At 34.6% G+C, this 40421-nt stretch carries 37 protein-coding genes, 1 riboswitch and 1 other annotated feature (1 of these 39 only partly in view); of the genes, 6 read left to right on the top strand and 31 right to left on the bottom strand.

Annotated features, from left to right (window positions below):
• A partial coding sequence (locus BM183_RS11140) for a transposase (protein WP_139221480.1) occupies positions 1-219 on the top strand: 219 nt, incomplete at its 5' end.
• Positions 220-758: 539 nt separating this feature from the next.
• Here BM183_RS11140 and BM183_RS11135 read toward each other — a convergent pair.
• The 7 genes from BM183_RS11135 to argS all read right to left on the bottom strand — a co-directional run bounded on the left by BM183_RS11135 (position 759) and on the right by argS (position 9368).
• Positions 759-1520: a hypothetical protein gene (locus tag BM183_RS11135; protein WP_091686963.1), complete on the bottom strand. Its 762-nt coding sequence runs from the start codon at positions 1518-1520 to the stop codon at positions 759-761.
• A gap of 15 nt (positions 1521-1535) precedes the next feature.
• Positions 1536-2225 (bottom strand): ABC transporter ATP-binding protein, encoded by a 690-nt coding sequence (locus BM183_RS11130; RefSeq protein ID WP_091686962.1) that lies wholly within the window; start codon positions 2223-2225, stop codon positions 1536-1538.
• Between the two features lie 157 nt (positions 2226-2382).
• Positions 2383-2748, bottom strand: coding sequence for a GntR family transcriptional regulator (locus BM183_RS11125; protein ID WP_170847969.1), 366 nt, complete (start codon positions 2746-2748; stop codon positions 2383-2385).
• Between the two features lie 209 nt (positions 2749-2957).
• Positions 2958-3539, bottom strand: coding sequence for a Fur family transcriptional regulator (locus BM183_RS11120; RefSeq protein WP_091686960.1), 582 nt, complete (start codon positions 3537-3539; stop codon positions 2958-2960).
• 162 nt (positions 3540-3701) lie between these two features.
• Positions 3702-5027, bottom strand: coding sequence for an ATP-binding protein (locus BM183_RS11115; protein WP_091686959.1), 1326 nt, complete (start codon positions 5025-5027; stop codon positions 3702-3704).
• 201 nt (positions 5028-5228) lie between these two features.
• Positions 5229-7487 carry a methyl-accepting chemotaxis protein gene (locus BM183_RS11110; protein ID WP_091686958.1) on the bottom strand — a complete coding sequence of 753 codons (2259 nt, stop codon included), beginning with the start codon at positions 7485-7487 and terminating at the stop codon, positions 5229-5231.
• 108 nt (positions 7488-7595) lie between these two features.
• Positions 7596-9368, bottom strand: a complete 1773-nt coding sequence (gene argS, locus BM183_RS11105) for an arginine--tRNA ligase (RefSeq protein WP_091686957.1) — start codon at positions 9366-9368, stop codon at positions 7596-7598.
• A gap of 306 nt (positions 9369-9674) precedes the next feature.
• Between argS and BM183_RS11100 the strand changes: the two genes are divergently transcribed.
• The 3 genes from BM183_RS11100 to BM183_RS11090 all read left to right on the top strand — a co-directional run bounded on the left by BM183_RS11100 (position 9675) and on the right by BM183_RS11090 (position 11669).
• Entirely contained in the window at positions 9675-10598 is a 924-nt protein-coding gene (locus tag BM183_RS11100; RefSeq protein ID WP_091686956.1) for a helix-turn-helix domain-containing protein, read from the top strand.
• Between the two features lie 116 nt (positions 10599-10714).
• Complete coding sequence (locus BM183_RS11095; RefSeq protein WP_091686955.1) at positions 10715-10954, top strand: ribonuclease HII; 240 nt, start codon at positions 10715-10717, stop codon at positions 10952-10954.
• A 91-nt stretch (positions 10955-11045) separates the two neighbouring features.
• The gene (locus BM183_RS11090) at positions 11046-11669 is read left to right on the top strand and encodes an HAD family hydrolase (RefSeq protein ID WP_091686954.1); all 624 of its coding nucleotides are present in this window, start codon (positions 11046-11048) and stop codon (positions 11667-11669) included.
• A gap of 77 nt (positions 11670-11746) precedes the next feature.
• On the opposite strand, the gene BM183_RS11085 is transcribed toward BM183_RS11090, so the two are convergent.
• The 10 genes from BM183_RS11085 to BM183_RS11040 form a co-directional block, all read right to left on the bottom strand.
• Positions 11747-12847, bottom strand: coding sequence for a GerMN domain-containing protein (locus tag BM183_RS11085; RefSeq protein WP_091686953.1), 1101 nt, complete (start codon positions 12845-12847; stop codon positions 11747-11749).
• Positions 12848-13096: 249 nt separating this feature from the next.
• Positions 13097-13279: a PspC domain-containing protein gene (locus BM183_RS11080; RefSeq protein ID WP_091686952.1), complete on the bottom strand. Its 183-nt coding sequence runs from the start codon at positions 13277-13279 to the stop codon at positions 13097-13099.
• A 197-nt stretch (positions 13280-13476) separates the two neighbouring features.
• Positions 13477-14367 (bottom strand): GGDEF domain-containing protein, encoded by an 891-nt coding sequence (locus BM183_RS11075; RefSeq protein ID WP_091686951.1) that lies wholly within the window; start codon positions 14365-14367, stop codon positions 13477-13479.
• A 101-nt stretch (positions 14368-14468) separates the two neighbouring features.
• Positions 14469-15917, bottom strand: coding sequence for a dihydrolipoyl dehydrogenase (lpdA, locus tag BM183_RS11070; RefSeq protein ID WP_242960971.1), 1449 nt, complete (start codon positions 15915-15917; stop codon positions 14469-14471).
• Between the two features lie 150 nt (positions 15918-16067).
• Positions 16068-17063: a lipoate--protein ligase gene (locus tag BM183_RS11065; protein WP_091686950.1), complete on the bottom strand. Its 996-nt coding sequence runs from the start codon at positions 17061-17063 to the stop codon at positions 16068-16070.
• Between the two features lie 322 nt (positions 17064-17385).
• A complete protein-coding gene (gcvPB, locus tag BM183_RS11060) occupies positions 17386-18819 on the bottom strand; it encodes an aminomethyl-transferring glycine dehydrogenase subunit GcvPB (protein ID WP_091686949.1) in 1434 nt (477 codons plus the stop codon).
• A gap of 1 nt (position 18820) precedes the next feature.
• A complete protein-coding gene (gcvPA, locus tag BM183_RS11055) occupies positions 18821-20143 on the bottom strand; it encodes an aminomethyl-transferring glycine dehydrogenase subunit GcvPA (protein WP_091686948.1) in 1323 nt (440 codons plus the stop codon).
• Positions 20144-20145: 2 nt separating this feature from the next.
• Positions 20146-20517, bottom strand: a complete 372-nt coding sequence (gene gcvH / locus BM183_RS11050) for a glycine cleavage system protein GcvH (protein ID WP_091686947.1) — start codon at positions 20515-20517, stop codon at positions 20146-20148.
• Between the two features lie 170 nt (positions 20518-20687).
• Positions 20688-21782: a glycine cleavage system aminomethyltransferase GcvT gene (gene gcvT / locus BM183_RS11045; protein ID WP_091686946.1), complete on the bottom strand. Its 1095-nt coding sequence runs from the start codon at positions 21780-21782 to the stop codon at positions 20688-20690.
• A 206-nt stretch (positions 21783-21988) separates the two neighbouring features.
• Positions 21989-22081, bottom strand: a riboswitch (glycine riboswitch).
• A 209-nt stretch (positions 22082-22290) separates the two neighbouring features.
• Entirely contained in the window at positions 22291-23235 is a 945-nt protein-coding gene (locus BM183_RS11040; protein ID WP_091686945.1) for a ketopantoate reductase family protein, read from the bottom strand.
• Positions 23236-24107: 872 nt separating this feature from the next.
• Between BM183_RS11040 and ilvB the strand changes: the two genes are divergently transcribed.
• Positions 24108-25877 carry a biosynthetic-type acetolactate synthase large subunit gene (gene ilvB, locus BM183_RS11035; protein WP_091686944.1) on the top strand — a complete coding sequence of 590 codons (1770 nt, stop codon included), beginning with the start codon at positions 24108-24110 and terminating at the stop codon, positions 25875-25877.
• 183 nt (positions 25878-26060) lie between these two features.
• Positions 26061-26558, top strand: a complete 498-nt coding sequence (gene ilvN, locus BM183_RS11030) for an acetolactate synthase small subunit (RefSeq protein ID WP_091686943.1) — start codon at positions 26061-26063, stop codon at positions 26556-26558.
• Positions 26559-26805: 247 nt separating this feature from the next.
• Here ilvN and BM183_RS11025 read toward each other — a convergent pair whose 3' ends face one another.
• The 14 genes from BM183_RS11025 to BM183_RS10960 all read right to left on the bottom strand — a co-directional run.
• Entirely contained in the window at positions 26806-27549 is a 744-nt protein-coding gene (locus BM183_RS11025; RefSeq protein ID WP_091686942.1) for an ABC transporter permease, read from the bottom strand.
• Positions 27524-28270, bottom strand: a complete 747-nt coding sequence (locus BM183_RS11020) for an ABC transporter ATP-binding protein (RefSeq protein ID WP_091686941.1) — start codon at positions 28268-28270, stop codon at positions 27524-27526. The genes BM183_RS11025 and BM183_RS11020 overlap by 26 nt, the downstream gene beginning before the upstream one ends.
• A 73-nt stretch (positions 28271-28343) precedes the next feature.
• Positions 28344-29087, bottom strand: coding sequence for a MerR family transcriptional regulator (locus BM183_RS11015; RefSeq protein ID WP_091686940.1), 744 nt, complete (start codon positions 29085-29087; stop codon positions 28344-28346).
• A 284-nt stretch (positions 29088-29371) separates the two neighbouring features.
• The gene (locus BM183_RS11010) at positions 29372-30010 is read right to left on the bottom strand and encodes a V-type ATP synthase subunit D (protein ID WP_091686939.1); all 639 of its coding nucleotides are present in this window, start codon (positions 30008-30010) and stop codon (positions 29372-29374) included.
• Positions 30011-31399, bottom strand: a complete 1389-nt coding sequence (locus tag BM183_RS11005) for a V-type ATP synthase subunit B (RefSeq protein WP_091686938.1) — start codon at positions 31397-31399, stop codon at positions 30011-30013.
• Positions 31392-33158, bottom strand: a complete 1767-nt coding sequence (locus BM183_RS11000) for a V-type ATP synthase subunit A (protein WP_091686937.1) — start codon at positions 33156-33158, stop codon at positions 31392-31394. The genes BM183_RS11005 and BM183_RS11000 overlap by 8 nt, the downstream gene beginning before the upstream one ends.
• 15 nt (positions 33159-33173) lie before the next feature.
• Positions 33174-33482, bottom strand: coding sequence for a V-type ATP synthase subunit F (locus BM183_RS10995; protein WP_091686965.1), 309 nt, complete (start codon positions 33480-33482; stop codon positions 33174-33176).
• Complete coding sequence (locus tag BM183_RS10990; protein ID WP_091686936.1) at positions 33475-34476, bottom strand: V-type ATP synthase subunit C; 1002 nt, start codon at positions 34474-34476, stop codon at positions 33475-33477. Before BM183_RS10990 ends, BM183_RS10995 begins: the two co-directional genes overlap by 8 nt.
• 10 nt (positions 34477-34486) lie before the next feature.
• Positions 34487-35047, bottom strand: a complete 561-nt coding sequence (locus tag BM183_RS10985) for a V-type ATP synthase subunit E (protein ID WP_091686935.1) — start codon at positions 35045-35047, stop codon at positions 34487-34489.
• A 33-nt stretch (positions 35048-35080) separates the two neighbouring features.
• The gene (locus BM183_RS10980) at positions 35081-35560 is read right to left on the bottom strand and encodes a V-type ATP synthase subunit K (RefSeq protein WP_091686934.1); all 480 of its coding nucleotides are present in this window, start codon (positions 35558-35560) and stop codon (positions 35081-35083) included.
• A 192-nt stretch (positions 35561-35752) separates the two neighbouring features.
• Positions 35753-37702 carry a V-type ATP synthase subunit I gene (locus BM183_RS10975; protein WP_091686933.1) on the bottom strand — a complete coding sequence of 650 codons (1950 nt, stop codon included), beginning with the start codon at positions 37700-37702 and terminating at the stop codon, positions 35753-35755.
• The gene (locus BM183_RS10970) at positions 37689-38015 is read right to left on the bottom strand and encodes a hypothetical protein (protein ID WP_091686932.1); all 327 of its coding nucleotides are present in this window, start codon (positions 38013-38015) and stop codon (positions 37689-37691) included. Before BM183_RS10970 ends, BM183_RS10975 begins: the two co-directional genes overlap by 14 nt.
• 56 nt (positions 38016-38071) lie before the next feature.
• Positions 38072-38124: a sequence feature (sodium ion sensor (DUF1646 type); this cis-regulatory element may regulate processes involved in with the transportation of sodium ions), on the bottom strand.
• Positions 38125-38489: 365 nt separating this feature from the next.
• Positions 38490-39974: a carbon starvation CstA family protein gene (locus tag BM183_RS10965; protein ID WP_091686930.1), complete on the bottom strand. Its 1485-nt coding sequence runs from the start codon at positions 39972-39974 to the stop codon at positions 38490-38492.
• 265 nt (positions 39975-40239) lie between these two features.
• Positions 40240-40421, bottom strand: partial view of a LytR/AlgR family response regulator transcription factor gene (locus BM183_RS10960; protein ID WP_091686929.1) — the 3' end only. 541 nt of this gene lie beyond the right edge of the window; 182 of the gene's 723 nt are visible here — the last part of the coding sequence; its start codon lies beyond the right edge, outside the window; it ends in the stop codon at positions 40240-40242.

The following is a 40421-nucleotide window of genomic DNA, read 5'->3' as shown; positions in this document are numbered from 1 at the left end:
TGGATAAAAACAGCCGAATCATCGGGTATTACCGAATTTGAGAAATGTGCATCTACATATCGAAATTGGTCAAAAGAGATATTGAATGCGTTTAAATATGGGCTCACAAATGGACCAACAGAAGGATTTAATAACAAAATAAAGGTGCTTAAACGTAACTCTTTTGGAATCAAAAATTTCAGAAGGTTCCGAACCAGAATTTTACATTGTACTAGATAATTTTAAAGAGACTGACACGGAGGTTTATTTCGTGTACCCAAAAACAGATAATTATAAGTAGAATATCAAAAAGGCTCTAATACCAGTTGTAAAGTGGGTTCCAAGGGAACCCACCCCAAAACTTGACAAAGAGCCCTTTTTACTCACTGATAAATATCCAAGTTCTATAAATACAAAAAAGAACCTGAATGAACTGAATTCCAGATGCAGGTAATAAACCAACATTTGGAATGCACTTCATTCAGGTTCTTTTTGAATAACACCTTATTTATCTAAGGTATTTAAACATTGGGCAGTTTCTTTAATCTGAACTATCTGAAATTCTGATTTTTATCTTATGATTTTTTTCATAACTTACCATTTGAATCCTGTTAAGTAAGAGCTTTTATTTACTTAGCAGGATAATATTTCCTAGTTACTTTTCCTTTTCCTAACATGATACCAATGAATACTATAAATGATAGGAATAAGAAGACGATTTTTTTCATAAGGCACCTACTTTCTGATTTATCATAAAGTTAAATTGCTACCAAACTGATTTAAACACTGACTTTCTTCTCAAGCATCCAGGAAGTTCCCACATAGGTAATGATTGTGAAGCAAAGCATATATAAACTTTCAAGCATATAGTACATGGACAAGTTGCTAAGATTGTTTATATCGTACACTCTACCAAGTCCCATATTCACTATTTCACCAAACACATAATTTATTGCAATAAATATCAGGAAACTTACCAAACCTTTTAATTTAAAGTTTGCTAGGAAGGTAGTACTTAATGTGATGGAGAAAAAAGCAACAGTAATTACGCTGATCCAAGCTGTAATAATTACAGCAACCACTCCAATAATATCCTGTAATTGGATATTTAACGAAAATACTTCTTGTAAAAATTGATTAATCATTTCTTTTAAAAGTTCTAACTGATTAAATTTACCAACTAAAACAGCAATATCTAAAAAGTATACTAAAAAGAAAGCAATACCTGCTAATATGATTTGAATGGCTGCCGCTAAAACTTTAGCACCTACAATACTGTAACTGGTATGGGGTGTTAAAAACAGCATATAACTGCATTTTTGCTTCAAATCATTGCTGAAAGTAATAATAGCTTCAAATGCCATGAAAAACAGTGCTCCAAAAGTAAATACGGCTAAAATTCCCATGGAAGTACCTATAACATTATTATTATCTGTTACAATACCAAAGAAGAAAAACAATTGAATTAAGCCTACTAATAAAAGAATAACCATTTTTGAAAAAGCTTGTTTTCTAAATTCATATTTCATTAATTTTAACATTACCATTTCCCCCTATTACGCATATATTTCTTTATAAAGTTCTACAATTGATTTGCCATGTTTTACTCTTAGGTCTTCTGCTTCACCCATCAGAGCAATATTTCCGTTTTTTACAAAGATAGCATTATCAATTATCTTCTCCAATTCGTCAACTAAATGGCTGGAAATAAGAAGTGTAACATCATCTTTAGCAGCTTCTAATATGGTGGTTACTATCTTATCTCTTGCTATAATATCAATGCCGTTCAAAGGTTCATCCAGCATATATAACTCTGCTTTTCTTGCAAGAGTTGCAGCAATTTTTAACTTAGCTGCTAGACCGGAGGATAATGTCTTTGATTTATCCTTCATATTTAATTCCATACGGTCAATTAATTCTTCGTAACGTTTTTCATCGAAGTCTTCAAAGAAATCTTTGTAGTATTTACCTACGTCAGCAACTGTCATATAGTTATAGAAAAATGGTTCTGTTGACATGTAAGCGATTCTCTCCTTTGTAACAGGCCCTATTTGATTTCCTTTATAAGTAATGGTTCCACTGGTTGGCTTTACCAATCCTGCTGCTATCTTCATGAATGTTGTTTTACCACTGCCGTTTGGTCCAAGCAGTGCATATATTTTACCCTGATCGATATCAAAGCTGATGCCGTTTACGGCTGTTTTACTGTAATACTTTTTTACTAAATCTTTGCATTGTAATACCATAATTTTTACTCTCCTGTCCTATTATAAATTTATTTATATATAAGCCATTAAGAATATAAAAAGAATTCTTAATGATAATTGCTCTTTTGAGTCAATTTTTATACAGAAAAACTCTGTTATTTTACATTTATTTACTTATCGGAATTGCCTATACTTATTAGAACGATTTTGCATCATACTTTACTTCAATTATTTTAATAATTTCTTCCTTTTTAAATCCAAGATCTTTCATTCCTGCTATAAAATTGTCTAATAAGGTACCTGCCATTTCCTCTCGAATGGATTTTAGCTTCTCCTCATCCATTGTAACATAGGTTCCTAACCCTCTTTTGGTAAAGCAAACCTCTTCCCCTTCCAATTCTTTATATATTCGATTGGCAGTGTTGGGATTTATCTGGTATTTTAATGCCAAATCCCTGCCGGAAGGAAGTTTCTCCCCCAGTTGAATTACACCCGTCACAATATCTTTCTTAATATCAGCAATGACCTGAATGTAGATTGGAATGTTATTATCAAATTCCATGTTCAACCTCCTTTCAATATGTACTTAATCATTAGTGAACTAGTTACATAGTACACTAACATTTTAATGCTGTCAATACTTATTTATAAAATTATTAATTTTTTATTCTGTTGGATTATAGTTCTCTTAGAAACAGTAATCCCTCCGTTTATATAAAACAAAAAACAGTTATAAAACAAAGACATTACATACTTTGTTTTATAACTGCTTTATTTACAAACAGAATCTGCTATATTTTTTGAGTTCTCTGTACTTTTCAAATTTAAATTTGAATTTCTGCAATGATATTTGCAATTAGTTTTGTTACACTGACAGCCTTTACATACATGACCATCATAACTATTTTCTTTCCGCTGCTTTTGATTCTTGACTACGATGGACAGATTGGCTAAATTTTGTACACCTGCCTCCCATAAAGTTCTCTTAAGGCCCTCAAACCAATCTCCCTTTTTTAAGGCTATAGTTTTACCCGTATTCTCATCAACAAATAAAATTTCTTCTTCCGCTGAAGCAGGAAGATTATCATATTCCAGATTATATAATTTATTTCTATTGATGACTCCCAACTCTTCCAGAGTATTTATCATACGATAAACCGTAGCAATTCCTACAGAAGAATCCTCTTTTACTGCTTTATAATAAATCTCTTTACAACTGGAATATTCATCTTCCAATATAATATCCAATAATAATCTTCTTTGAGAGGTAATACGAAATCCATTAGCTCTAAGATGTTCCAGTATCCTTTCTTTTCTGGAAAGCTTATGGGATAATGGTACCTTTTTATCCATTTATGATCACCTCTTTCTATTTTGCGAATGGTTATCATTTAGTTTATTTTATATTTAAAAATTTCTTTTGTCAATAACCTTATGCTGTTACCGATTATAAAACCTCTAATAATAGCGGGTACATAAAAGCATCTTACAGTCATATTAACCGGGGAATTAGGCTTATAATTTGATTTGGCCGGCTAAGTAATTGATAAATTGCTGGGCAGTTCTGCCGGATTTACCTCCATGACTTAATTCCCATATATTTGCTTTAGCACACAATTCTTCTTCCGATAACTCCAGATCAGGAATTTGTTTGGCAAGGCCTTTTACTATTTCAAAATATTCTTTCTGAGTGGGTGAAGAAAAATTAATGGATATTCCAAATCTTGCAACAAGAGATAATTTTTCCTGCATTGTATCAGAATGGTGAAGCTCATCTTTTGACATATCGGAACGGTCACTCCAGGTCTCTCTGATTATATGCCTGCGGTTTGATGTAGCGTATATAAGTACATTATCCGGCTTGATTTCAAGTCCTCCCTCAATAACAGCTTTTAAATATTTATACTCAATCTCGAATTCTTCAAAAGAAAGATCATCCATGAATATAATAAATTTGTAATTTCTGTTCTTGATCTGGTTAATCACCCCTGACAGGTCTTCAAATTGGTGTTTGTAGATTTCAATTACCCGTAGTCCTCTGTTATAATATCCGTTTAAAATAGCTTTTACACTGGTAGATTTACCGGTACCGCTGTCACCAAAGAGTAATACATTATTCGCTTTTCTGCCTTCTACAAAAGCTTCTGTATTATCCACCAGCTTTTTCTTCTGAATTTCATAGCCAATCAAATCATCTAAATGTATATCAGAGGTATTGGTAATTGGATATATTACCAGCTGATTGTCTTTACGATGAATACGGAAAGCTTTGTTTAAGCCAAATTTACCAACGCCGTAATCCCTGTAAAAAGTGGTGACAATATGAAAGATTTCATCCTCGTTCTTTGCCTGTTCAATTTGCGTACTTAATAATTTAACTTTTTCACTTACGCTTCTATTGTATCTCTTACCGTTTTTTACTACAGCTTGGTAATTCTCTATAATGCTAAAACAGTTGATTCCTAATTCTTTCTCAATTTCACTAAAGTCATAATCAAATAATTCTTTAAAAATTTTAAAATCATTTTTTGCAAATTGGTTTACAGTTCCTTCTCTTGCTCCTACTTTTTCACAGGTTATACTGAAGGGATTTTCGTTGGTGGCCAGTATAAAGGCCAAATAATTATGCCAAAGGTTAATATCAAAACCATATTCAGTAGCTAAATTTAAGAGACGGTGAATCTGAACATTTATTAGATAAGTAATTTCTTCTTTATTAATATTACCGTGCTCTCCATTGGAGTTACTTCTTAACTTCTCAATGGCATCTGCCAAAGAATATAATATACTGTCTTCCCCCAAATCACGATAAATTACTAATTTTGATATATTACTTTTCATTTCATCATACTCCTTTTATATGTAATATTAGCTATATTCCATAGTTTAAATACCTTTGCTGAATCACTGAAATATATTTGGGTAATAAAAAATAGGCCGAAGATAATCATTTATTTATCTTCGACCTATTATAACATTTTGAAATTTATGAAACAAGTCTATGTATTTAATATAAAAAATATTTATTCTTTAAAATACACATTATATACGGAAACTATTAATTGCTTCGTTTAGATCCTTCGCATTTTCATTTAATGTTTTTGCTGCTTCATCTAATGCCTTCACCGCGTCAGACTGTACATTAACCGTTTCATCTACAGAAGTGGAAGCTGCTAATGTTTCTTCAGAGATAGCAGATATACTTTCTACAGCACTTAGAGTACCTTCCCTTGCACTATCCATGTTCTTCATGTTTTGTCCAATTGTAGTCAGGTTGCTGATTAATTTCTCTACTCCAGTATTCATATCACGGAATGTTTTGATGGTCTCATCTACAATCTGAGTCTGCATATTAACAATATTCTCAGCTTTCTTAGCCGTGGATACGGTATCCACTGTTTGCTGGCTGATTTCCTGGATTACTTTCTTAATTTCATTAGAAGCCTCCAAGGATTCTTCTGCTAATTTTCTAATTTCATCTGCAACAACTGCAAAGCCCCTGCCCATTTCACCGGCTCTTGCTGCTTCAATGGAAGCATTTAATGAAAGTAAATTAGTCTGGTCAGCAATACCATTGATTACCTGAATTATCTTGCCAATTGCATGGGATTTATTCTCTAATGCAATTACATTATCTACAACATATTTTGTAATACCACTGGTGGCCTCTGACTGTTTTGTTAATTCTTCCATGGTAGTAATACCTTGAGAAATTAAACCTTTCGTTTCATCGGTTACCTTTTCAATTTCTATGATATTTTCATTAACGGTTGTTATCTTTTGAGATAATGCATCCATTTCCAATAAGCAGTTTTGTGAATCATCTGCCTGTCCTGCAATACCCCGTCCGATTTCTTCAATGGCATCGGAGATGTTTGTACTTGCAACTTCAATGGTTCTGGAAGCATCCACAACATGCTCTGAAGAATCAGAAACCAGGCTGCTTACATTTGCTACCTTTTGTATCAGGGCACGGACATTATTAAGCATTTCTGTAATACCATGTCCTAAGGTGGCCAGTTCATCCTTACGTTTTACGAATACCTGAACTGTTAAATCACCTTCCGATATTTGTTTTAAGCTGTAATTAATTTTCTTAAGACTATTACTGATACCACCGGACATAAGCATACCAATGGTAACTGCAATAATACAAGCTATAACTACAATGATCAGGGTAATATTTTTAATATCGTTGGCCTGTTTCATAATATTAGCTTTTGGTACCATACTGCAAAGAGTAATTCCAGTATTACCAATTTTGCTATATAGATATAAATAATCCTGTGAATTGTAAACTACATATTCAGATCCGGATGCTTCTTCCTTTTTTAAACTGTCCTGGAAGAAATCTTTTTGACTGAAACGAAAATCTTTTCCGTCATAATTTTTATCATTTGTTACAATTGTCTTAGCTTCATTATTGTCATCTTTTTCAATTAAGATTTCTCTTCCATCACCGGTAATAATTCCTACAGTACTGCCTTTACCAAGATCAAGATCACTTAAGAAGTTAACTATGCCTTTCATACTAATATCCGTTACAATGCTTCCTTGACCGGAAGCTAAATTATGTATTACGGACAGTGCGTATTTATCAGGACTTAATTCTAATTTACTATCCACCAATGGATGTTCGCCTATCCAATAGGCTTGATTACTTTTACTTTTAAGGACTTTACCCTCTTCTGTTTCTATAAATTCTTCATTAAAACCATCCAAGATCTTCATTTTACTAGTAAACAAAGGAACTTTACTTGGAGTTATAATGTGGATTTCTTCAATAAATGGATCCAAACTTGCTCTGACCATTAAATCATTGCTGACTTCCATTACATAGGATAATCTTGCCTGGGATGTAGTTTTAGCTAGACCCCGTATATAGTATGTAATATCCGAATTACTTACATATTGCAATGCAACAGAATCTACGGAATTAAAAGCAAATTCCATATATTTTGTTGCCATATTAACAGTATTATCTGTTGCCTGCTCATAGTTGGATATTAAACCTTCTGAAGCTTTTAAATAAGAGAAAACACCTAAAACAACAATACACAGTACTGGAATCATAAAGCCTGTAACCAGTTTTTGGCGGATGCCAAAACGTATCTTATCACCAATCTCCATGATTTGTTTGACTTTTTTATTTTCTTTTCTATATTGTTTTTGTTGCAGTTTTCTTTCTTTTTTCTCCTGCTTTGACAATTTAATTTTCGGAGTTTTCTCTTTTTTCTTTTCCCATATCAATTTTTTAGCTTTTACTTTTCTTTCACGTTCTACTTTAGATTTATTCCTCATCTTTTCCCTCCAAAGTTGCTCTTTTGTAATATATTTCAATTATAAACAATATTGGAAACTTTTACAACTATTTTTACAAAATAATTGTTTTTTCGGCAAATATATTTGTTACATTCTATCAGGAGCTTCAAATCCTAATAATTCTATACAGGTTTCTAATATCTCTTGTATAAGTATAATTAACCCGATCCAGGATTGTTGTTTTTCCTTGTTTTCCTCTGCAATAATTTTATTTTCATGATAAAAACTATTAAATGCATTGGCCAATTCATAAATATATTGGCAGATTCTGTGAGGTGCATTATCTTCATATGCATTTATAATTACATCATTAAATTTGGAAGCTTGCAGCATTAAGGTAATTTCACTTTTTATATTAGTAGGAAGTATCGTATTTTCCGTTATTTCAATTTTACCAGTGGATTCTTTATATTTTGCTACTATGGATTTAATTCGAACTATAGTATATAAAATATATGGACCGGTATCTCCTTCAAATGAAATAAATCTGTCAATGTCAAATACATAATCTTTCGAAGCCTGATTGGATAAATCACCGTATTTTAATGCAGCCAAGCCAACCTTTTTGGATATGCTTTTTGCTTCTTCTTCCGGCATTTCACGATTTTCCATCATTTTTTTAAAAACCGCATCGTTAATTTCGTTAATTAAATTTTCAAGGCGCATTACTCCGCCATCTCTTGTTTTAAATGGCTTGCCGTCCTTACCATTCATAGTGCCAAATCCAAGGAAGGTGAGTTTTACATTTTCATCCACTAATTTGGTTTTCTTTGCGCAGCGGAATACCTGTTCAAAATATAATTCCTGTCTTTTGTCTACGATGTATGTGATAGCATCCGGTTGGAATAATTTCATACGTTCTACCATGGTTGCTAAATCGGTAGTATTATATAAAGTAGCACCGTCTGATTTGAGAATCATGCAAGGAGGAATTTCCTTTGTATCTGTTTCTTCCTTAACATCTACAACTAGTGCTCCTTCACTGATTCTGGTATAATTATTTTCTTTTAAATATTGAATCATATCAGGAATATAAGGCTGTGCATCACTTTCCTTCTTCCAAAGATCAAAACTAACATTTAGTTTTTCATAATTTTTCTTTAAATCTGTAACAGAAACATTAAGAATATGATTCCATAATGCCATATAACCTCTATTACCATTTTGTAATAAGAAGGTTGCATTTTTTGCTTCTTCTTTGTATTCCGGATGTGTTTTGGAATATTCATTGGCAGCGGGATAAATCTCTTCTAATTCAGATATGGTAAATGGAGCTTCCTCAGGATATTCTCCTGTATAACTTTCATCAAAGTACACCAGATCCGGCTTTCTTTTCTTTAATTCAGTGATAATTAAGCCCATCTGAAGTCCCCAGTCCCCCAAATGAACATCTCCAATTACGTTATGTCCTGCATATCTGCATATTCTCTTAATACTCTCACCAATAACTGCTGAACGAAGGTGTCCTACATGGAGAGGTTTTGCTACATTGGGTCCGCCATAATCTATTACAATAGTTTTTGGATTGCCGGTCTTTTCAAGACCAAACTGTTCAGCCCTGGTCATTTCATTCAGATAATCAGCAAGAAACTCACTGTTTAAAGAAATGTTAATAAAGCCTGGCATAATAGCCTCTATCTTCTCAAAAGTTTTACTTTCCTTTAGTACTTCTACTACTTCATTGGCTATCATGATTGGGGCTTTCTTATATGCTTTTGCTGCAGAAAGTGCACCATTGCATTGATATTGACATAAATCAGGACGATTGGATAAAGTTACGATTCCATATTGGGGATCATAGCCTTTGGCTTCAAACGCCTGCATTAATTCTTCAGAAATTATAGCGATAATTTTTTTCATAGCTTCCTCCAGTTTATATTAATTCATTTTCTTCAAATACTTTATCATAATTGAACTTGAATGTAAATACTGTATACAGCCCAGACACTGTAACTGTTACACCCATACTGCCTTTTATAAATATACTTATATTGTTTTTTTCTTATAAACTAGTATGAATAAGTATAATAGAATTCATTCAAAAAATAGAAATTGCAGCTCCATGGGGAGAAATTTCCGGACAGGCAGGTATAATAAGAACATCAATCTAAATAATGATTTTCTAAATACCATATGTTAAAATAATAAGAAAAGGGGGACAGACCATTGAAAAACATTTATAGCATAGAATTTCATACGGGAAGTAAAGAAGAATTATTACCTGGTTTTGCATCCGATTTTCCTTACATTGCATCCCGCGTTGAATTGGATAAGTTTATGGGGCGTTTCGTCCCATGGCATTGGCATAAAACCGTAGAATTATTTTATATGGAAAGCGGTGAGCTGGAATATTGCACCCCAAAAGGAAAGATGGTATTTCCCGCTGGTTCCGGTGGAATGGTCAATTCCAATGTGCTTCATATGTCAAGTCCACAGGGGGAATCAGAAAAAAATATTCAGCTCCTTCATATGTTTGACCCTTCTTTCATAGCAGGGCAGCAGGGAAGCCGAATAGAGCAAAAATATGTTACTCCAGTTATCACCGCCTCACAGGTAGAAATCATTGGATTATACCCAGATAATCCGGTACAGGCGAAAGTCTTAGATACAATTCGTGAATCATTTCATCTTTTTGAAAATGATTTAGGATATGAAATAAAATTGCGGGAGACCTTATCCCATATATGGGTACAGCTTTTTGCCATGTCCCGGCATATGTTGGAAGAAAAAGGGGATTATGACAAAACAAATAATAAGATAAAATTGATGCTGGTATATATCCATGAGCATTATGCTGAAAAAATCTCAATTGCAGAAATTGCCGCTGCCGCTTTTTCCAGCCAGCGGGAGTGTTTCCGGATATTTCATGATTGTCTGCACATGACACCAGTAGAATATATCATAAATTACCGCTTAAAAATGGCCTGTCATATGCTAGCAAAAACTCAGGAAACCATTACCTTTATCAGCCATGCCTGCGGATTGGGAAGCAGCAGTTACTTTGGAAAGGTCTTTCGTGAGTATATGGACTGTACACCCATAGAATACCGCCGAAAATGGCAGGATAATGATATAAAAAGGCAGAAATGAGATATTTATTCGAAAAAGATTGCACTATAATGATACCTATAAAGGTGATAGGGCAATCTTGATTATATTTACATTGCAGTCACCACAAAGATTATTTTTTGAATGGAGGGTTTGCAATGATAAAGTTGAATATCTTAAATATGAAGAACTTTTTACAGACGGTAAATGCCTGCTGCGGCGCGGTAAATCTGCTATACCCGGACGGAAAAAAGGAAGACATCAACAAGCATTACGGAATCCAAAACCAGTTACTGCAAAAGTACAGAGAAAATAAGAATTGTCTGCTTCTTTCACTGGATATTCCAACTCCGAAAGATTATATGAGCATTGTATCTTACTATGCCGGAGACTGTTAACAGTTTGCTATAAATATTTCATCATAAAGGGGCCTGACCACTTTGAGGTCAGGCCCTATCCCTTATAGAAAGGAAGTTTAAGGAGACAGAAATGAAGTATAAACAGATTGTCTTTGATGTTGACGGAACATTGATTGATACAGAATATGCAATTTTGTATTCTTTACAGGAAACAATAAAAATTGTGACAGGAAATACCATAGAACTTGATGGGCTGTCTTTTGCATTGGGGATTACCGGAGAAGATGCTTTGGAGAAACTAAATATTACGGATATTCCATATACATTAGCTTTGTGGGATAAAAATATGAGCAAATACAGTGATACAGTCTGTGTTTTTGAGGGCATCCCTGAATTGTTGGACATTCTTACAAAATCCGGCTATCAATTAGGGATTGTAACTTCAAGAACAAGTGAGGAATTAGACCATGATTTCTGCCGATTTGATATTTACAAATATTTTAGCACGATAATCTGTGCTGATGATACGTCTGAGCACAAACCGTCTCCCGCCCCCCTCTTTAAGTACATGGAAGTTTCCAAAACAAACAACCGCGAATTACTCTACATTGGGGACAGCACATATGATATGGAATGTGCAAAAAACGCCAATATTGATTTTGCTTTAGCAAGTTGGGGAAGCAATCTAACAGAAGATATATCTGTAACTTTTAGATTGTCAGGTCCTTTGAGTTTACTTGATATAATTATATAATTCCAGGGATACTTTATAAAATAGAAACGGGCACTTCATAGTGCCCGTTTCCTTATACTTTAAGATTATATATATCATTATTTTTTGACTTTATCATAATTTACTTTAAAGGTTTCACCTTTCTTCATAAGAATATGACCGGATTCATAAGGATTCCCATCAATCGTAATATAAACTTCTTTGGCACCGTAATAATCACCCAATGTATTGGTAATAGACTGTAAAATAAGGACTTCATAACCGGCACCGGCATTCATTTCTGTTATTAATTCTTTGGAAAAATCAACATTAACAATATTATCCTTGCTTAAATAAAGACTGTTAATTCGTGTATTGGTGCTAATAAGAGGTCTGTCATTTTCGTTTTTAATATCTTTAACAGCTTCTTCTAGTTTTATCTTTGTAATATCATTGGTACGAAAACTTATTTCTTTATTTTCTACACGAATAACTTCTTCTACTGTGGGGTAGTAGATTGCGATTGTTTGCTTAAATGGAGTATTGGCATTGATTTTACTTAAAGTAGAAGTTACCTGATAGTCTGTCCCATTGAAAACAGTTTTTACTAATCCCACACCGGGAGCATAGTAATCCACCATTTTCCCGCCCTCTGCTTCTGTGGTAACTTCCAAGGTTTCATAGTCCCCTGATGGAGTAGTAATATCAACTGCCACATTGGAAATATATCTTTTATGATTTCCTGGTATAGTCCACTCTGTACCTTGTTTTAAAGGCTCTTTTAATAAAATCTCAGCTTCACCTTCTGTTTTACCAATCAAGTTCTCTCTATAATAGGCTTCTTCACGTGATAAAACCTGGGTTAATTCTCCCTTTTCATACTTTAATACTTTAACTAATTCTGTTCCACCATCATTTTTTCTTAATTGTATGCTATCTTCATTTATATAATCTGTATATACTACATAGGAAGCATATTCATTTCCTTCCCCTTCGTATACATATTCTGCATCTTCTTTAAAAGGAAAATAATCAGCAATGGTTAGCAGGGTTTTTGGCTCTTCCTTTGTATTATCTGTAGGTTCTGCTGTTGGAGTTGCTGTAACCTCCGGTGTTGTTGGTTTCTGGTCAACATCCCCTGTATTTTTACCCTTATTCTTACATGCTGCCAGAAATAACATGGTAACAATCATGCCAATAATCAATGTAAATTTCTTCATTTTTGTACCTATTACGTGACACATCTGCCTGGGAATGCACTCTGCCCGGGATGCGGCACTGCCACAAAGAATTAAGTTGAAAGAATACTTTTGTGGCAACCTTTCTATATCATATTTTCTTCCAACCTATATGACGAATATAATAATAAAACCTTTCGGCTTTACTATTATATTTCTAAAGAAACTGTAAAACAGTTTCCCATTCACATTTCCTAACAAAATACCATTAGTGGTTTTAAATAATTATATTTATTGTTCCGGAATAATAACTGCAGCTATAATGTAAGCAATAACACCCCAGCCTGTAAATGCAAATATAGTCCATAATAATCTTACAATAGTAGGATCAAGATTTATGTACTCTCCCACTCCGCCGCATACACCGCATAGCATTTTATTATTTCTGGATTTATATAGTTTCTTAGCGTCCATTTTATAATCCTCCTTATTCTATATAACTATACTGTATGTGCTTATTTACAGTATAACACAATTTATGAAATATAAACCTTAAGCTTTCTTAAATATTATCTCCGAAAACTGAAGAATTTTTCATAATTTTAATAAAAAGTTATTTATCTTATTATAAGTGTAAAAAAAGAGCCTCATGGAGGCTCAGGTAATAGTTCTTATTTTGAATTATTATAGATATACTTTCTTTTATCTTCATACATTTTGGTATCAACGTTATCTATTAGTGTTTCATAAGTGTCCGTTTGCGGATCAAATTGATAAATACCAATACTTACTGTAATTTTAAATTTTTTATTATCTCTTGAATAACTATTGCTATTAATGTCATTGGTAATACATTTACAACAACTTTGTACATTCTCATAGGTTTCATTGCAAAAAGCTAATAAAAATTCGTCTCCTCCATACCGGGCTGCCCAGCAATCACGCCCATCTATATGCTTATGTATAATACTGACAATATCTTTAATAACAATATCACCGTAGATATGCCCGTAAGTATCATTTACATTCTTAAAATTATCTATATCGATTAATGCCAATATATAGCTTTCCTTCTTTTCTTTTGCATTTCTTATATCTTCTTTTATTTGTTTATCTATATATTTCTTATTGAATAAGTCCGTAAATGGATCTTTTTCAGAAATGATATTCAATCTGTTAATCAAGTTCCTTAATTCATAATTCTCGTGATGTATACTATCGTGGAAAATCATACTATTTGTAATATCTTTTATTAATTCCAAAACATAAGGTACTTCATTAATAAAAATTGGCAGGGAAATAACAAGAAGGATATTATTTTTAAAATACTGTAATTTAACAATTTGCTTTTGCTCTATAAATGCCTGATGGGATGTGCAGTTGGTACATATTTCATCCTGTTCCCATATAGAATAACACTTTTCTTTGGTTCGGATGACTTTGCCATTTATATATTTGCAAATAGTATGATTGTCTACATAAACAATTCTATTATTATCAAATATTTGATTTAAGGAACTTTCACCTTTTAGCACTGACTCTAAGTCCTTCAAGTTATACATACAGCACCTCCTTGTTAATAGTCATTATATAGTACATACGACATATTAACAAGTTTTTCTTTTAAATTCGACATTAAAAGAGAAGTGCTAAAAATCACTTTTTAAATCTGTTTTTTCCCTTTGGGCATTATGTGTATTGCCATATTATCTACATCTTCTATGGCCTCTGTTATTGCTTCTCCATATGTAGGATGAGGTCTGATAACTCTTCCTAAATCTTCTGTTGTTAGTCCGTTCACTATAGCTGTTGTAAATTCACCAATCATATCTGTTGCTCTTGTACATATTATTTGAGCTCCTAAAATCTTATTATTGGAAGAATCACAAACTACTTTAATATAACCTCTCTCATCAGCAGATAAAACTGTTTTGGAATTACCAAGCATTGGGTATTTGCCTGTTTTTACAATGTAGCCTTTCTCTTTTGCTTCTTCTTCCGTTAGACCTACGCTTGCTATTTCCGGATTGGTATATATACAGGAAGGTATTGCAGAAAGTTCAATACTTTGTTTCACTCCATACATATTTTCCACTGCCCTAATACCCTGAGCAGATGCAGCATGTGCTAACTGAACTCCTTTTATAACATCACCGATAGCATATATGTGCTCTTTACTGGTTTCAAAATTCTCATTTACTTTTATTTTGTCCCCTTCCATTTCCAGTGAAAAGTCCGGTTGAAAAAGCCCCTCCGTATTAGCCTTTCTTCCCACTGCAACAAGAATCCCCTCTGCTTGTGTAAGATGAACTCCCGTACTGTCTTCATATTCACAAAGCAGTTGATCCCTTTTACTTATCTTTTTAACAACTGATTTTGCATGTATCTTTACACCCTTTTTCTTAAGACTCATTGCTACACTTTGAGAAATTTCTTTGTCCATGGAAGGCAGAATTCGATCCATTGCTTCTATAATTTCCACCTGACATCCAAATTCCTGATAAATGGATGCAAATTCAACTCCAATTACACCTCCCCCAATAATTAACAGCTTATGATATGGGAGTTCATTTGTTGAAAGAAGTTGATCACTGGTTACTATATGCTCCTGCTCAATTCCTTCTATAGGCGGAAGAAAGGGCTTGGAACCGGTTGCTATCAGTATATTATCTCCGGATAATTCTCTGGGCTCCTGCTCTGTATCTTGTTCTTCTGCCCAATTCTTTATAACCCTGACCCGATGGCTGTCCATAATGGTGGCAGTTCCAGGAATCACGGTAATTTTATTAGCATCCAACAGACTTTTGATTCCTTTGCGAATTCGGGAAACAATTTCTTCTTTTCTTTCCTGTATTCTATTCATATCCAGATGTAAACCATCAATCTCAATGCCAGCTTCTTGCAGATTCCTTGCTTCATAGAACAGCCTTGAGGAGTGCATGAAGGTTTTTGTAGGAATGCATCCCCGATTTAAGCAAGTTCCACCTAATTCTCTATTCTCAATAATAGCAGTTTTTTTGCCAAGCTGGCTTGCTTTTATAGCCGCAACATAGCCTCCCGGCCCGGAACCAATTATAATCAAATCAAAATGTTCATTCATATCTGCACCCATTCAACCTTTCCCACATACTGCCACTTTGCGGCATCTCAAATGTAAAGTTCAAAATGAGAATTCCAATGGTTCTCATTTTGGAGTTCTTCCCAACGGAAACATGGTCTTCCATTTGTAAATATTCTTTTCCTTCACACTTACCCTGATCCTTTATAATCTTTCGCTATAAACCATGTCTTTTATATCCTGCATACAATCTTTCCTCTTCACATCAACCGAAATTTTATTTAGCCTTTCCAGTATATGTTCTGATGTAAACAAACAGTTTTGCATATAAGCCGGTATATTCTCCGCAAACCAAGTATCCATAGCATCAGAATAGATGGCACACCGGGTTATCCTGCCTGATTCAACAACAAAATTCAAATCTATATTACCCCAGGTAAATCTTTTATTCATAGAATAAGTCCATTCCATTTTCCTGCCATAAATCCAATCCCAGGAAGAGAACTTTTCTACTAAAGCCTTCATCTCCAGCTCAACTATCTCCTTTTCATCAATGGGGGCCAATTCACAGTCATATATTTCACGAAAAGCAAGTAATAATTCTTTCTTCATTCTATCTATATCTAAATTAGGATTATATTCCTTTAAATTTATAACCCGTGATTTTACGGATTCCACTCCTTTGGACATTAATTTGTCCCTGGATACATTTAAATATTTTGAAAGATTATTCATATCAACAGAAATCAAAATAGTACCATGATGATAAGAACGGTTTCCGTCTGTATAAAATGCATTACCGGAAAACTTCCTTCCTTCCACAGTAATATCGTTTCTACCTGTTTTTTCTGCGTTAATATTTACATTTTTTACAGCCTTTATAATAACCTCCAGCTGTTTGTCTAAATCATAATTGTCTTTATGAAGGATAAAAGTAAAATTCAAATTTCCAAGATCGTGAAATACTGCACCTCCGCCGGATAATCTTCGAACTAATTTTCCGCCGTCTTCTTCCAATTCCCGAATCTTACATTCTTTCCATGCATTCTGATTCTTACCGATTACCACGGTTTTTTCATTTTGCCACAAATATAAAATGCATTCCTCTTCTTTTACATGATTTAATAAATATTCTTCTAGTGCCAGGTTATTGTAAGGATTAAAATCCTTACTAAATATGTATCTGATATGTTTTATCATTTTTACACCCGTTGCATATCATATCTGCTTCAAGATATGATACTGCCACAAATAACAGTTGAAAAAATAATGTGCAGCTTCTAACCTTTAGGTAGTAATTTGTGGCATCCTTTCTAATAAGTATTTTCTTTCTGAGCTAAATTCAACAAAGTTGAATGTGGATGAATCTTATTCTATTTTAAAAATACGATTCTTCACCCCAATTCAAACTCTGTTGAATTTATACAGCTTTGTTGTAATTATCAACTTTTTGAATATATACAGCTTTGCTGAACTTTTTCTCAGAATGACACTTCTTTTTAACCTTTTATAAATATTAGATTTAAAAATGATATCTTAATACAGGATTTCTTGCAGCAGTTACTTCATCTGGTCTTCCAATTGGCGTTTTCTTTGGACTTTGGTGTAAAGACTGGGGATTACTCATGGCTTCTTCATATACTTTCTTAAATATTTCAACCACTTCATCCAGTGTTTCTTTGGATTCTGTTTCTGTAGGTTCCAGCATTAATGCTTCATGTACATTTAATGGAAAATACATGGTTGGCGGATGAATTCCGTAGTCTAATAATGCCTTTGCGATATCCAATGCTGTAACGCCTTTTTCCTTTTTTAGATCCTCTATAGTCATAACGAATTCATGCATACATGGTCCGGGAAATGACATCTTGTATATATCTTTTAATTTGTGCATCATATAATTTGCATTTAATACAGCATTCTCAGAGGCATATTTTAGTCCATTTCCTCCAAGAGTAAGAATATAGGTTAAAGCTCTTACTACAATAAGGAAATTACCATAGAATCCTTTTACACGTCCAATGGATTCTTCTTTTTCTAATATCAGCTTATATACCCCATCCTCTTCTTCGACTCTGGGTAAGGGCAAGAATTTAATTAAATTTTCTTTACAGCCTACTGGACCGCTTCCCGGTCCGCCTCCTCCATGAGGGGTCGAAAATGTTTTGTGAAGATTAAGATGAACAACATCAAAGCCCATATCTCCCGGCCTTGCTATTCCCATAATCGCATTCAGGTTTGCACCGTCGTAGTAGTTTAGACCTCCGGCTTTATGAATAATCTCTGTAATCTCCAGTATATTCTTATCAAATAGACCCATAGTATTAGGATTTGTTAGCATAAAACCTGCGGTATCTTCTCCAACTACTTTTTTCAATTCCTCTAAATCTACATATCCATCTTTAGTCGAAGCAATATTAATGACAGTGAATCCGGCCATGGCCGCACTGGCAGGGTTAGTTCCATGAGCAGAATCCGGTACTATAATTTTATTGCGTTTCTCATCTTTTCTTGCCTGATGATAAGCTCTGATCAAAAGCAGTCCTGTGAATTCACCATGGGCTCCTGCAGCAGGCTGAAAGGATATACCATCCATTCCGGTAATTTCACACAGGTATTCTTCTGCCTTTTTCATAACTTCCAGACAACCTTGTACAGTTGAAATGGACTGTAAAGGATGGATATTAGAGAAACCGGGGAGTTTTGCTATTTCATCATTAATCTTGGGATTATATTTCATGGTACAGGAACCTAATGGATAAAACCCGTCATTTACACCAAAGGTTCTCTTCATTAATTCAGTATAATGGCGGCTAATATCTGTTTCCGACATCTCTGGAAGACGCAGTTCCTTTTGTCTTTTCAGATTATCATCCAGTTCTACTACCGGCACATCACAAGAAGGTAATATGTCACAGCCTCTGCCTGCCTTTGATTTTTCAAAAATAAGTTTCATCCTAAACCCCCTCCTTAATGATATGAATTAATTGGTCGATTTCTTCTTTGGTGTTTATTTCCGTTGCACACCAAAGCAGATTTCCGGCATGTTTTCCCTGTAATGGATATCCACCCAGAATACCATGTTCTTCTAACCGTTTCATCAAATGTTCCGGATTACCTTTACAGGTAGTTACGAATTCATTAAAATATTCTCCTGAATAAACCAGTTGGAATCCATCCAGTTCACATAATCTATTTGCCAGATAATGTGCTTTTGACATACTTAAAAGAGCCGCTTTCTCTATTCCTTTCTTACCCATAGTACTTAAATACACCGCAGCCGTCATAGCACACAATGCCTGATTAGAACAGATATTACTGGAAGCTTTTTCTCTTCTTATGTGCTGTTCTCTTGCCTGTAAAGTCAGTACATATGCTCTTCTTCCTTCCTTGTCTTTTGTTTCGCCAGCAATACGGCCCGGAAGTTTTCTCATCATTTTCTCTGTAGCAGCCATAAATCCAAGATAGGGACCTCCAAAAGATAGGGGTAAACCAAGGGGCTGGCCTTCCCCAACTGATACATCTGCTCCGTATTCTGCCGGGGTTTTTAAGATACCTAAAGAAATGGGATTACAACTGATTACATATTTTGCATCTTTTGCTTTGGCAATCCTTCCCACCTCTTCTGCATCTTCTATCTGTCCAAAATAATTTGGCTGCTGAAGAAATACACCGCCGGTTTCCTGATCTACTAAAGTAGTCAGAACTTCGGAATCTGTTTTTCCATCTTTACTTGGAGCTATTACAATCTGAATATCCAAACCACTGCAATAAGTTTTGATGGTTTCTATAATTTCAGGATTCATGGTCTCAGAAATAATTATCTTTTTTCTCTTCTTCTCTGCACACATTAAAACAGCTTCTGCTGCTGCAGTTGCTCCATCATAAACAGAGGCATTGGATACATCCATCCCTGTTAATTCACAAATCATAGTCTGGTATTCAAAAATAGACTGGAGAACGCCTTGGCTTATTTCTGCCTGATATGGTGTGTATGCGGTAACAAATTCTTCTTTGGAAGTTACCTGTTTTACAATAGAAGGAATATAGTGATTGTATGCCCCGCAACCTCTGAAGATTGATTTGAAAACCTGATTCTTTTCAGAGATTTTTGTCATCTTATTTCGAACTTCGTATTCAGATACACCTTCTGGAATATGAAACTTCCTGTTTAATAACACTTCCTTCGGAAGTGTAAATAATTCCTCCATACTGGAATATCCTATGGAATTAAGCATTTCCTGCTGTTCTTCTCTTGTATTTGGAACATAAGTACCCATACTTATTCCTCCTCATGAATGAACTGCTGGTATTCCTCTTCCGATAGTAACTCATGTTGTTCCCTTACATTTTCTATTTCTACAAACCATGCCTCATAAGGGCTTTCATTTACCAGTTCCGGATGGTCCAATAGTTCTTCATTAATTCTACTAACGGTTCCCGTTACCGGGCTATACACGTTAGAGACTGCCTTAACAGATTCTACATCGGCAAAGGATTCTGATATCAATATCTCATCCCCTTCTTCAGGTAAATTAATGAATACCAAATCACCTAATTCACTTTGTGCAAAATCCGTAAGTCCCAACCTTACTGTTGTTTCATCTAAAAACTGTATCCATTCGTGTGTTTTGCTAAATAGCATATCCTTCATATTCTTTCTCTCCTATCTTCCTTATTAAAGTTATTTGTATAACTCAAATAATTCTTTACATATTTTTATTTGTATTTCCTAACTTAAGGTATTTTAATTTATGATATCAATTTTGACATCAGCACAACTTGCCTCCATAAAACTGTATTCAAACATCTCTATTGGTATGTTTATTTAGCTTTTTCTTTTTTATAAAAAGGTAAGTCGATAATTTCTGCTTCTATCTTTCTCCCGCGTACCTCCACAGTCACTTTAGTCCCTGCACTGCTGTACTTGGAATCTACAATAGCCATAGCAACCGGATATCCAAGGTACGGGCAATGGGTTCCGGAGGTTGTTTCACCTATCATTTGATCCTCTGCATAGATTGGACACTTTTCTCTTGCAATTCCTCTTCCAAGGATTTTGATGCCAACCCGGGTTCTTTTTACTTCTCCTCTGGAGAGAATACCATCTTTACCTATAAAATCCTCTTTCTCCATTTTAACTGCAAAACCTAAACCGATTTCTAAAGGAGATATGGTATCATCCATTTCATGCCCATATAACGGCATTCCTGCTTCTAATCGTAAGGTGTCTCTGGCTCCTAAGCCACAAGGAATTATTCCTTCCTCTTTACCTGCCTCAAGTAAAGCATTCCAAAGTACCTGAACATCTTCCGGCTTACAATATAATTCAAATCCATCTTCACCGGTATATCCGGTTTTTGATATCAGGCATAAAACTCCTGCTACTAAACCGGATCTTACGAAACTATAATACTTGGAAGGGATATTTTCCTCATCTGTTACTTTTCTTAATATCTCCTCCGATTTTGGACCCTGCAAAGCTATTTGTGCAACGTCATCGGATATATCTTTCAGTTCTAATTCACCGGTAATATGCTGTTCCATCCATTTTACATCCTTATAACGATTTGCTGCATTTATTACTAATAGATATTCCTCACTACTTATTCGATATACTAGTAAATCATCTACAACACCACCTGTTTCATTGCACATAGGGCTGTATTTCACTTGTCCGTCATACATCTTACTGCAATCATTGGTAACTAACTTCTGAATGTTTTGCAAAGCATCTTTTCCTTTAATTAAAACTTCTCCCATATGAGATACATCAAATAAACCTGCTGCAGTTCTTACCGCCATATGTTCTACTATAACCCCCGTCTCATATTGAACAGGCAGCAGATAACCGGCAAAGGGTACAATTTTCCCTTTACTTTGTACATGACACTCATAAAGAGGTGTTTTCTTCTCCATAAGATCCTCCTTTTCTATACACTCTTTTTTTAGAATACGTATTGACAGTTCTCTTGTTTCTTATATCAGTTACATTTTACAGAAAAAAAAGGCGTACTGATGAAAACCAATACGCCTCTGTTGCTTTACCTGAAAGATTCTTCTACATTGCTCTTACCTCACAACATAGAGTTGCTTCGTCGGTGCCGATAGGCTTTCCAGAGTATCGTCCAGATCTGGTCCTTTTGCCTGAGAGTTATTGCGATTCACCTTCGGCGCTGTTCCTAAAATCTTTCAACAGTCTCTCCCAAATCCTTCAACCGATTTTTTATTATTATAATATGGAAATATTGGAAAGTCAATAGTTATTTGGCAATATGTACTGAAACATAAAATATTTTTTGAATTATTTTGTATATATTGTATATTTTTTAACAAAGTATAGATTTGAGAACTGTTACACAAAATTTTATATATTCAAAACAATATGTAAGATAAATAAAAATAATACTCATATTCTTTTATTTGACTAACTATCATAAAAATTTATATACTTACTTAACATTGTTATATGTTCTTTTTTTAACTTTGTATCTTTAATTAAGCTCTCATATGCCCTTTGTAGTTCAAACATTTCCTTTTTAGCATTATTTGAATGCTTTGCCATACTGATATCCGCTATTTTTGTTTTTAAAATCTTACTAAAACATAAAGATAAGAATGGTATAGGTAAAAAATAAAAATTCAATTTCATAGGTTCCACTTTACAGCCTAATTCCTTCAATGCACATAAACCTTCTCTTGCAGCTTTAATCATAACCTTAATATCCATTTTATTAGATGCTAAGACTTTTATGTCTCCATTATGCTTATATATTGCATTAGCAATTGGTGTTACAACAGCTATGTGGCACTTCTGCCAATTGTCCATATTTTTTGATATGGTAGATGGAATTCCTGACTTGGTAAAAATATTCTTAATCTCCTTTAACCGTTTGGTCTTTGTTCCGTCAATTTCCCCAAAGGTTGTTGTTTGAAAGCTTCTTGTAATACCTTTACTAATATAATATTCCGTAATATTACTTTTTATTTCTCCGCCACATGCGGGAAATCCCACCATCAGCCTTTCATTAAGATAGGCTTTCCACTTGTCATATCCTAAGGGATTATTGACAAAAAACACAATGTTCTTACTTTTATTTGCAGAAAGTATGGGTAGAATCTCTTCCCCTTGGCCAAACTTTAAAGTAACTAAAATATAATCATAAACATCCTCCGGCTCCAATTTCTCAATTACCTTAATATTGAACTGTTCTATTACATTCTCCTTAATATCCTTTATCTTAAGCCCATTCTTTTTTAACTCCTCAAATCTCTTATTTCTGGCGAGTATAGTAATATCATTGCCACCTGAATAAAGTTTACCTGCAAAAATACTGCCTATTACTCCCCCTCCATATATTAAAAATTTCATACTTCCTCCTCTAATCAAATATTTACATGAATATGTTTTTTAAAAGACTTTATTCTAGGCTATATTTAAGAATGTTGAATTATAAATTTAGAGTCATTTTCTTACTTCCCTTAATTTGTAATTAAAAAAATTGTATAATAAATTATACTTATCTTCTTTTACAATATTTGTTTCCTAAAATAAACAGGTTAGTTGATAATTATTATATTTATAAAACTTCTCCCTTTTTCCATGTATAAAGTCTCTTTTCTGAGATTTTAATCCAATGCCTTTTTTCTTCGTTATATACAATATTATTATTAATCTTAAATTATTAGTATTATTATATAAATTGGCAGCCTTGTTTTAAAACTTCTATTTTTTCTTATTTGTTTAAATATAAAGCCTTAATAAAATTTTAACAAAGTAACGTAAAAAAGTTGTTGACATCTATAATTTATCCTGTTATAATAACAAAAATTAGTAAGAACAGAGAAAAAGCGTTGATAAGGAGAAGTACATACTCACCAAATGCACAGAGAGAAGATGGTTGGTGGAAATCTTCGTGGAGGGAGTAAAGACTGTATGGATAACAAAAGTTTATTGTCAGACCAGACAGACTTAGGCATAAGCCTTGGAAGTAGCCTTTGAGCTGTGAACCGAACAAGTACATAACTTAAGTAGGCTTCATCGGAGTTTCCGCCGTTAAAAGGAAAGCAGTATCGGATGATATACCTTATATTTATTAAATCCCGTACTGGCAGAGTGCAAAGAGAAATCTTTGAATTTAGGTGGTAACACGGACGTAATGTTCGCCCTAAGCTGAAACAAATTCAGCTTAGGGCTTTTTTATTACTTTTTCTCATTTATATTTTTCGGAAAGGAGCCAATATATGAAGATAAGAGGAACAGAATTATTTGTAAAAGCATTAAAAGAGGAGGGAATCACCACTTTATTTGGTTATCCCGGCGGATATGCCATAGACATATTCGATGAATTGTATAAGCAAAATGATATTGAAGTTATTCTGCCACGTCATGAACAAGGCCTTATACATGCCGCAGACGGGTATGCCCGTTCCACCGGTAGAGTTGGTGTTTGTTTGGTAACCAGCGGTCCCGGAGCAACCAATCTGGTTACTGGAATTGCAACAGCCAATTATGACAGTGTTCCTTTGGTTTGTTTCACTGGCCAGGTGCCTACCGGATTAATTGGTAACGATGCCTTTCAGGAAGTAGATATTATAGGAATTACAAGAAGCATCTGTAAATATGGTGTAACCGTACGAAGCCGCGAAGATCTTGGAAGAATTATAAAAGAGGCTTTCTATATTGCTGCTACTGGCAAACCGGGACCGGTTATTGTAGATCTTCCAAAGGATATAATGCTGGAACTGGGCAGTGATTCTTATCCGAAAGAAGTAAATATCCGAGGCTATAAGCCTAATTCAAAAGTTCACATGGGCCAGCTGAAAAAATCACTTGATATGCTTCATAATGCAAAGAGACCAATATTTCTTGCAGGGGGCGGCGTAAATATATCCAATGCAAATAAGGAATTTACAAAGCTTGTAGAATTAACCAATGTTCCCGCAGTTACTACTATTATGGGCAGAGGTTCTATTGATACCACTCACCCTTTATATATCGGTAACATTGGAATGCATGGTATTTATGCCGCCAATAAAGCAATCCATGAATGTGATTTGTTATTTTCCATCGGCACCAGATTCAATGACCGGATTACCGGTAAGCTTGGTGAATTTGCGCCAAATGCCAAAATAGTACACATAGACATTGACTCTGCTGCTATTTCCAAAAATATTGTTGTAGATATACCAATCGTATCCGATGCGAAACAAGCCATAGAAAAAATGTTGCCGGAAGTAAAAAGATGCAGTACAGACACCTGGAATTCTCAGATATTCCAATGGAAAAAAGAATTTCCTTTGCATATGACCATTGACTCTGGAGTTACACCAAAAAAGATTATTGAAACAATGAATGAGACTTTTTCTGAAGCCATTGTGGTTACTGATGTAGGCCAGCATCAAATGTGGACCACCCAATACCTGGAAATGAATGAGTATAAACAATTACTGACCTCAGGTGGCCTTGGCACCATGGGCTATGGATTCCCTGCCGCTGTTGGTGCACAATTTGGCAATCCTCATAATACAGTAATCTGTATCTCAGGAGATGGTGGAATGCAGATGAATATTCAGGAAATGGCTACTGCCGTAGCATGGGAATTACCTTTAATACTGTGTATCTTCAATAACAGCTGTTTAGGTATGGTAAGGCAGTGGCAGAAACTATTCTATGGTAAACGCTACTCTTCTACCTGCCTAAGAGGGGGTAAAAACTGCAAATCCCATTGTAACGGTTTAAACAGTTCCGGAGAAAACAGCACTGAAGCAGGCACTACTGGAGCAAAGAGCTCCTGCCCGGCTTATTCCCCGGATTTTGTTAAATTAGCGGAAAGCTATGGTGCTTATGGAATTCGTGTTGAAACAGAAGAAGACATCAAGAAGGCTTTTCTTCAGGCTATACAAAACAAAAAAGCTCCTACCATTATTGAATTCATGATTGACAGCGAAGAAATTGTTCTTCCTATGGTACAAGGAGGTAAGCCCATAAGTGAGATGATTCTCGACTGTTGAGGAAATTATGCTTTTTATTGTAGCTTTGAATTTATGCATATTAATTAAAAGTATAAGTTCGGTAATTTTTCATTAATTGATTTGTTTCATAAAAGATTATATTAAGATTATCTCATAAAAAATCTATTAAGCTATTAAGCTATTAAGCTATTAAGCAAATAGTATACAGAAAAGAGGTATTATATGAAAAAAAGATGGATTTCATTATATGTAGAAAATGATGTGGGTGTCTTAGCCAAAATATCAGGATTATTTTCAGGTAAAACTTATAATTTAGAAAGCTTGACTGTTGGAACTACGGAAGACGCAACGGTATCCAGAATTACTATAGGATTAAACAGTGATGACATTACTTTTGAGCAAATACAAAAACAGTTAAACCGAATGGTTGAAGTAATAAAAGTATTAGATTTTACTACGATTCCCACACATATGAAAGAAATATTATTTGTAAAAATAAAGAATTGTACCAAACAGGAAATAAATGAAATATTTCAAATTGCAAGTGTTTTTAAAGCATCTGTTGTAGATTATGGTGCAGATAGCATACTGTTAGAATGTGTTCGAACAGAAACCAAAAATAATGATATTATAAAACTTCTTACCAGTCAGTTTAAAAATGTAGAAGTAGTTCGTGGGGGCAGTGTTGCTATTGAATCCATCAGTATGTCGGATCGATAACTATTATTGTGATCAATAAGCTCTAAGAATATAAAATATAGTGCTAAATGTTAGGGTATACGAAAAAGCTCGTATGCTCTAATATTTTATTTATAAAAGAAAAACCTCCAAGTGTTAGTCTGACAAACATCACTGGGAGGTTTAAATATATACAGTCTAGCTGTATCAGTTAATTGTTAGAGTTTATTCTTAGAGACGGTTAAGTTCTCCCCCCACTTCTTCCATTGGAGAAGAACCAGTTCTTGGATTATTCCCACTTAAAAAATCTGATAGAAATACCAATACAAATTACGGCAAGAACAACCATGATAATAATGGGCAACCGCACATTGTCTGCCGATAATCCCAACGAAGCGGCTTTCAGAAGTTTAATTCCTTGAGTTAAAGGTAATATATCCGCTACCTTTTGAAGCTTCACAGGCATAACTTCATATGGTAATGTTGCTCCTGAGAATATGAGCATAGGGAAATACAGTATGCTTGCAATTACCCCAGCCATTTTTGTGTTTGGCGCTATACCTCCAACCATCATTCCAATACTGAACATTGATAACATTACTAAGAAAAAGCCACCCATAAAATGCAATAACGAACCCTTTAATTGAAATCCAAATAAAAGCATTCCTAAAAGGTAAATGAGTAAAAGAGATGCAAAGGCATACAGCATATAGATGACTACTTGAACTGATAAAATCATTGCAGGGCTTATTGGCGTTACCTTAAAGCGCTTTAATATTTTTTTACTCCGATAATCAGATACCACTAATGGAAGTCCCATTACACCTCCGGCACAGATTGAAATAGTTGTAAGAGCACCAAAAGATTGCTCTAAAAAAGTGTAACCAGAACCTTCAAAAGCAGGCTTGTTCCCGTAGATTATTCCAATAATAATTAAAACTACAATGGGTATACAGATTGCAAAAATAAACATATCCATTCCCCGAAAGGATAATTTTAACTCCGTTTTAAGCATTGTTCGAAAGGTCTTCATCGTCTTTTTCCTCCTCTTCTGTATACCAAAGGTAAGCGTCTTCCAATTTATCATAGGGACTTGAATTAATTGCCTCCTGAACTGTTCCATAGAATACGGTGCGGCCGTGCTTCAGTATGCAAATACAATCACACAAAGCCTCAACCTCATCCATATAGTGGGAGGTTAAGAAAATAGTCAGCCCCTTTGCTTTCAAACCGGATAGTATCTTCCATACATCCCGTCTGGCTTTTGTGTCAAGGCCTGTTGTTAATTCGTCTAAAAATACTACTTCAGGGTTGGAAAGCAGCGCAAGAATCACAAACAGCCGTTGCCGCTGTCCTCCAGAGAGTTCCTGAACAGGGCTATTAAGCTTATCAATAATCCCAAATTGCTTTAATAATTCAATATAATTGGTTCCCTCTTTATAAAGGGATTGGGTAACTTCACATAGTTCGCTTACCGTTATTTTGTCCTGATAATTGGCTTCCTGAAACTGAACTCCTACTTTTTCAAATAACTTTTTTCGTTCCCTCTGAGGGTTCATTCCTAAAATGGAAATTTCTTTGCTATCCGATCTTTTTGTACCCAAGATACATTCGATAGCTGTACTTTTCCCTGCACCATTTGCACCAAGCAATCCAAAGACCATGCCAGGCTTTACTGATATGTTTAAATTGTTTACTGCAACCAGCCTGCCATAAGATTTGAAAAGCTGCTCTACTTTAATTACTTCTTCCATGGTTTTGTACTCCTTATATTTTGATATAAAGAAGAATAACACCAACAATAAGGTTGGTGTTAAACTGTAGAGTTTATTTATATTTGTTTTTCATATCCTGCAGCATCTTTATCATACTCTTTGCATTTTTTTCAGCTGTCTGCAATGAAATAATCAGTTTGTCGCATACCGATATAATGTCTTCATCCTTTTTTGGAGTATTAAGTACCTCTTTTATATTGGCGTTGGGATTATAGGATAATTCGTTAAGCATACGCAAAATAGACTCTAACGAATAATTAGCACATCGAAGGGAACGAATAATTTTTAAACGTTTTATATCTTCCTCTGTATAAATTCGGTACCCATTTTCTTTTCTCTTAATTGACAACAATCCGTTCATTTCCCAATTTCTAAGTGCGTCCATAGAAATATTAAGTAATTCCGAAACTTCTTTCCTTTTATAAGCTATATCATTTTCCTGAGGTTTATGGTTTAGAAGCTGTTTTACTATTTCTATGGCTTCCTCTGCATTCTTTTGTTCCAGCCTTACCTGCCATAAATATGTTCTTGTAAGATCAACTGCTTTATCAAAATTACCGGCTGCAGATACCTTTATCATTTCGATTATCTGTTTTCGCAATCCATTTTGCAGCACTTCAATTTGAAAAGCGATACGGGCAAGCTTAAATTGCTCTATATGAAAAGCAGTAAAAATACGATATCCGTTCTCCTTTCGTTCCGGTTTGGGAATAAGGTCTAACTTCTCATATAAACGCACTGTATTGGGATGAATTCCAATTATCTTTGCAACCTCAGCTGTTCTGTATATTTTCATTTATAATTCACCTCCACTTTTCACAGAATAACACAGAATCAAAGTCTGGTGTTATAGTGGATGGTTTAGTATATCAAAATTACAGAAATATTACAAGACTATAGCTTCACTCACATAAGGGACCTTTCAGAGTATGGACATCTCGCACTCTTAAAGTAAAATAGACCTTTGAGAGTGTGAACATCTTATATCCTTAAAGTAAAGTAAAACAGACCTTTGAGAGTATAGGATATATTTTTATACTCTCAAAGGTCTATATAAGACGAAACATTGGTACATCATATTTATTTATTAATAATATCTTTAACTTTCATCAGACGGGTAATGGTACTTCTTTCATTTTCATCCAATTTCATTCTGATGTATTTTATGGTTACTTCCAAATCAGGTATTGTACGATACTCTAGTGCATTAACCCTTCTTCTGGTCTTTTCAATTTCATCTGCCATCAACTGACAGGACTTTTCTACCTCTGCTAATTCCAGGAGTTTAGTAAAAATATTATAAAGTTTAAGAATAGCATCGTCTAATTCCGAAGAGGTCTGGGCATATCCATAAGGATATATACTGCCTTCATCTTCATTTCGCATTTCTCTTTTAAAATTCATAATCGGAACATATACACTCATAATATTTTTCATGGTTATGTCCACATTGATCTTTTCATTGGGAAATGCAACTGCTTCCTCTAACATCTGAGGAGACATTACTGCACTGGCGATAAGAAAGTCTTTAAAGGATCCACTTAGCTCTTTCTCCACTTCCACACGTAATTCCTTATTTCTCTTAATCAGCTCAATGAATTTTCGCATTAATTCATCCTGCTTATCCTTAAGAAGTTTATGTCCGCGTTTTGCAGTAACTAATCTTCTCTTCAGATTAGAAAGTTCCATACGGGTAGGGTTTACGTTTAGTTTTGCCATCTACTCAGCCCCTTTGTCATCTAATGGAAGGTATTTATCAAGGAGCTTAGTATCAATTCTCTTTAACTCACTTCTAGGAATAAGTTTTAATAACTCCCATCCTAAATCTAAGGTTTCTTCTATGCCCCTGTTGTTGTAATACCCTTGGTTAACATATTTCCCATCAAATTCCTCAGCAAAATGTGCGAAAGCTTTATCTGTTTCTGATAATGCACTTTCACCAAGAATAGCAGATAATTCTTTTGCTTCTCTACCGGAGGTATAAGCTGCATATAATTGGTTCATGGTACTTGCATGGTCTTCTCTTGTTTTACCTTCACCAATACCTTTATCTTTTAATCTGGATAGAGAAGGAACCGCATTAATTGGAGGTTCCATACCTCTCTTATACAAATCTCTGGAAAGAATAATCTGTCCTTCTGTAATATATCCTGTTAAGTCAGGGATTGGATGGGTAATATCGTCTTCCGGCATAGTAAGAATTGGAATCTGGGTAATAGAACCCTTTCTTCCTTTTACTTTTCCGGCTCTTTCATATATTTGAGAAAGGTCGGTATATAAATATCCAGGATAACCACGTCTTCCAGGTACTTCCTTTCTTGCTGCAGATATTTCTCTTAATGCTTCTGCATAGTTAGTCATATCCGTTAAGATAACAAGTACATGCATATCCTTTTCAAAAGCTAAATATTCTGCACAAGTTAAGGCTACACGTGGTGTTGTGATTCTTTCGATAGCTGGATCATCTGCCAGGTTCATAAACATTACGGTACGGTCAATTGCACCTGTTCTTGTAAAGTCATCGATGAAGAACTGAGCTTCTTCAAAGGTAATACCCATAGCAGCAAATACTACTGCAAACTTCTCATCTGAACCTATAACAGCGGCCTGTCTTGCTATCTGTGCAGCAACTTCATTATGAGGCAAACCGGCACCTGAGAATATTGGTAGTTTCTGTCCACGTACCAGTGTATTTAAACCATCGATACAAGAGATACCTGTCTGAATAAATTCATCGGGATAATCTCTGGATACCGGATTAATAGGAACACCGTTCACATTTACTTTTTTATCAGCAATGATCTTAGGTCCATTATCCTTTGGACGGCCTAATCCATCGAAAATTCGTCCAATCATATCAAGGGATACACCAAGTTCAAGTGGTCTTCCTAAAAACCGAACACTGGTATTTTTAAGATTGATACCTGTGGAGCCTTCGAAAAGTTGGACCATGGCTTTATCCCCATTGATTTCTAAAACTCTTCCTCTTCTCTTCTCTCCTGTCTGCAGCTCAATATCAACCAGTTCTTCGTATTTTACCCCTTCAACACCTTCAACAACCATTAAGGGTCCTACTACTTCTTTAACTGTTTTATATTCTTTAAGCATCAAGGATACCTCCTTTGCTTATTAGTTTATCTATACCAGCCTTTAATTCTGTTTGAATAGTGTCAAGTTGTTCCTTCATTTCATCTTCCGGAATATATTTCATTCTGGCTATTTTATCTCTAACCGGCATACTTGCAACTTCTTTTAAATATATGCCTGATTTTAGAGCACGGAGTCCTTCATCGTAAAAATCCAGAACAATCTTTAACATTTTATTTTGTTTTTCCAAAGAACAGAAGGTGTCCACTTCATGGAATGCATTTTGCTGTAAAAAGTCTTCCCTTATGGACTTTGTAGTTTCCAGTTTTAGCTGATCTTCTTCGGAAAGAGTGTCCTTACCAACCAGTCTTACAATCTCCTGTAATTCTGATTCATCCTGTAGTAAATTCATTGCTCTCTTTCTGTTTCCGGCAAATTCTGAATCAACGTTATCATTCATCCATCCGTCTACCTTACTTTGATAGAGGGAATAAGAGTTTAGCCAGTTAATTGCAGGGAAATGTCTTGCATAAGAAAGAGCATAATCCAGACCCCAAAATACTTTTACAATTCTTAGGGTTGATTGGGTAACTGGTTCTGATATATCACCGCCTGGTGGTGAAACAGCTCCAATTACAGTTACTGCACCTTCTCTGTTATCATTACCATAGCATATTACCTTACCTGCTCTTTCATAAAAGCTTGCAATACGGGAAGCAAGGTAAGCCGGGAAACCTTCATCACCTGGCATTTCTTCCAAACGTCCGGACATTTCTCTTAATGCCTCTGCCCATCTGGAGGTAGAGTCCGCCATAAGTGCCACGGAATATCCCATGTCACGATAATATTCTGCAATAGTTATACCTGTATAAATGGATGCTTCACGGGCTGCAACAGGCATATTGGAGGTATTAGCAATAAGAACAGTTCTTTTCATTAAAGATTCCCCTGTTTCAGGATCAATGATTTCAGGGAACTCCATTAATACGTCTGTCATTTCATTTCCACGTTCTCCACAGCCGATATAAACAACAATTTGTGCATCTGCCCATTTTGCAAGTTGGTGCTGAACCACTGTTTTTCCGGAACCGAAAGGTCCTGGAATAGCAGCCGTACCACCCTTTGTTACAGGGAAAAAGGTATCAATAACTCTTTGACCTGTTAATAGCGGAACATTGGGATCCATTTTTCTTTCGAATCCTCTTCCCTTACGAACCGGCCATTTCTGCATCATGGAAAGATCAGATTTATTATCCAGGGTGCAGATTGTTTCTACTATTGTATATTCGCCTTCTTTAATATCTGTTACGGTTCCTGACATTCCAAAAGGCACCATGATTTTGTGTAATACAAGTGGAGTTTCCTGTACTGTACCAATAACATCACCTTGAGCAACAGTGTCACCTACTTTAACAGCAGGTGTAAAGTTCCATTTTTTCTCACGATTTAAACTAGGTACATCCACACCTTTTGTTAAGAAGTCTCCGGCGACTGCCTGTAATGGTGCCAAAGGTCTTTGTATTCCATCAAACATGGCTTCCAACAGCCCCGGTCCCAATTCTACAGAAAGGGGTTCTCCTGTTGAATATACGGGTTCTCCCGGTCCTATTCCTGTAGTATCTTCATATACCTGTATAGAGGCTCTGTCGCCTCTCATTTCTATTATTTCACCGATGAGTTTATCACTTGAAACCTGAACTACATCGTATACGTTTGCTTCGTCCATTCCCTCTGCAACAACTAAGGGTCCGGATACCTTTACTATTTTTCCTACTTTCAAGATAAGCCTCTCCTTCTATAATATATTTGTACCTATGGCTTTCTCTACATATTCATTGATTCTATCCATACCTATATTCATAGTACCCTGATTACTAGGTATGAGAATTATTGCAGGGACTGCCTCTTTGTCATAACGTGATAGTGTATCTGGTATTAGACTGGCAATTTGTTCCGTAATAAAAATAATACCATAGTTGTTATGTGCAAGAGTATCAACTGTTTTTCGTGCTTCCTCTTTATTGTTTACTGTATAAACATCGATTCCCAATGCTTTAAATGCAAGGATAGAATCTTTATCACCAACAACACCAATTTTATACATATAAATCACGCACCCTTTCTCTTATGGCTTCAGGAGAAATTCCATTCGTTTTAGATACCATAATGATCCTTAAATTCTTAATTTCTGTTTCCTTAGCCACTATATATGAGAAAATAGGTTCTGGTCCAAAAGTAATATACTTGGAAGACTTATTTAAATTCATTAAATAATCATCCATATATTTTTCAAAATCTGTTAAACGATTGGTTTTTTCATAGGACTCCAAACCTTTCAAAAGGCTAGAACTAATTCTGTAATCTTTTAACTTTTGCATCATTTCGTCAATAGAATCATTTAATGTAAGTAGCAGACTTTCTTTATCAATATTACCACCTGGAAGAATTGCTTCTTCCATTATATTACGATTTCTCCCTTGCCTTTTTAGGCGGATGGTGGTTTTCACATTGATAAAATCAATCATATCCTTTACATAATCAACAAACAGCGGTATCTTGGTATCTGCAGCAAGCTGATATAAATGCTTAAAATAGTACCGGTCAAGAATCATATCAATTCTTCCGGGATCTTTGCTTTTAGCAAAGTCCTTCTGTACTGCTTCGATTGCTTCCTGATACTCTTTCTTAATTTCACTCAGATTACCGTTCAGAAACAGTTTTTTAATTTCATTAAAATCCTCTGTTCCAATATTAAGATATAAGTAAGAAAAATCCTCATTTAACTCTTTTTCTTTTATCATAACTTTTAAATTATGATAATCATATTTTAGAGTTAATAAATCGATTACTTTTGGTTCTACAGAGACTTCTCTCATTAAATCATATACTCTGCTCAGCTCATTGGATAAAACTTTTTCATAGTTATAAAAATCCTTTACCTTTGAGGCCTCGCCGGCATATTCAGTCTCACCCAGTATTCGAAAAACATCTTCTATACTGTCTGCATCAATCATTCTATCGATTTGTGCCCTTGAAAGGAGCCGTTTTTCAAGGACTCTGGTTCTTACGACGCCTTGGGTAAAATCCATTCTATCCATGAGACCACTCCTATTCTTCTTTGAATAATACTTGCGCTATTTCTGTTTCTAAATCCTCTCTTAAAAAATCAATAAGGGTTTCAAAAGAAAAATTAAGTCTTACCTTATTATTCACAATGGTAAATCCGGAATCAATGGTTTCTTCCTCAGACACTTTCAGATTTAATCCAAGATTTTTGATTAAATCTCTTCGATTACTTGGTACAATTATTGTTTCCTCACCGGTTAATTCTATAGTACTGATTTGATTCTTTACAAATTCCACATATTCCTTATCATCCAGATTCATTAGTCTTTCTTTCGCTAACAGGAATACTTTATCTATCACTTCCTGTTTTGCTTTTAGCATTTCATCTCTTACCCTTAAATCAGCATTGGAAAGGATCCGGCTTTTTATAATTTCAGCTTCTTTTTCCGCTTTTTCTATTATTTTAGCCTTCTCTTCCAGTGCCAGCTTAACTTGTCCATTCACTATTTCTTCTTTTTTCTTATCAGCCTCTTTCTTCTTTTCTTCTGCATGAGACTGTGCATCCAATTTTATCTTTTGGATCAGATTATCTAAATTTGACATAAGTTCACATCCTTAAAATTTTGTTGATAAGGTCTAGAAACTAACTGAGTTTAATAATATTAATGAAATAACGAAGGACAAAAGTGCGTAAGTTTCAACCATAACTGCATAAATAATACCTTTTGTTGATTGTGCTTCATTTTTAGCAAGTAACATAATACCGGATACTGCTACTCTACCCTGTGCAATAGCGGATCTCCATCCAATAAAAGCAACTGGAAGACAGGATATCAAAATATAAAACCCATGTGCCAAGCTCATGTCTGCACTTAACTGACCTAATGCCAAAAGACCAATAACGAATCCGTAAAGTCCCTGTGTACCTGGTAATAACTGAAGTACTAAGGATTTACCAAACTTCTCAGGTTCTTCAACCATCAAACCGGAAGCAGCTTCACCTACCATACCAACACCTCTTGCAGAACCGAATCCTGATAATATTACCGCTAAGGCTGCTCCTATCGCTCCAAATGCTACTCCACTATAATTCATAAAAAATTCTGAAAAAGACATAAATATTTCCTCCTAATCATTTTGAGTTTTTAAATTAATTAAATTTTATCTTTGAAGATTACATGCTTTTTATTTTGCTCTTATTGATGTAAAGCAATAAAGAAGCCTCTTTATAATCTTAAAGTTTAATTTGTTGTTTGACTTAACTTTTTATTTTATTGCTTTCATCTTATAAATTTAATCTAATAAGAATTACTCTTTTAAATTAGTATATTTAGGCTTACTTTGTAGTAATTTAAATGCCTTTCCTCCCCCTTCGTAGAATTTACCAAAAAACTCTACATAGGTAAGACGGATGGAATGAACATATCCACTAAGTACGCTTAAGAAAACGTTAAAGGAATGTCCAACTGCAAATACTACGATTCCCCCGATGATTCCAAAAATACCCATATCAAATAGCATTTTAGCCATCATATTAATTGCAGAGGCGATAAATGCTCCGGACAGGCCAAGAGCCATTAATCTGGAATAAGATACAAAATCCCCTACATAGCTGGAGATTCCATATAGACTATAAAGTCCCCCTCCAATTTTACCGCCTATACTTTCAGAACTTCTGCCTCCTGTTAATACAATTCCAATCATACCTATAGCCATAATTACGGCAGCTACATTCTTGATACCACCGTATAAAATACCGGTTGTTGTTAACAGGAGAAGTATTGCACCTATCAGTGCCATATACCAAAAGCCTACATCATACAGTGCATCTAAGATCTTTCCATCTCGTATATTCAGATATGCATGAATTCCTAATGCTATGAATATATGAAGAATACCAAACGCAATAGAGATAATAAGCAAACGATTATATTCCACTGCAACATCAATCAGTGCAGGTAGAGGTATAATACCTCCAAAGAAAGAACCATATATAGCGCCCCAGAAAATTGTTGCTATACTACCATAAAAATAAAATAGCATATTCTTTCTTTGCTCCTTGGAAAGATTAAAGGTTTTAAGAGCAATTCCGGTACCCAGTGCCAATAATAATCCATATCCCATATCTGCTATCATCATACCAAAAAAGAATATATAAAACGGCGTAAATAAAGGTGTCGGATCAATTTCATTATACTTTGGAAGTGCGTACATGGTAGTTAATGACTCATATGGTTTGGAAAAAGTGGAATTTTTCAATAATATAGGTACTTCTTCATCCTCTTTATCCGCTTCTTTTATTTCCATAAAATAAACATTATTTAAATTCTTTTTTACAATATCCGTGAATTCATTTATCATGTCTGCCGGGACATATCCTTCAATAATATTCACATTCCCAGCCATTAAAAAATTTTCTGAGGAAGCAATTCTTAACTTGTTATTCATGTAGTAATCATATAGCAATTCCAGGTTGGGCAGATATTTGCCTAGTTCAGTCAGCTGCTTTTCACAATTACTTTCTTCCTCTTTTAATTCACTTATCCTGTTTAGAATGACATCCATCTCTTTGTTCGGTATATCCCCTATACCTAACCTTGTTTCTGTAAAGCTATGATTTCTAAGGATTTCCATTACCTGATCCGCTTCTTCCTTTGCGGAAATAACAAGAATATAGATATAACCCTTTTCTTCTCCAATTACCTCATAATAGGTATACTGGGATTCCAGCAGTTCTTTTTCCATACTGTCCCTGGTATTTCTAGGTATAGTTCCCATTAAGGTTATGCATTGTTTCGTGGAACCGAGTTCACTGACAGCTACGTCTAAACCAGCCCATGGTCTTAGTTCATTCATAGTAGAATTTAGTTTTTCCTTTTCGCTCTTAATAGCATCCAAGGAGGAACCAATTTCTTTCAGTTTTTCATAGATAGGCTGATAATTAAAATTTTCAGCTCTCTCTTCCAATTCTGTAAACTCTAGAACTTCCTTTCCTTCCTTCATAGCTTTTAATCCGGTTGCTCTGGTGTCATATTTGGATAACTTCTCAAGACCATACTTTACCTTTGTAATCTCTTCATTTAACCGGACAATGTTTTCAGGAACTTTTGCATTTTCCAATCCCATTTCCACATAATCTGTATTTTCTTTTAAATCCAGAAAATGAACATAGTTAAATTTTTGGAGTTCATGAAGAAGATTTTCTTTATCTGATTCAAAGACAAAGAGGCTAAACCGATTCATTTTAACTATTGCCATTTGTTTTCACAATCCTCTCAATAACAATGTTTATAGCTGAAGTTAATTCTTTTTCATCCATATTCCTAATAGCATCTGCATTTTCTTTGCCTTTTAAAATAGTTGGCTGAGCCTTTGACTGAGCATCTTCTTCCGCTTTCTTTTTTATATTCTCTGCTTCTGTTTTTGCATCATAAAGGATTTGCTTATATTTTTCTTTTGCAGAAACTTTAGCTTCATCTAAAGCTTTTTCTGAATATATACGGGACTGCTCCAAAAGTGCTTTTGCTTCCTCTTCAGCTTGTTTAACTAACTCTACAGCTTCTTTTGCCATTCTTACACCTCCTTTGAAAGTTAATGGTACAAAAAAAGAGCGCAAAACTTTAACTAAGCTCTCCACCCTAAAGCTCAAAACTTGAAACAATTAATAATAATTGCCAACCGGAAAAAAGTTCCAATATTCAATAAATCTGTCATAAACAATTTATTACCATTATAATTTTATAATATCAAAAAGTCAAGAACGCTTCCTTAATTTTCATAATAAATTATGCCTAATTTTATTCATTTTATCAAAGATTTAACTTATAAAACTCATAATAATTATTAAAATTACACAGAATTCATTGTGAAAAATTAAGTTCTACTTTACTGTATATTGAGTAAAGCAGCTGCTACTTAGACAAATATTGGTCAAAGTAACAGCTGCTTCGTTTTACAAGTTTTATCAAAAGGAGATTATTATTGTATGTAATTCATTTTCATTTACTCTTTTATGATAACTATAATACCCCTCTTCAAATTATAGTTACATTTTATAGTTTAGAATAATGTCTTTTCTCTTAGAAGCTAATTTTGGTACTAGCCATAAGAATAGCACTGCACATATTGCACCTAAAGTATATGAAATAGCATAACTGGTGTCTGCAATACCAAACATTTCACCAATTCTAGCTTCTAAGCCGAAACCAATTTTTTCATGGAATATATAACTAAATACGATAAATGTATAAAAAGTTCCCGGCAGTAAAGCAATTAAGTAATTTCTGCCGGCAGTTTTTAAATACACCACAATCATTGCAAGAGCAAATACTGCCACAAGTTGGTTGGTAAATCCGAAATATCTCCATAGTAAATTAAATCCACCGGGAGAACTTTTTGCATAAATGAGAATTAATATAGCCGGAATAAATATAATTAAGGATAATCCAACACGTTTTTTAGCATCTTTTTGATCGATATTAAATTGTTCCGCAATCATTAAACGTAAAGCTCTAAATGCTGTATCGCCAGAAGTAATCGGAAGAACGATAACCCCGGCAATTGCAAATAATCCGCCAATTGTTCCCATAAATTCTCTGGAGATAATACCTACCATCTGAGTGGCTCCGGTTACCGTATCAGTTCCTCTTCCGAATAGAACCATGGCACCTGCTGCCCAGATCATAGCAATGGCACCTTCTACAAGCATCATAGTATAGAATGTATGACGCCCTTCTTTTTCATGTTTTACAGTTCTAGATATAAGTGTTGCCTGGCTTCCATGAAAACCTGACATAATACCACATGCCACTGTTATAAAGAATACCGGAATGAAGGATTGTCCCTTTGGATGCTGTGTTAACAATCCACTGTTTAATGCCGGCATGTTTGCACCGCCGTCAAGCATAACACCAACAAAAACACCAATAGCAGATATAATCAATACTGCACCAAAGATTGGATAGATACGGCCAATAATTTGGTCAATAGGAAAGATTGTAGAAATGACATAGTAAAGTAAAATTACTGCGTATACAATCCAGATTACATTGCCCTTAACATCCATTCCCATTATATCTCCGACGATTAAGTCACCAGGTGTATAGATAAATACAACACCGGTAAGCAACATTAATATCCAGATGATAACGGTATAGATTTTTGTTGCTCCGTTTCCCATGAACTTGTACATCATTTTAGGAATTTGTGCACCGCTGTTACGCATAGAAATCATACCTACAAAATAGTCATGAAGTGCACCTGCAAGAACACATCCAACAGGAATCGTAATAAAGGCAATAGGCCCAAATAAAATACCTTGAATCGGTCCAAGGATTGGCCCTGTTCCTGCGATGTTTAAAAGTTCAATTAATTTGTTTTTCCAAGGCTTCATTGCTACATAATCAACACCATCTGCCAATGTAGTTGCCGGCGTATCTCTGTCGTCTGGTCCAAAAACCTTTTCACAGAACTTTCCGTAAATTGCTCCCCCAACTATTAAAATCACTAGTCCAATTAAAAATATTATCATAGCTACCTCCTGAATAAATTAATTTTTAAAAGTACATCTTTTGGACTTCTAAAAACACTAACAATATCCACCATTCCTCCTTTATGTAAAATGTACAAAAAAACCTTTATCAAACAACATTTTTAACGTTGAATGACTTAATGAAAATGTAATATTTTTTACACTTTCTTTATTTCTATGTAAATTTTATCATATTTTTTTAATTATTACTTTGGATATTGTGTATCTTGTATAAATTCAGGGGTGACATGTTAAAATCAGTGCATCAAATGCAAAGAATATTCTTCAAATTTTTGATTTGGTTCCTGCTGATTGGTAAAACCTCATCTTTAAAGCCTTCCATTTTCACACAGTATGTGTTACTAAACCAGGGATATATCTCCAAAACATAATTCAGATTAATTAAATAACTTTTCTGTATTCGGAAGAAACCCTTATCTCCCAGTT

The organism is Anaerocolumna aminovalerica (genome assembly GCF_900115365.1).
GTDB lineage: Bacteria > Bacillota > Clostridia > Lachnospirales > Lachnospiraceae > Anaerocolumna > Anaerocolumna aminovalerica.
Note: the sequence above shows the minus strand (reverse complement) of the source record. Positions and strands in the feature narration are given on the sequence as shown.

What these genes read in the sequence shown, in the direction of transcription:
- BM183_RS11040 (WP_091686945.1), bottom strand. Translation starts at nt 23,235, where the DNA reads ATGAAATTTTTAATATATGGAGGGGGAGTAATAGGCAGTATTTTTGCA.
- BM183_RS11075 (WP_091686951.1), bottom strand. Translation starts at nt 14,367, where the DNA reads ATGTATAACTTGAAGGACTTAGAGTCAGTGCTAAAAGGTGAAAGTTCC.
- gcvPA (WP_091686948.1), bottom strand. Translation starts at nt 20,143, where the DNA reads ATGGGTACTTATGTTCCAAATACAAGAGAAGAACAGCAGGAAATGCTT.
- gcvT (WP_091686946.1), bottom strand. Translation starts at nt 21,782, where the DNA reads ATGGAGAAGAAAACACCTCTTTATGAGTGTCATGTACAAAGTAAAGGG.
- BM183_RS11005 (WP_091686938.1), bottom strand. Translation starts at nt 31,399, where the DNA reads ATGCTTAAAGAATATAAAACAGTTAAAGAAGTAGTAGGACCCTTAATG.
- BM183_RS11085 (WP_091686953.1), bottom strand. Translation starts at nt 12,847, where the DNA reads ATGAAGAAATTTACATTGATTATTGGCATGATTGTTACCATGTTATTT.
- ilvB (WP_091686944.1), top strand. Translation starts at nt 24,108, where the DNA reads ATGAAGATAAGAGGAACAGAATTATTTGTAAAAGCATTAAAAGAGGAG.
- BM183_RS10995 (WP_091686965.1), bottom strand. Translation starts at nt 33,482, where the DNA reads ATGTATAAAATTGGTGTTGTTGGTGATAAAGATTCTATCCTTGCATTT.
- lpdA (WP_242960971.1), bottom strand. Translation starts at nt 15,917, where the DNA reads ATGGGTGCAGATATGAATGAACATTTTGATTTGATTATAATTGGTTCC.
- BM183_RS11115 (WP_091686959.1), bottom strand. Translation starts at nt 5,027, where the DNA reads ATGAAAAGTAATATATCAAAATTAGTAATTTATCGTGATTTGGGGGAA.
- BM183_RS10990 (WP_091686936.1), bottom strand. Translation starts at nt 34,476, where the DNA reads ATGGATAGAATGGATTTTACCCAAGGCGTCGTAAGAACCAGAGTCCTT.
- BM183_RS11090 (WP_091686954.1), top strand. Translation starts at nt 11,046, where the DNA reads ATGAAGTATAAACAGATTGTCTTTGATGTTGACGGAACATTGATTGAT.
- gcvPB (WP_091686949.1), bottom strand. Translation starts at nt 18,819, where the DNA reads ATGAAACTTATTTTTGAAAAATCAAAGGCAGGCAGAGGCTGTGACATA.
- BM183_RS10975 (WP_091686933.1), bottom strand. Translation starts at nt 37,702, where the DNA reads ATGGCAATAGTTAAAATGAATCGGTTTAGCCTCTTTGTCTTTGAATCA.
- BM183_RS11015 (WP_091686940.1), bottom strand. Translation starts at nt 29,087, where the DNA reads ATGAAAATATACAGAACAGCTGAGGTTGCAAAGATAATTGGAATTCAT.
- ilvN (WP_091686943.1), top strand. Translation starts at nt 26,061, where the DNA reads ATGAAAAAAAGATGGATTTCATTATATGTAGAAAATGATGTGGGTGTC.
- BM183_RS11125 (WP_170847969.1), bottom strand. Translation starts at nt 2,748, where the DNA reads ATGGAATTTGATAATAACATTCCAATCTACATTCAGGTCATTGCTGAT.
- BM183_RS11110 (WP_091686958.1), bottom strand. Translation starts at nt 7,487, where the DNA reads ATGAGGAATAAATCTAAAGTAGAACGTGAAAGAAAAGTAAAAGCTAAA.
- BM183_RS10980 (WP_091686934.1), bottom strand. Translation starts at nt 35,560, where the DNA reads ATGTCTTTTTCAGAATTTTTTATGAATTATAGTGGAGTAGCATTTGGA.
- BM183_RS11080 (WP_091686952.1), bottom strand. Translation starts at nt 13,279, where the DNA reads ATGGACGCTAAGAAACTATATAAATCCAGAAATAATAAAATGCTATGC.
- gcvH (WP_091686947.1), bottom strand. Translation starts at nt 20,517, where the DNA reads ATGAAGGATATGCTATTTAGCAAAACACACGAATGGATACAGTTTTTA.
- BM183_RS10970 (WP_091686932.1), bottom strand. Translation starts at nt 38,015, where the DNA reads ATGGCAAAAGAAGCTGTAGAGTTAGTTAAACAAGCTGAAGAGGAAGCA.
- BM183_RS11135 (WP_091686963.1), bottom strand. Translation starts at nt 1,520, where the DNA reads ATGTTAAAATTAATGAAATATGAATTTAGAAAACAAGCTTTTTCAAAA.
- BM183_RS10965 (WP_091686930.1), bottom strand. Translation starts at nt 39,974, where the DNA reads ATGATAATATTTTTAATTGGACTAGTGATTTTAATAGTTGGGGGAGCA.
- BM183_RS11025 (WP_091686942.1), bottom strand. Translation starts at nt 27,549, where the DNA reads ATGAAGACCTTTCGAACAATGCTTAAAACGGAGTTAAAATTATCCTTT.
- BM183_RS11120 (WP_091686960.1), bottom strand. Translation starts at nt 3,539, where the DNA reads ATGGATAAAAAGGTACCATTATCCCATAAGCTTTCCAGAAAAGAAAGG.
- BM183_RS10985 (WP_091686935.1), bottom strand. Translation starts at nt 35,047, where the DNA reads ATGTCAAATTTAGATAATCTGATCCAAAAGATAAAATTGGATGCACAG.
- BM183_RS11065 (WP_091686950.1), bottom strand. Translation starts at nt 17,063, where the DNA reads ATGATAAAACATATCAGATACATATTTAGTAAGGATTTTAATCCTTAC.
- BM183_RS11130 (WP_091686962.1), bottom strand. Translation starts at nt 2,225, where the DNA reads ATGGTATTACAATGCAAAGATTTAGTAAAAAAGTATTACAGTAAAACA.
- argS (WP_091686957.1), bottom strand. Translation starts at nt 9,368, where the DNA reads ATGAAAAAAATTATCGCTATAATTTCTGAAGAATTAATGCAGGCGTTT.
- BM183_RS11095 (WP_091686955.1), top strand. Translation starts at nt 10,715, where the DNA reads ATGATAAAGTTGAATATCTTAAATATGAAGAACTTTTTACAGACGGTA.
- BM183_RS11010 (WP_091686939.1), bottom strand. Translation starts at nt 30,010, where the DNA reads ATGGCAAAACTAAACGTAAACCCTACCCGTATGGAACTTTCTAATCTG.
- BM183_RS11020 (WP_091686941.1), bottom strand. Translation starts at nt 28,270, where the DNA reads ATGGAAGAAGTAATTAAAGTAGAGCAGCTTTTCAAATCTTATGGCAGG.